53 protein-coding genes and 1 tRNA gene (1 of these 54 only partly in view) are annotated in these 57,671 nt (G+C 53.6%); 35 read left to right on the plus strand and 19 right to left on the minus strand.

Going from position 1 to position 57,671, the window contains the following annotated elements:
* Positions 1-477: 477 nt before the first annotated feature.
* From cooS to hdrC, 3 genes are read right to left on the minus strand one after another with little or no spacing between them, the layout of a single operon-like run.
* The gene (gene cooS, locus FWG96_05840; protein MCL2032771.1) at positions 478-2,364 is read right to left on the minus strand and encodes an anaerobic carbon-monoxide dehydrogenase catalytic subunit; all 1,887 of its coding nucleotides are present in this window, start codon (positions 2,362-2,364) and stop codon (positions 478-480) included.
* 55 nt (positions 2,365-2,419) lie between these two features.
* The gene (hdrB, locus tag FWG96_05845; GenBank protein MCL2032772.1) at positions 2,420-3,271 is read right to left on the minus strand and encodes a CoB--CoM heterodisulfide reductase subunit B; all 852 of its coding nucleotides are present in this window, start codon (positions 3,269-3,271) and stop codon (positions 2,420-2,422) included.
* Positions 3,271-3,768, minus strand: a complete 498-nt coding sequence (gene hdrC / locus FWG96_05850) for a CoB--CoM heterodisulfide reductase subunit C (GenBank protein MCL2032773.1) — start codon at positions 3,766-3,768, stop codon at positions 3,271-3,273. Before hdrC ends, hdrB begins: the two co-directional genes overlap by 1 nt.
* A gap of 481 nt (positions 3,769-4,249) precedes the next feature.
* On the opposite strand from hdrC, the gene FWG96_05855 reads away from it, so the two are divergent.
* The 3 genes from FWG96_05855 to FWG96_05865 all read left to right on the plus strand — a co-directional run bounded on the left by FWG96_05855 (position 4,250) and on the right by FWG96_05865 (position 6,695).
* Positions 4,250-5,110: an alpha/beta hydrolase gene (locus FWG96_05855; protein MCL2032774.1), complete on the plus strand. Its 861-nt coding sequence runs from the start codon at positions 4,250-4,252 to the stop codon at positions 5,108-5,110.
* A 353-nt stretch (positions 5,111-5,463) separates the two neighbouring features.
* A complete protein-coding gene (locus FWG96_05860; GenBank protein ID MCL2032775.1) occupies positions 5,464-5,796 on the plus strand; it encodes a PadR family transcriptional regulator in 333 nt (110 codons plus the stop codon).
* 2 nt (positions 5,797-5,798) lie between these two features.
* Entirely contained in the window at positions 5,799-6,695 is an 897-nt protein-coding gene (locus tag FWG96_05865; GenBank protein MCL2032776.1) for a permease prefix domain 1-containing protein, read from the plus strand.
* A 43-nt stretch (positions 6,696-6,738) separates the two neighbouring features.
* Here the strand turns inward: FWG96_05865 and FWG96_05870 are convergent, their stop codons facing one another.
* Genes FWG96_05870 through FWG96_05880 form a run of 3 tightly spaced genes read right to left on the minus strand, consistent with a single transcriptional unit; the run spans position 6,739 to position 9,782 of the window.
* Positions 6,739-7,821, minus strand: coding sequence for a uroporphyrinogen decarboxylase family protein (locus FWG96_05870; GenBank protein ID MCL2032777.1), 1,083 nt, complete (start codon positions 7,819-7,821; stop codon positions 6,739-6,741).
* 9 nt (positions 7,822-7,830) lie between these two features.
* Positions 7,831-8,835 carry an isocitrate/isopropylmalate family dehydrogenase gene (locus FWG96_05875; protein MCL2032778.1) on the minus strand — a complete coding sequence of 335 codons (1,005 nt, stop codon included), beginning with the start codon at positions 8,833-8,835 and terminating at the stop codon, positions 7,831-7,833.
* Between the two features lie 5 nt (positions 8,836-8,840).
* Positions 8,841-9,782, minus strand: coding sequence for a deoxyhypusine synthase (locus tag FWG96_05880; protein ID MCL2032779.1), 942 nt, complete (start codon positions 9,780-9,782; stop codon positions 8,841-8,843).
* Between the two features lie 193 nt (positions 9,783-9,975).
* On the opposite strand from FWG96_05880, the gene FWG96_05885 reads away from it, so the two are divergent.
* The 9 genes from FWG96_05885 (at position 9,976) to FWG96_05925 (ending at position 15,813) form a co-directional block, all read left to right on the plus strand.
* Positions 9,976-10,440 (plus strand): hypothetical protein, encoded by a 465-nt coding sequence (locus FWG96_05885; GenBank protein ID MCL2032780.1) that lies wholly within the window; start codon positions 9,976-9,978, stop codon positions 10,438-10,440.
* A 114-nt stretch (positions 10,441-10,554) separates the two neighbouring features.
* Entirely contained in the window at positions 10,555-12,678 is a 2,124-nt protein-coding gene (locus tag FWG96_05890; GenBank protein MCL2032781.1) for a sodium-translocating pyrophosphatase, read from the plus strand.
* Positions 12,679-12,785: 107 nt separating this feature from the next.
* A complete protein-coding gene (locus FWG96_05895) occupies positions 12,786-13,358 on the plus strand; it encodes a DNA-directed RNA polymerase (GenBank protein ID MCL2032782.1) in 573 nt (190 codons plus the stop codon).
* Positions 13,355-13,546 carry a DNA-directed RNA polymerase, subunit E'' gene (locus tag FWG96_05900; protein MCL2032783.1) on the plus strand — a complete coding sequence of 64 codons (192 nt, stop codon included), beginning with the start codon at positions 13,355-13,357 and terminating at the stop codon, positions 13,544-13,546. Before FWG96_05895 ends, FWG96_05900 begins: the two co-directional genes overlap by 4 nt.
* A 1-nt stretch (position 13,547) precedes the next feature.
* Positions 13,548-14,057 carry a GTP-dependent dephospho-CoA kinase family protein gene (locus FWG96_05905; protein ID MCL2032784.1) on the plus strand — a complete coding sequence of 170 codons (510 nt, stop codon included), beginning with the start codon at positions 13,548-13,550 and terminating at the stop codon, positions 14,055-14,057.
* Entirely contained in the window at positions 14,054-14,539 is a 486-nt protein-coding gene (locus FWG96_05910; protein MCL2032785.1) for a hypothetical protein, read from the plus strand. The genes FWG96_05905 and FWG96_05910 overlap by 4 nt, the downstream gene beginning before the upstream one ends.
* Before the next feature lie 5 nt (positions 14,540-14,544).
* Positions 14,545-14,772, plus strand: a complete 228-nt coding sequence (locus FWG96_05915; protein ID MCL2032786.1) for a 30S ribosomal protein S27ae — start codon at positions 14,545-14,547, stop codon at positions 14,770-14,772.
* Positions 14,773-14,884: 112 nt separating this feature from the next.
* Positions 14,885-14,961, plus strand: a tRNA-Arg gene (locus tag FWG96_05920).
* Positions 14,962-15,156: 195 nt separating this feature from the next.
* Positions 15,157-15,813 carry a suppressor of fused domain protein gene (locus FWG96_05925; protein MCL2032787.1) on the plus strand — a complete coding sequence of 219 codons (657 nt, stop codon included), beginning with the start codon at positions 15,157-15,159 and terminating at the stop codon, positions 15,811-15,813.
* Positions 15,814-15,875: 62 nt separating this feature from the next.
* Here FWG96_05925 and FWG96_05930 read toward each other — a convergent pair whose 3' ends face one another.
* The 3 genes from FWG96_05930 to FWG96_05940 all read right to left on the minus strand — a co-directional run bounded on the left by FWG96_05930 (position 15,876) and on the right by FWG96_05940 (position 18,442).
* Positions 15,876-17,213, minus strand: a complete 1,338-nt coding sequence (locus tag FWG96_05930) for a hypothetical protein (protein ID MCL2032788.1) — start codon at positions 17,211-17,213, stop codon at positions 15,876-15,878.
* Positions 17,214-17,285: 72 nt separating this feature from the next.
* Positions 17,286-18,050, minus strand: coding sequence for a zinc ribbon domain-containing protein (locus FWG96_05935; GenBank protein ID MCL2032789.1), 765 nt, complete (start codon positions 18,048-18,050; stop codon positions 17,286-17,288).
* Positions 18,051-18,052: 2 nt separating this feature from the next.
* On the minus strand, positions 18,053-18,442 hold the full coding sequence (locus tag FWG96_05940) for a zinc ribbon domain-containing protein (protein ID MCL2032790.1): 390 nt from the start codon (positions 18,440-18,442) through the stop codon (positions 18,053-18,055).
* Positions 18,443-18,871: 429 nt separating this feature from the next.
* Between FWG96_05940 and FWG96_05945 the strand changes: the two genes are divergently transcribed.
* Genes FWG96_05945 through FWG96_05960 form a run of 4 tightly spaced genes read left to right on the plus strand, consistent with a single transcriptional unit; the run spans position 18,872 to position 21,303 of the window.
* Positions 18,872-19,108 (plus strand): hypothetical protein, encoded by a 237-nt coding sequence (locus FWG96_05945; protein MCL2032791.1) that lies wholly within the window; start codon positions 18,872-18,874, stop codon positions 19,106-19,108.
* 58 nt (positions 19,109-19,166) lie between these two features.
* Positions 19,167-19,310 (plus strand): hypothetical protein, encoded by a 144-nt coding sequence (locus FWG96_05950; protein ID MCL2032792.1) that lies wholly within the window; start codon positions 19,167-19,169, stop codon positions 19,308-19,310.
* Between the two features lie 38 nt (positions 19,311-19,348).
* Positions 19,349-20,524 (plus strand): aconitase X catalytic domain-containing protein, encoded by a 1,176-nt coding sequence (locus tag FWG96_05955; GenBank protein ID MCL2032793.1) that lies wholly within the window; start codon positions 19,349-19,351, stop codon positions 20,522-20,524.
* A complete protein-coding gene (locus FWG96_05960) occupies positions 20,521-21,303 on the plus strand; it encodes a DUF126 domain-containing protein (protein ID MCL2032794.1) in 783 nt (260 codons plus the stop codon). Before FWG96_05955 ends, FWG96_05960 begins: the two co-directional genes overlap by 4 nt.
* A gap of 16 nt (positions 21,304-21,319) precedes the next feature.
* Here the strand turns inward: FWG96_05960 and ileS are convergent, their stop codons facing one another.
* Positions 21,320-24,271, minus strand: coding sequence for an isoleucine--tRNA ligase (ileS, locus tag FWG96_05965; GenBank protein ID MCL2032795.1), 2,952 nt, complete (start codon positions 24,269-24,271; stop codon positions 21,320-21,322).
* A gap of 243 nt (positions 24,272-24,514) precedes the next feature.
* Here ileS and FWG96_05970 point away from each other — a divergent pair, with 243 nt between their 5' ends.
* Complete coding sequence (locus tag FWG96_05970; GenBank protein MCL2032796.1) at positions 24,515-25,513, plus strand: PDDEXK nuclease domain-containing protein; 999 nt, start codon at positions 24,515-24,517, stop codon at positions 25,511-25,513.
* Between the two features lie 72 nt (positions 25,514-25,585).
* Here the strand turns inward: FWG96_05970 and FWG96_05975 are convergent, their stop codons facing one another.
* The 5 genes from FWG96_05975 to rpe all read right to left on the minus strand — a co-directional run bounded on the left by FWG96_05975 (position 25,586) and on the right by rpe (position 38,635).
* Positions 25,586-25,879 carry a hypothetical protein gene (locus FWG96_05975; GenBank protein ID MCL2032797.1) on the minus strand — a complete coding sequence of 98 codons (294 nt, stop codon included), beginning with the start codon at positions 25,877-25,879 and terminating at the stop codon, positions 25,586-25,588.
* 252 nt (positions 25,880-26,131) lie between these two features.
* On the minus strand, positions 26,132-35,521 hold the full coding sequence (locus tag FWG96_05980; GenBank protein MCL2032798.1) for a YDG domain-containing protein: 9,390 nt from the start codon (positions 35,519-35,521) through the stop codon (positions 26,132-26,134).
* 338 nt (positions 35,522-35,859) lie between these two features.
* On the minus strand, positions 35,860-36,816 hold the full coding sequence (locus FWG96_05985; GenBank protein ID MCL2032799.1) for a hypothetical protein: 957 nt from the start codon (positions 36,814-36,816) through the stop codon (positions 35,860-35,862).
* Between the two features lie 115 nt (positions 36,817-36,931).
* On the minus strand, positions 36,932-37,960 hold the full coding sequence (fen, locus tag FWG96_05990; GenBank protein ID MCL2032800.1) for a flap endonuclease-1: 1,029 nt from the start codon (positions 37,958-37,960) through the stop codon (positions 36,932-36,934).
* 9 nt (positions 37,961-37,969) lie between these two features.
* Positions 37,970-38,635 carry a ribulose-phosphate 3-epimerase gene (gene rpe, locus FWG96_05995; protein MCL2032801.1) on the minus strand — a complete coding sequence of 222 codons (666 nt, stop codon included), beginning with the start codon at positions 38,633-38,635 and terminating at the stop codon, positions 37,970-37,972.
* Positions 38,636-38,730: 95 nt separating this feature from the next.
* Between rpe and FWG96_06000 the strand changes: the two genes are divergently transcribed.
* The 10 genes from FWG96_06000 to FWG96_06045 all read left to right on the plus strand — a co-directional run bounded on the left by FWG96_06000 (position 38,731) and on the right by FWG96_06045 (position 46,990).
* Positions 38,731-38,943, plus strand: a complete 213-nt coding sequence (locus tag FWG96_06000) for a hypothetical protein (GenBank protein MCL2032802.1) — start codon at positions 38,731-38,733, stop codon at positions 38,941-38,943.
* Between the two features lie 10 nt (positions 38,944-38,953).
* Positions 38,954-39,898, plus strand: a complete 945-nt coding sequence (gene rnz / locus FWG96_06005) for a ribonuclease Z (protein MCL2032803.1) — start codon at positions 38,954-38,956, stop codon at positions 39,896-39,898.
* Positions 39,899-39,990: 92 nt separating this feature from the next.
* Positions 39,991-41,217 (plus strand): methionine adenosyltransferase, encoded by a 1,227-nt coding sequence (locus FWG96_06010; protein ID MCL2032804.1) that lies wholly within the window; start codon positions 39,991-39,993, stop codon positions 41,215-41,217.
* Between the two features lie 26 nt (positions 41,218-41,243).
* Positions 41,244-41,828 carry a hypothetical protein gene (locus FWG96_06015; protein MCL2032805.1) on the plus strand — a complete coding sequence of 195 codons (585 nt, stop codon included), beginning with the start codon at positions 41,244-41,246 and terminating at the stop codon, positions 41,826-41,828.
* A gap of 21 nt (positions 41,829-41,849) precedes the next feature.
* Positions 41,850-42,806: a sugar phosphate isomerase/epimerase gene (locus tag FWG96_06020; GenBank protein MCL2032806.1), complete on the plus strand. Its 957-nt coding sequence runs from the start codon at positions 41,850-41,852 to the stop codon at positions 42,804-42,806.
* A 54-nt stretch (positions 42,807-42,860) separates the two neighbouring features.
* Positions 42,861-43,010, plus strand: a complete 150-nt coding sequence (locus FWG96_06025) for a 50S ribosomal protein L40e (protein MCL2032807.1) — start codon at positions 42,861-42,863, stop codon at positions 43,008-43,010.
* 116 nt (positions 43,011-43,126) lie between these two features.
* Positions 43,127-44,032, plus strand: a complete 906-nt coding sequence (locus FWG96_06030; protein MCL2032808.1) for a response regulator — start codon at positions 43,127-43,129, stop codon at positions 44,030-44,032.
* Positions 44,033-44,034: 2 nt separating this feature from the next.
* Positions 44,035-45,300: a phosphopyruvate hydratase gene (gene eno / locus FWG96_06035; protein ID MCL2032809.1), complete on the plus strand. Its 1,266-nt coding sequence runs from the start codon at positions 44,035-44,037 to the stop codon at positions 45,298-45,300.
* A gap of 55 nt (positions 45,301-45,355) precedes the next feature.
* Positions 45,356-46,492 carry a nicotinate phosphoribosyltransferase gene (locus FWG96_06040; protein ID MCL2032810.1) on the plus strand — a complete coding sequence of 379 codons (1,137 nt, stop codon included), beginning with the start codon at positions 45,356-45,358 and terminating at the stop codon, positions 46,490-46,492.
* 342 nt (positions 46,493-46,834) lie between these two features.
* The gene (locus FWG96_06045) at positions 46,835-46,990 is read left to right on the plus strand and encodes a hypothetical protein (protein ID MCL2032811.1); all 156 of its coding nucleotides are present in this window, start codon (positions 46,835-46,837) and stop codon (positions 46,988-46,990) included.
* Positions 46,991-47,097: 107 nt separating this feature from the next.
* Here the strand turns inward: FWG96_06045 and FWG96_06050 are convergent, their stop codons facing one another.
* The gene (locus FWG96_06050; protein ID MCL2032812.1) at positions 47,098-49,452 is read right to left on the minus strand and encodes a DNA topoisomerase I; all 2,355 of its coding nucleotides are present in this window, start codon (positions 49,450-49,452) and stop codon (positions 47,098-47,100) included.
* Positions 49,453-49,775: 323 nt separating this feature from the next.
* On the minus strand, positions 49,776-50,216 hold the full coding sequence (nikR, locus tag FWG96_06055) for a nickel-responsive transcriptional regulator NikR (GenBank protein MCL2032813.1): 441 nt from the start codon (positions 50,214-50,216) through the stop codon (positions 49,776-49,778).
* 315 nt (positions 50,217-50,531) lie between these two features.
* Here nikR and FWG96_06060 point away from each other — a divergent pair, with 315 nt between their 5' ends.
* From FWG96_06060 to FWG96_06090, 7 genes are all read left to right on the plus strand, one after another.
* On the plus strand, positions 50,532-51,323 hold the full coding sequence (locus FWG96_06060) for an asparagine synthase-related protein (protein ID MCL2032814.1): 792 nt from the start codon (positions 50,532-50,534) through the stop codon (positions 51,321-51,323).
* Between the two features lies 1 nt (position 51,324).
* A complete protein-coding gene (locus FWG96_06065; GenBank protein MCL2032815.1) occupies positions 51,325-52,647 on the plus strand; it encodes a bifunctional folylpolyglutamate synthase/dihydrofolate synthase in 1,323 nt (440 codons plus the stop codon).
* The gene (locus tag FWG96_06070; GenBank protein MCL2032816.1) at positions 52,557-53,222 is read left to right on the plus strand and encodes an endonuclease III; all 666 of its coding nucleotides are present in this window, start codon (positions 52,557-52,559) and stop codon (positions 53,220-53,222) included. The genes FWG96_06065 and FWG96_06070 overlap by 91 nt, the downstream gene beginning before the upstream one ends.
* A 65-nt stretch (positions 53,223-53,287) precedes the next feature.
* Positions 53,288-53,989 (plus strand): aquaporin, encoded by a 702-nt coding sequence (locus FWG96_06075; GenBank protein ID MCL2032817.1) that lies wholly within the window; start codon positions 53,288-53,290, stop codon positions 53,987-53,989.
* A 120-nt stretch (positions 53,990-54,109) separates the two neighbouring features.
* Positions 54,110-54,490 (plus strand): hydrogenase maturation nickel metallochaperone HypA, encoded by a 381-nt coding sequence (locus FWG96_06080; GenBank protein MCL2032818.1) that lies wholly within the window; start codon positions 54,110-54,112, stop codon positions 54,488-54,490.
* Complete coding sequence (hypD, locus tag FWG96_06085; GenBank protein MCL2032819.1) at positions 54,490-55,572, plus strand: hydrogenase formation protein HypD; 1,083 nt, start codon at positions 54,490-54,492, stop codon at positions 55,570-55,572. Before FWG96_06080 ends, hypD begins: the two co-directional genes overlap by 1 nt.
* 1 nt (position 55,573) lies before the next feature.
* On the plus strand, positions 55,574-56,116 hold the full coding sequence (locus FWG96_06090) for a hypothetical protein (GenBank protein MCL2032820.1): 543 nt from the start codon (positions 55,574-55,576) through the stop codon (positions 56,114-56,116).
* Here FWG96_06090 and FWG96_06095 read toward each other — a convergent pair whose 3' ends face one another.
* Entirely contained in the window at positions 56,117-56,791 is a 675-nt protein-coding gene (locus tag FWG96_06095) for a DNA alkylation repair protein (GenBank protein MCL2032821.1), read from the minus strand.
* A gap of 5 nt (positions 56,792-56,796) precedes the next feature.
* Positions 56,797-57,240, minus strand: a complete 444-nt coding sequence (locus FWG96_06100) for a methylated-DNA--[protein]-cysteine S-methyltransferase (protein MCL2032822.1) — start codon at positions 57,238-57,240, stop codon at positions 56,797-56,799.
* A gap of 74 nt (positions 57,241-57,314) precedes the next feature.
* On the opposite strand from FWG96_06100, the gene FWG96_06105 reads away from it, so the two are divergent.
* Positions 57,315-57,671: the start of a DUF1848 domain-containing protein gene (locus FWG96_06105; protein ID MCL2032823.1), read on the plus strand. Its footprint extends 570 nt past the window's final position; only the first 357 of its 927 coding nucleotides appear in the window; its start codon is at positions 57,315-57,317; the stop codon falls past the right edge of the window.

Genomic DNA, 57,671 nt, shown 5'->3' on the forward strand with positions numbered 1-57,671 from the left:
CATGGGAGTACTTGCAGAATCTTCCTTTTGAACAAGAAGATGGACTCTGATAGTTGCTCTGTGGAGTGAAAACTGATGAAAAATCAATCAAAATCTTATGGCAAAATTGATAGCCGTTTAAGGTTTAGAAAAGAGGTAATCTGGAAGCCGAAGGAGAATGACTCCGGCCGGCCCGCTCATATATGCTTGTGATTCTATTCATTTTCACTTCCGATTATAATTCAAGGTTCATTGAAAGCAGATGTCATGGTTTACAAAATAGCCAGTTATTGTAACTTCGGGAGCTATTGACTCCGGTTAGAATACCGGCCCGCCCGCTCAAGTACATCCGGACAAGCGGTTTCCTGTTTCCTAAGTTGTTTCGTTTTTAGCCGAGCGAGTGGCAGACCATTGCCGGTCTGCCACCGTTTGACCTGAAGAAGTTTCCGTACCCCGGAGGGGCCGGGAAGCTTCTTCTTTTCGTCTGTATCCGCCGCTTTACGGCAGATTCAGATCTTTGCGTTTTTGAAGTATGATGTCCTCGAACATCTTTGCCGATTCGACGGCGTCATCGTTGATGAACACATATCCTCCGGTCAGGGCCTTCATATCCTCGAACAGTACCTTTACGATAAGATCGCTTCCGGTGACGAACGGAGGGATACCCAGATGCAGAGGGAGACCGAGCGCAAGCCCGAACGCGCCGTCCGCCAGCGCCTGCTCCTCAAGCCACTGCGCCGCAGACAATACGAGCGGAAGCTGCGGCAGATCCACACCGAGCGCTTCAGCAAGCTCGGTGGCGACTATCTCCAGCCTCCCTATGGCAAGACACGGGCCGAAGTTCAGGACTGGAGGTATGCCGAGTTGTCTGCATACTGCTTTGAGGCCAGGTCCGGCCAGCTCTGCCGCCTCAGGGTCCATAAGGCCGCAGTTCTCAATACCGCCGGATGAACAGCCCGCGGTAAGGACTATTATGTCCTTTTTGATCAGTTCTTTGGTCAGTTCGACCGTCAGCACGTCGTGGCCGCCGCACATGAGGTTAGAGCAGCCGACAACCCCCGCGACTCCCTTTATGGTGCCTGCGGCTATCAGGTCGATCAGCGGCTTCCATGAATTACCCAGGAAAGCCTTCAGCGAGACTTCGCTGACTCCCGTCAAAGAATTTCCGTTGCCGTGCTCGGGGAGCAGTTTCATCGGCACGACACCGCGCCTCGATTTGTAAGAGGATATGATCTCGTCGATGATCTCATTGACGACCGTTTCGCGCGTCTCATATGTGAATTCTTTCAGTATGGCGTTTGCTTTCTTTGCTATCGGATCAACACAGATCTGTTTTATCTTGAGCTCGTCACAGATTGGCTCGATGCCAGGAAGGGTGCAGTTGAACTCAGATATGACCGCATCTATGGCGCCTGTGGCCAGGACCGCCTCGCTGGTGAAGTTGTTGCCCGCGTGTCCGTCAAATATCTTTGTGCAGTGCGCCCCGCGGAGCTGCATGTCCTGACCTACGCAGGTGCAGCCGACGATCTTGAAGCCCTTTGCCCCGGCGGCCTGGGCCTTTTTTACGATGTCGTCTTGGATCAGGCGGTCCTGAATATATGAGAACCTAGAGTGCTGGTGCCCGGTGATCATGATGTTTATGTAATCCGGATCGATAACGCGGAGCCCTACCGGCGCCATGCGGATCTCGGGTTCGCCGATGACCACATCATTCAGCAGGTTGGTCAGCGTGAGGCCGTAGAGGCCAGTCGAGATGCCGAGCCTGAGACACTGGAACAGCATATGTACGGGATCGGAGTTCAGATTCGTGGAGGTCTTCACCACACCGGAGAACACTTCGGCTTTGGCTCCTCCCGGCAGAATGCCGAGTTCCTCCCAGCGTTTATAGCGCGGTGCGTACGCCATGTTCTTCGTAAGCACCATTTTCTTATAATCCGGTTTATAGAGATCGTCAAGCACCGCATCCGCCACCTTGACGGCTTTGTCATGGTCATCGGTACCTTTTATGCCGAACTTCTCGCAGAGACGGTCCAGGGTCTTTTTCCCTCTTAATTCGCCCTTGGCGAGAGCGATGCTCCTGAGATTCAAGGCCGCATTCTCGACGACATGTATGTAACATCCCGAACCTGCCGCGACCGTGCGCAGGAAATTACGCGCCGCGATCACATCGGCGGTCGCGCCGCAGACCCCTCTCGGAGCATCATCAGTTATGCGGCAGGGGCCGTTCGTGCAAAGTTTGCAGCAGATGCCCCTCAGGCCGAATTCGCATTTCAATATCTGGGTATCCACGCGGTGGAACGCTGTGTTCACCGGCAGTTCTATGATGAAATTCCCAAGTGTTTCATCCGCACTCTTACATATCTTATTATTAGACCATTTTGTCATAGTATTTTCCTCCTATCTTATTTAATCCATATTTAACGTTATTTTATCATTTTCTTTAAAGTTTAACGGGCGTTATGTGTGCGTCCAGGCCCAGGTCTTTCGCATCCATTCCCATCGCTATGCCGTAAAGCTGCGACAGGTGGAGCACGGGGAACGCGAATCCGCTGTCTTTCTGGCTCGCATCGAATTGAAGGTGGCAGAACGGGCATACGTCCACAATCATTTCGGCACCGGCGTTCTTCATGATCTCCAAGTTCGTCTTAGTGAACTTCAGCGCCGTCTCGCCGAACTGTGATCTGAGACCTCCTCCAGCACCGCAGCACATCGTCTTGACCTTGCTCTTACGGAGCACGCTTTTAGCGCCTACGGCCTCGATCAGCTCGTCCAGGATCTTCGGGTTCTCCGAATCGTCGAGCTGTTTCAATTTACTCGGTTTCAGGAAGTGGCATCCGTAGAACGCCGCCACGTTATATTCGGCAGGTTTCTTTACCACTTTTTTGATTTGCTCGATGCCGACCTCTTTATACAATATTTCGGCGAAATGTCTTACTTTCGTTTCTCCGCTGTACTTCAGTCCTATTTCGGCGAGGATCTTGTTCACTTCCTCCAGCATATCTTTGTCTTCATGCAGCTCGTGGGCGGCATCGAACAATGAGCCGTAGCAGCCGTTGCATACCGTGACCACGTCCAATCCTTCTTTCTCGGCAAGAGCGAGGTTCCTTGCGGCCGCTGCCAGCCATGTTGCTTTGCTGAACGATTTTATCACGCCCGGCGCGGGGCAGCAGTTTGCGCCCTTCAGATCCACAAGTTCAACTCCGAGCGCCTTGAACACTTCCCTCGTCGACTTCTCGATACCAGGGTACCTGAGAGGCGCGATACATCCTAAGAAAAATGCATATTTTTTCATTAATCCACCAACTCGGCAAACTTTGTTAATTTGAGTACTTTGTCGAAGTCCGCCTTCGCCGCCGCATTATCCATCACCGTCTCGGGGTTCTCCCGAAGCCCGAGGTCCTTTCTGATCGCTTTGATCTTTTCGTTGTTCTCAACAGTGTGACCATTTTTTATCAGGCTCTGGGCCACCTTTTTATGATTTTCGCGCAGGTCTCCTTCGGCAACAGCGATGTTCCTCAGCGCGGTGATGACGTCAACGACCTTAACGTTGCACGGGCACCACTCCACGCACGTGTAACACGTGGTGCACTGCCACAGGGCGTCGCCGTTTATCGCTTCGTCTTTCAGTCCGAGCTGGGACGCCCTCATGAGGTGCGCCGGCCGCAATGAGGTCTTTAGCTTGGCAGAAGGGCATTTGAGCGTACACGTACCGCATTGGAAGCATAACGTGGCGCTAGATCCGCCTTTTGCAGCTAATTCCTCTGTGAATTCAGATTCCACTTTTTTCATAGATAACACTGCAAGCGCAATCACTTGCTCATATTTAAACCAGAACGGCGTTAAAATATTTCAGTTTACAGCGAAATTATTTGCTCATTTCCGTCGACTCAGCGGCCCGTTCATTTTACATGATTTTCTATATAGCCAATTTTTCTTTTAGGGTTTACCAGCAGATCGATCATGTGGAATTACGGCTACCTATAGCTTTGGGGATCATCGCCCCGGTTCAAATACGTGCGGGCTCGATCTCCCTGTTATTCTAGATAGCCCCCGCGAGAGATTAAGAACTCCGACACTTTTCTAAAAATGGGCGTCCGCCGGACTCTTAATACTACGGTCTTGGGAGGTTCCATGAACGATCACAAAGATTCGACAATTGCAGCTTCCGGAGCTGTGACTCTGGCTTAGATCAGGAGGGCCCGCTCAGTTCCAGTATATTTTTATCACTCATTACCAGCACGCTTATCTATCTGGAAAAAATACTTCAGGCATGGACAAGGAGCAGGCAGCGCAGTTAATGAAAAGGGTCAGGGAAGGGGCCAGCAAATTCAAACCGGAAAGCACTGTGGCCAAAGAACGTTACGTGGACACATCATACGGTAAGATCAGGGTACTGGAATACGGCTTCGACTCGGATGAAGTAAAACCGCTGTATGTGGACATACACGGGGGAGGTTACTGCATCGGATTCCCGGAGATGGATGAGGAGATCAACCTTCTCATCAGAAGCAGGGTCGATGTGAAGATAATAAGCATAGATTGGCTGAAAGCTCCCGAACACCCATACCCGATAGGGCTGGAAGCGGCATATGAGGTCGTAAAGCACTATTCGGACAATGCCGAGAAATATAAGATCAACAAAGAATGCATCGGCACTGGAGGTTACAGCTCCGGAGGGAATTTTGCTACCGTCATACCCATTAAGGCCAAAGAAAGAGGGAACCTCAAAATAAAGTATCAGATGATCTGTTTCCCCGGAGTGGACATATCGGGAGACCCGTACGGTAAACCCGGAAGCGACAAGGTCCTCAGCGGCGAATTCCTGGAGGCGATCTATCTTTGTTACCTGCCGGAGCCGAAGTACGGTAAAGAACCATATGCTTCGCCCAGGATCGCGCCGAAGGAGATGCTGATCGGACTTCCCCCCGCACTGTTGATCTCCGCGGGCCAGGACCCGCTTTATCCGCAATATATCGATTACGCCGCAAGACTCAAAGATGCGGGCGTAGATGTGGAGATACATCATTTCGAGAACGCTGACCACGGGTTCATCTACCAGGGACAGACCGAGGATGCGGAGAAGGCGCGCGAGGCCATCGTGAATTTCATTAAGAAGCATGCGCGAGGATGAGAAACGCACGCTTCCATACTCTTCGGCGGAAATACTCTGGGTAAGCAGCTCAGACATTCGTCGCGGATGAGGATGTTTTCTTCGGCAGTGTACGCTTCCAGAATGACTGTACGTTCACATTGACCCAGATAGTGGAGATAATAAAGCGTTTATCTCAGGGACCCACAGCGAAGTATCCAAGCCCGGAACAGCATAGTCAATCTCAGGGACGCCATATTCCTGTCATCGTGTCCGCATTACCGATCGTCTGCGGGGCAGGCTTAGAAATGTTTATAATATATGTATCATATTACTATGATAGTCATAGTAATGTATGATACCATATACTCAATAAATCAAGTGAGGTGAGACGAATGGAAGCAAGAACATCTGCCGATCTGCTCCGGGGGCATACCGATACCGTTGTCCTGAGCATACTGCTGAAAGGCGATAATTATGGTTATGAGATCCACAAGACCATAATGGACAAACTCGGCGGCGAATATGAGATGAAGGAGGCCACCCTGTATTCCAGCTATAAACGGCTTGAATCAGACGGCTACATCACATCATACTGGGGGGACGAGACCCTCGGAGGCCGCCGTAAATATTATCGCATCACAGCCAGCGGGAAAGAGCTTTACCGGCAGAACAAAGCAGACTGGAACAAAACACAAACGATACTTAACAAATTATTGGAGGAGTGAGGATGAAAGAAGAAGTCTATGTCGACCGCTTGTTTGCGGATTACGAAGACACACCCGGGATCAGAGATTTCAAGGAGGAGATCGCAGGGAATCTCAAAGAGCGTATAAAAGAACTGAGGTCAAAGGGTCTCGGTGAGGATGAAGCTTTCGAAAAAGCCACCGCCGAGCTCGGAGACATCACGGCGATCGCCGACGAAGCGGGAAAGAGAAAGCGCAACCAGGCCATCGGCCAGATGTACATGAGCGCGAAGGTGCCGGTCACGAAAAGGACGGCCGCGGGACTGACGGCCGCTTCCGGGTTGCTGCTGGCGGCCTTGGGGTTGGCGATCGTTACATTTTTCAGCGAAACGGACAACGTGTGGCTATATTACGTCGCGGCCGCTTTCTTTGCGACCGCCTGCTGCCTGTATACATATTTTGGCCTGACCCAAGAGACCTCCGCCCATTACCCTATGAAGAACGGGCGCGCGGCGGCGTACGGGATCGCTTGCGCAATGGCTTTCCTGGCCATGCCTCTCGGAGCTGTGATGTACTTCTTCGACGGATGGGAGTTGTATATGGCTTTAGGGTTGGAGACCGTGTTGCTGCTCCCCGCCGTCTGCGCTTTGATATTCATGCTTGCGACGGAAAGCGACCGCAAGAAGCCGTGGCTTAAGGAAAAAACGGATAGGGAGTTCCAATGCTCAATGGAGTTCGAATACTCTTTCAACGAGGATATGGTAGATCCCATCAAAGCTGCAAGGTTCGGGGTGGCTAGCGGCGGTATGTGGCTATTCGCTATAGCGCTCTTCGTCACGCTCTTTTTCGCTACGGACCTGCCGCACCCCTGGCTTGTTTTCCTCTTTGCGCTGCCGGCGCAGGTCGTTATGGTGGCGACGATATTCGGGAGAAGCAAGTGAGTCGTTCTTAGCCGTAGATAAAACATCTTTCCTTCTTTTTTATTCAATACCGGACGCGCTTTGATCCCGGCTCGTCAGCGGCGGGATCCCAGTAGCTTATCCCTGACATGCCCATCGCTCTGACGTTCTCGTCCGGGCTGGCCTGCGGCGTCTCGCACCCCGGGGCCAATATGAATCCTCCGTCCCTTCCGGCTATGCCGATGAGTCTGTGGCATTCGGCGGTTATGTCATCCGGAGTGCCGCTCAGTATCATGCGGACGGGGTCGATGTTGCCCATAAGGGCCATCTTGCCGCCCGCTTTCTTCTTAGCTTTTTCAATGTCCACCGCATGGTCGAAACTGAAGCAGTCCACTTTAAGTTCAGGCAGCATGAGCATGGTGTCCAGGGTGTTACCGCAAATGTGAAGGAACGACGGCACGTCATGTTCTTTTTTCACGTCGGATATCACTTCTTTCAATGCGGGATACGAGTACTCCTTGAACATGGCCGGAGATATCAGATCCTCGGAGGAGGTTGGGTCCGCCATCCACATGACCGTAGCGCCGGAGTCGATCATCTTGTTCTGCATCGAGGTGACGAAGGGCGCCGTTTTTTTCATGAGTTTCTTCACCATGTCCGGTTCCATCATCGTCATCATGAGCATGTCCTCCGTTCCCATGAGATAGCCGGCGGTGGTTATCGGTCCCCAGGACAACCCGCATATGTGCAGATCCTCATCCAGCATCCTGCTTGTTTCTTCCAGGCCTTTCACCATCACCTGAGTGAAGAGCGGGCATTCCTTCGCCGCATTCGGGTCGAAGAATGCCAGATCGTCGATGCCCTCCATATCCTTCACCGGATGTTCTTTGATGTAGCCGTAGTCGTCCTCCGGGAATTTTACCTTCATGCCGAGGTCGGCGAAGGGGACCTGCGAATCCAGAACAGGCTTCACAAAATCCGACAGCGTCTTCATGGAATAGTCGATGGAGACCCTGGCCGAGATCTTCGGATCCTTTCTGGCCTCTTCGACTGTGAACCCGGCGCTCCTCGCGGCCGTGACCAGCGCAAAGTTGTTGACGGGGGTCCTTTCTGTGTTCTCATGTTCGAGAGCGGCTCTTACGCATTCACGGTGTCCGGCGTCCTTCATCATAATCCCTCATTTTGTATCTTTAAGCATGTTTATCACGGAATCGGTGAACTCTTTTGTCGTCGCGGTCCCGCCGACGTCGGGCGTGATCTCCCCTTTACTGTAAACGCACCTTACGGCTTTTCTAATTTTCTCTGCCTGGGACGACATCCCGAGATGGTCCAGGGCCATCGCGCCCGATAATATCGCGGACGTCGGGTTCGCCATCCCGTCCCTGACCGCTTTCGGGTTGGGGCCGTGCATAGGCTCGAAGAGCCCGGAATTATCGCCGATGCTTCCCACCGGCGTCAGATAACTGCCGCCGACCATTCCGGCGGCGACCCCCGCAAGGACCGTCCCGTATATGTCCGTAGTTACGATGACGTCCATGGAAGAGGGATCCTTCACAAGCTCGGATGCGACCTCTCCCACTTCCATGTCCTCGATAAGGAATCCGGAGCCGGCAAGCTCTTTGTAAAAGAGTTCGACGAACATGCCGTCCAAGGCCTGGAACATACTCGTCCTGTGCGCGCATGTTATTTTTTTTCGTTTCATCGCCGAGGATATCCGTCTCGTTTCCTGGAACAGCTTCTTACCGCTTGCGGCCGACATGAACTTATGGAGATCGACCCCGTCCAGGGATTCCGTTTCCAGTATGTTCAGGAGCGCGTCGGGATTACCGTTGATGATAAGCAGATCAACGCCGCGGACCCCGATGCTCTCGCATAGAGGGAAGAATTTCCTTACCACCGAATGCAGGTTCAGCTGTTTCTTCAGTACCCTGACGGGGTTCCTGTAGCTTCTGTCGGAGGGCGTATCGACCACTCCGCCCACGATTATCGCATCGGCATCGGCCGCCAGACCGACGGTCTCCCCCGGGAGGTATTCGGACGTCTTAACGAACGCGGACTGGCCGATGTCACCATATGTCAGCTCGATGCTGCCGCCCGCCGCCTGCTCCAGCACGCCGACGGCCGAACAGATGACCTCGGGACCTATGCCGTCCCCCGGAAGTACCAGTATCTTTTTTGTCATCTGTTTCAGATCCTGCTGATGACCCCGGCGTATATCATCGGAAGGGTGATGGTGGCGTCCCCCTCCACGGTCATCTTCTTCGCATCGGCCTTTACTTTCCCCCAGGACACGGCCTCCCTTATGCGTGCGCCGGACAGCGAACCGTCATATTCCTCGGCGGTCGTCAGATATATGCAGTAGTCCAACCCGCCTCTGAATTGGCTCCACCATATAACGTGGTGTTTGGATATTCCGCCGCCGACTATTATCGCACCGATGGTCTTTGCCCCGTTGGTCAGCTCGCTTAGCATCTGCTCGTCGCCGAAAAGATCTATGCGCAGCTTCCTGTGCGTCTGATAGTACATCCAGAGCTGGCATCCGAAGGACCCGTCCGTTATTCCCGGAACGACGATCGGGACCCCCATTTTATGGCATTGGTAAAGAAGGCTGTCCTCGTCGTTCAACCTTGATCCGACGGCGTCTATTATCTCACGCGTGGTCATCGACTGGGTCTCCGCGAATATCTCATCGAACATAGGCAGGAGGTTCTCTTCAAGAACCGCTCCGTAGCACTCGTCCGGGACCAGCACGTTCCCCAGTCTGCTGATCTCGTACTTCTCCCGGAGCATCTCATCGTCCATCATGAAATCCCCTTTGTAGTACTCGGCGTAGCTTCTTGACAGATCGTGATCGAGCGTTCCGCAGGTCGTTATGATAAGATCCACGAGGCCGTTCCTGACCATGTCGACGATGACCCCTCTCGTCCCCGTTGCCATTATGCAGGCAGGGAATGAGAGTATCTTCAGGCAGTCCTTGTCCTTCGCCATGGATTCTGCGATGCCGGTCGCGTCAGCAAGCTTCTGGGCGGTGAATCCCCCGGCTTCCCCCATCGCTCTGAGCAGCTGATCGGCGGTCATGTTCTTTGTTATTTTGATATCCCTGACAGGGATAAGTTCTAGGTCCGTCATTTCAATAACCTGTTCCTTGTTTCACGTTCAGGCATTGTTCTATTTAAAATCTGTCGGTACTAAGCTTTCCCATGAGGTAATCTCCTCTCCCATCAGTTGGAGATTCTGCATTGAAACATTAACAAAGTCTGCATCGAGGCCGCAATGTGCGGCAACAGCAATATTATACATGTTAACGGATTTCACGTACGTGTTGATGATAGCAAGGGACAGACCCTATTCGGAACTGAGGGACAGCCTCGCGGGAAAGAAGGTCGCTATATGGACATGTAACACATGTGCCAGATTATGTTTTGATATAGGCGGGGCGGAGTCTGCGGAGAGGCTTGCGTCCGCGCTCAGGGCCGACGGAGTGGATGTGTTGGGAATCCTGCACACGAACGCTTCCTGCCTGCAGAAAAAGGTCCGGGAGAAATATGACGACGAGATCATAGGCGGGGCCGACGTCGTCCTTTCGCTGACCTGCAACATCGGCGCGCTTTGCGCAAAGAACGCCTTCGGGAAGGAGGTCCTCAATCCGATCGCCACGCTGGGGGCCGGTTTCGTAGGCGAGAGAAGAGAGATAATGGTGTGCGAGGACGAGGACGGCGGACTTGCGGTCAGAGAACTTTTAGACATAGCCAAAGAAAAAGGACTTTGGTGCGACCCTTACGCCTGATCCACTGCAGGCCGTTTTCGTACCTTTAAGGATTATATACAAAGAGTGGGTACAGAATATTATAGGGGTTAAATCGAAATGATTGACATACTGGATTTAAACAATATGCTTTTCATGATCCCCGTCGCTGCGGTCATCGCATTGATCTTCGCTCTGTATTTCTTCAGGAATATCTGGTCAAGAGACAAAGGCACTCCTGAAATGCAGAAGATATCCGATGCGATAGAGACCGGCGCCATGGCATACCTTAGGCGCCAATACAAGACGATAGGGGCAATAAGCATAATTCTGGCAATCGTACTGGCACTTGCCGGATTCATAGAAGACTTTAAGGAATACCTCGGACCAATGGTCGCGGTTGCGTTCCTGATTGGTGCCGGATTCTCCATACTTTCCGGATACATCGGAATGAGGATATCCGTTAAAGCGAACATCAGGACGGCTAGCGCTGCCGGGAAGTCGCTCAACGACGCTTTCGTCTGTTCGTTCCGCGGAGGTGCCATTTCTGGTATCGCTGTTTCCGCATTGAGTCTTGTTGGTCTGTTCACCGTCGTTTTCGTATACGATGCGTTGATCGATGGGACGATGACGAAGACCTTGCATGCGGTCGTAGGATACGCGTTCGGTGCTTCCTTCGCAGCCCTGTTCGCACAACTCGGCGGCGGCATCTACACCAAAGCGGCAGATGTCGGCGCGGACCTTGTGGGAAAGGTCGAGGCAGGGATACCTGAAGATGACCCGAGGAACCCAGCGGTCATCGCAGATCTGGTCGGCGACAATGTAGGAGACTGTGCAGGCCGCGGTGCTGATATATTCGAATCCACCGCCGCCGAGATAATTGGTTCGATGGTCATCGGAACAGCCGTAATAGCGGCCGCCGGAGGGATAGGACTTTCCAACAACTGGGTATTCCTCCCCTTGGTCCTAATGGCATTCGGACTCATTGCATCGCTGGTCGGGATATTCGTCGTAAGGATGAAGGGCGAGGACACCGATGTGTTCAAAGCTCTCAACAAAGGGTATTACCTCACCATTGCGCTGGTTTTGGTGTTCCTGGCGATAACGACATACTTCTTGCTGGGCGAGGAATGCGAACTTTGGTACTATTACTTCGGGACCGGAGTGGTCGGTATCGTGCTCGGGCTCGCTATAGTATATATCACACAATATTACACTGGCGACCACAAGCCTGTGAAAGGAATTGCGAAATCATCCGAGACCGGTCCGGCAACCAATGTCATAGAAGGCATATCCATCGGACTTGAGTCAACAGTGCTCCCAGTGGTGTGCATAGTGGCCGCCATCATAATCTCATACATGCTGGGTTACCATGCCGCACCCGCAGGCGCGGACCAAGTGGCCTTCGGTCTGTACGGGACAGCGGTAGGCACAATAGCGATGCTCGCATCCTCCGCATTCATACTTGCGGAGGACACCTTTGGTCCGATAACCGACAATGCGGGCGGCATAGCCGAAATGTCCAACCAGCCGGAGGAAGTAAGGAAAAGGACCGACAAACTAGATGCGGCCGGAAACACCACAAAAGCCCTCACCAAAGGGTATGCGATGGCTTCAGCGGCACTTGCGGCGTTCCTGCTGTTCGCGGCGTTCTTTGAGATCGTTGCCGAGATAAGAGGAGAGTCCCTCTCAGATGTTTTCAACGTCAATATCGGGAACCCCATCATATTCTGCGGCGCACTTGTTGGAGCCGTGCTCGTGTTCTATTTCGCGTCTCTTGCCATAAGGGCGGTCGGAAAGGCAGCCGGGGAGATGATCGAAGAAGTACGCAGGCAATTCCGCGAGGATCCCGGAATAATGGAAGGGACGTCCGAACCCAGCTACAAGGATTGCGTTGACATAGCGACCCGCGGCGCCCTGAGGGCGATGGTGCTTCCCGCACTGCTCCCTATTTTGGTGCCAGTAGTCTTTGGACTGATATACAGGTTCCTCTTCCCCGACGAAGCCTACATGGCGGTCGGGGCACTGATCATGGTAGGTACGATAGTGGGCATCCTCATGGCCAACTTCCTTAACAACGGAGGAGGCGCCTGGGACAATGCTAAGAAGTACATCGAGGAAGGCCACCACGGCGGAAAGAAGTCCGTCGCCCATGCGGCGGCCGTTGTCGGAGACACGATCGGAGACCCCTTCAAGGACACCGCAGGGCCCTCCATACACGTGCTCGTGAAGCTGCTGTCCACGATATGCCTGGTCACGGCAGTCCTGTTCGTAGTGTAAACATGTTCCAAGCGGGCCAAGGCCCGCCTTTCTTTATATTATATGCGTGAGCGCAAGAATGGGTTTATATACAAGAGCCTTAATCCCTGCATCCGAGAGGACCCGCCATGTATATGCTGACAGAAGCTGAGAGGATCGTAAGGATCCCCCCCGCAGAACTTGACGAGGAGATAGAGAAGGTCATCGACGCCCTTACTTGGGACTCCTTTGAAGGAAAGATCGGAGAGGACAAAGAGATAACGGTCCTCATAAAGAACGTGAGGCCGCTGGGACCCGGACGTATCGTCCACGGGGACGGAGCGGTGTATCAGACCGTCAAGTATGAGCAGGTGGTGTTCAAGCTCAAGGACAATGAGGTGATCGAAGGCGTCGTGGTGGAGATCCTCAAGTTCGGGGCATTCGTAAGATTCGGGCCGCTGGACGGCCTCCTCCACATAAGCCAGGTGATGGACGACCGCGTCGACATAGACGAGTCGAACCAAAGGCTGGTGGGAAAGGATACGGGAAGGAACCTCTCATTGGGCGACGTGGTGAGGGCAAGGATCGTAAGCATTGACCTCAACGAAAAGAACCCCCAGGACAGCAAGATCGGCCTGACGATGAGGCAGCCCGGACTCGGAAAGCTCCAGTGGCTTGAGGAGGACCGCAAGAAGAAACAGCAGGAAGGTAATGCCCCATGACCAACCAGACATACAGGGCATGCAAACAGTGCAACTTCTTGTCGGAGATCGACACATGCCCCCGTTGCGGAGGACAGACCTCGAAGGAGTGGCAGGGGTTCATCGCTGTGGTGGATTTCGAGAAATCGGACATCGCCAAGAGAATGGGGATAACGGCGAACGGCAGATATGCCCTTAAGGTCCGCTGAAATGGAAGCGGTAAGCAGAAAGGTCCCGGAAAAGAACAGAGAGCTCTTCAAAGAGCCGCTGGGCAGGGACCTCAAAGAAGAAGAACTGACGATCATCGGCAAAACGCCGAAGATGATCACGGTCGGCGACGTGGTGTCGCTGACAGTGGTTGAACACGGGATCATTCCCGACCTCTCCGTCTACGACGGAATGACGGAAAGGAAGGAAATGACCGAGTTCGCAGCCCTTGTGAAGAACAAAGGGTGGGAAGAGACAGTGGTGAAGAACGAGGCCGGAACCATAACGGCCGAGCTGATAACCGCTGTGAAAAACGCTTTGAACGGGAAGAAGGAGATAATCCGTGTGGAAGGGGAAGAGGACCTGGCGGTATTGCCGTGCATCCTTTTGTCCCCCGAAGGCACGAACATTATCTACGGATGGCCCGGAAGAGGGATGAAGCTCATCGTGACCGATGAGAACGTCCGGAGGAAAGCTCAGCGCCTCATGGAAATGATGGAGGAGTTGGAATGAAGATAGAGATAACAAGCCAGAAAGAGAATCCTTTGCAGAAGAGGAAAGAGGTCTATTTCACGATAGACCACGCCGGAGAGACCACTCCGGGCAGGAACTCCGTAGCAGAGGACATAGCAAAGAAAATGAAGTCCAAAAGGGACTGCGTCGTCGTAGATAACATAGAATCCGTCTACGGCATAGGAAAGTCGAAGGGATATGCCAAGGTGTATGACAGCAAAGAATCCGCTTTGTCATACGAGAACGGATACCTCCTGAAGAGGAACGGCATCGCCGCGGAGGCACCCGCACCAGCACCGGCAGAGGCCGGAAAGGCACCGGCGCCAGCGCCTGCGGCTGAACCCGCGCCCGCACCGGCGGCAGCACCTGTAGCAGAACCCGTAGCAGCACCTGTAGCAGAACCCGCAGCAGAACCCGCACCGGCACCAGCGCCTGCGGCAGAACCCGAACCTGCGCCGGCAGCGCCGGCAGCTGAGGAGTGATAATCATGGCAGCAGCACCGGCACCCGCAGCAAAGAAGAAGGATGCTAAACCAGCGGAGAAGAAAGGTCCGAAATCCGTCTCGAAGAAGGATGCGTACAAGGTCGACGGCGGCAAGATCGAAAGAACGAAGCCCGTCTGCCCCAAGTGCGGACCAGGTATCTTCATGGCAGTCCACAAAGACCGCACCTCATGCGGAAAATGCGGATACACCGAATTCAAAAAGAAAGAATAAACACGAATCTTCATTCGGCTCCCTCCCTCTCAAGTCGGGGCCACAGGATCGCCGGGGGAAGTATCTGGTCCCCCGGCAAAATATCTTATCTTTTGATTGTACTTACCCACACGGGCCAGTGGTATAGCTTGGATAGCATAGGGGCTTCCGGAGCCTTAGACCCGGGTTCGAATCCCGGCCGGCCCGCCAATTCCATAACAGAACGTGTGCCGGGCGAGGTTTAGACGGGACGTAACGGGAAGACAAGTCCTGCCGAGGCTATGTTCGAACACATTTAGCATAACTTCCGGGCGGACCCGAAAATGCAAATTCGGGACGTCGTATTCAATTCCTGTGCAGAAAATAGACAAATGAGTTGGCAAATATAGTCTCGGAGATTATCACATGGGTTTAGGCGATGAATTCAAAAAAGAAAACGGTCGCCCGTCAGGAACAGCCGCTATCGACAAAACATTCGGCTCGATGTATCCGGATCAAAGATCGTTGTTCATTCACAGCCCCATTCCGCACATATTTGCAGGAGGAGGTCCCTTGGATTGCGTAGGGGTCCATGACGCCGGAGATTTTTGGCATTTCGTGACCTATGGCTTCTCAAACACTTATGATGTTGTTGGTGAGGGATCTGAAAAGACCGAATGGAGCGGTTTAGGCTTTGAATTGACCTTAAAACTCAAGAAGCAGCCCTTCATTGCCAGCCCCGAAGCTGCCGATTCCGAGATCCGCACAATTGTGGGGATATTTGATGTGTTAGCGAATTACGTGCGCAGCAGCAAATACGTTTTTCGCCCTTACGAGATCTTCTACAATGAACAAAGGGAAGGGTTCGACGCACGGCAGGTATCTAAATTGACAGGCTTTGCCACTCTGCCCGACATTGCGGGAACGATCGAAACGCCCAACGGCAAGGTAGAATTCATCTGTTTGGTCGGTATGACCGACAAAGAGCTAAGAAGTATCTATGAACATAAACACACAGTCAAAGAAATGCTGAGCCTGCTTGGATCTGATCTGACCGATTATTCTCGTAATGATGCCATATAAGAGAATGGAGAGATCGGCAAGAAAGCCGCAATCCCAGCTCGCCGTTCGAGCGTTCCTGAGAGTCAGAACTTCATCCCGCATCCTTCGCAGTGTTCCGCATCCTCCGGCAATTCAATCCCGCACCAGCTGCAGAGACGCTTCTTCGGGGTATTCGGTTTTTTTGTTGTACCATCTACTCCCATTTCCACCAACCTGCGTTTCCATGATTCCGGGTTCGAATGGATCACGCGCCCGACGAAACTCGTGCGGACGTACTGCAGAGACGCGGTGCGTTTGGCCGCCATATAGTAATCGATGTAATTCGGGGCTTTCAACTCTCTATCGGCCAGGCGTATAACTTCGCGCTTGAAGCTGATGGCCTCCATCGCCCGGTTGATATTTTCCGCCGAAGTCTGGAAATTGCCGTTCGTGCGAAATACGAACGTGGCCACGTGTTCATCAGACTGGACGGCAAATTCAACCGCACAATACTGATCGTTCGGAGCCGGCGCGATTATCCAAAAGAGATATGGGTCAGAAGGGACCGCATCGTCTATGCTGCTGTCCGCGGCCTCTGCAGAGTTATCGGCCTTTCTCCAGCCGATGCTGTTCTTCATGAAACCTATCCGTATCTGCGTTGCGTCGCATATCTCCTTGAATAACGCATAGCTGTCCGCGGCGCGAGTCTGGGCCATTTTGGCATCCACATATGACGCGAATGACGGAGCGATCGCCGCAAGTTGTCCCATAGGAACCGCCGCCCCTTCGGGCATAAGCTTGGCGATCTGCGAGGCTTGTGCTATTGACAGAGACGGATCGATGTTGTTGACGGCCGCGATCGACTTCTCGCGCAACGCCCTGATGTTCTTTTCAACAGCCTCCGTGAACGGAACGGTGTCGTATCCCATTTTGGAAAAGGTATAGCTTTCTCCTGTGTTCAGCTTCAGCGTGAGTTCATGTTCGCCCTTATCTATTTTGTTCACAAAACATAAAGGAATACGCCGCGCATAGGTGTTCGGAGGAAGGGTGACGACGCAGTTCTCGTACACTCGGATCGGCACTTTGCTGCCGCTGAAAACAATGCCTCCTTCTATGAATCGATAATCTCCCGTCGTTGCCAGGATATGGTTTCCGGATATGAAAAATGCGCGAAGCACAGCTTTATTGTATGCTTCGCAGAGCGCATCGAAGAAGGGCTGCGCCCAGTTTCCCATGCGGGAAAAGACATATTCCTCCTTCTCGGTCCTGACGGTGATGTTGTGATTAGCATACTCCAGCGTGTCCATTTTGACAAAGGGAATCTCCGCTGTGTCGAGCAATGCAGATGCGGTGAGAGAGTTCTCACCGATGGTCATCTTGACCTCGCCGTTCACGATAGGCGAAGCCGCTTGTGCCGTGTATTCTATTGGTGGGGTATCCATATCAATTCCTCCTTTTGCCGTGACCGCGGCGGTAAGTACCCCCTTCTATTCTTTCCGCCGCGTAATGCACGGTCAGCCCATCTTGCTCCCGCAATCGCCGCAGAACTTCGTTCCGGGCGGGTTGTCAAATCCGCATTCGGGGCATTTTCCATCGGGAGCAGCCGCAGCCTGCTGCAGATTCTCACCGCAGTTGTTACAGAAGCGGACTCCCAGGGCGTTCTTCGCGCCGCATTTTGGACATTCTTTCTGTTCCATTGAGGTTCCGCAGTTGTTGCAGAACTTTCCGGTTCCCGCCGGCTTCCCGCAGGAAGGGCAGATGGTGGTCTTGCTCTCGATCTTACCCTGCCACACCGTGGCCGAGTCTCCCGCTTTGTCTATATCGCGCTGCATGGCCTTCGCATGGGCCTGCGCTACCGAGACCTCCTGGCGCGGCGCGCATTTTGTACAAAGCGTCGCATCCTCGTTCCAGCAGTGGTCGCAGACATACGAGTTGCAGCCGGGGCAGCGGTGGAAGTGTTCTTTGGATTCGTTCTGTGCCCTCTCGAACGCCTGTTCGTGCTCCTTGTGCCATTCCGGAGGTTTTCCTTCGAATGTCTGTGACATGGCGTTGCTGCCCTGCTGGGCGGAACTGCCGACCGTCCTGGCTCTCCCTCCGGCAAGGTTCCCGATGATATTGGCGCCTTGTCCGAGCAGGCGGGTCCCTCTCTTCTTTTTATAGGTATCCGACTCGATAAAGCTGGACTTGTAGCCGTCGTTGCAGACATCGCAGTTGAAGGTGAACTCGAACCCGGCGTCGGTGCTGTTATCGTTGTAATTTCGTGTGAAAGCTTTCAGCATTTTTATTTCCCCCTTGAAAAGAATGATTTTTTCGTGTTTTGGACCGATTTGCCGCAGGCAGTGCACCTGGAGTTCTCAAAGAATTGCGGTTTCCCGCATCGAGCGTTCGGGCACGGCACCATGAGCGATCCGCCGCAGGCATCGCATTTCTCGCTGCCCGCGAAGGTCTGGCCGCCGCAGGACGGACAAGGGACCATCAACTTTCTGCCGCATCCGGAACAGAGGTCATTTCCGCGTTGTATCGGCTTCAGACAGGACGGGCAGTGATATCCGAAAGGACTCGAACTGGCGCATTTGGAACAGTAGACGCTGTCCCTTTCGATCATCTCACCGCAATGGATACAGGGTTGTTTGTACGTAGCCATTATCGTCCCTCCCGCTGTGCGGTGCATCCGTAGTCAAGAAAAGATCGGATCTCTTTTTTTGTTGTTCCCGCATGCAGTCCGCGAGCAAAGCCGCTAGCCTCTCCTTCGTCAGTTGGCATACAGACTATATATATTTTGTATAATTATTATTCTTTCGTTTCCTATCGGATACAAGCCCGCATTATGATGCAGAAAGAGAGGATAATGTTTTCAATAAGTCTCCATAAAGATACATTGCCGTCAGGCGCCGTAAGGCAAAGATCTATCCCGAAACAAGAGCGGAGCTCGGGCCCGATCGGACCATATCCAGTCTTCGGTTGCGGCCTGTCCGATGGGCGGTCCTGTGTCTGTCCGCCCCTCAAAAAGGCATTTTTACCCCAAAAATCACAGATAGTTATATATGCTTAATATGTGGATAAATATACCCAGCCTCTTATGAGGCAGGAAAGTGTTAGAATGGATGGAAAAGCAATACTCGATGCAATAATCGCATTGTTCCTGTACATCGTGTTCGCGATCATATACTTCATTATACTTGCGTTCATCATCAGGTTCGGCGCGGAGCTTGTTGCATCTGGAGATTGGAATATAAGCGTCGATATGCTTGCGGTCTCGGCAGCCATACTGTCTGGAGCCACGATCATCGCCGGCGGCGGCCTCGCAGAGGCATTCAAGAAGGAAGTCTTAAAGTAAGACCTTCTTTCTCCCGAAGAACGAAAAACCTTTTATTTTTCATCTTTATTTGTTATCTATGGTACCTGAAAATGTTGCTGACTGCAGCTGTCCCAAGACCGATTGTCCCCGCCACGGTAACTGCAACCAGTGCGTGCCTTATCACCGTGATCAGAAGGGCGACCTTCCGTTCTGCCTGAGGCCGCTGGCGATCAAGAAATAAGAACATAGATTGATTAATCACCGTTCCATTGACCTATTATGTATCTTACCAGGGATGAAGAGGAGATGCTCGCCGGCGAAGACGGCGAGAGCTGCCGAAAGGCCATGGAGCTTGTTGTGGCGCTCGGTAAGATATACGGAGCGGAGGATCTTATCGACATAACGTCAGCACATCTTTCGGGCGCGTCCTACAAGACGATAGGGGACGGCGGCGTGAAGTATCTGGAAGATATGGTGAAGGGAGGGGCGAGAGTTTCAGTCCCCTCCACGCTGAACCCGATCGGGATGGACAGGGAAAGATGGAAGGAGATGCACATACCTCCTGCGTTCGCGGAGAAGCAGCTGAAGATAATCGATCTGTATAAGAGAATGGGGGTCAGGGCCACCTGCTCATGCACCCCTTACCTGGAGGACAACGTTCCCTCTTTGGGGGATCACGTCGCATGGGCTGAATCCTCCGCTTTATCGTTCGTGAATTCATACATCGGAGCAAGGACCAACAGAGAAGGGGGGCCGGGAGCGCTCGCGGCGGCGATAATAGGCAGGACCGCAAACTATGGTCTCCACATAGACGAGAACAGAAAGCCCACGGTCGTCATAGACGCGGAGACCGACGGGTCGGTGTTCAGCTACTCGATGCTCGGGCAGGCCGTGGGGATGTCGATAGGCGGCGGCATACCTTATTTCAGAGGAGTCGAGCCAACCGTTGACGACGCGAAGACGATGTCTGCGGCGATGGCGGCCTCAGGTTCGGTCGCTTTGTATCACGTCGAAGGGGTCACTCCGGAAGCCGGGAACTTTGACATAAGCGGACTGGAAACAATATCGATAGGCAGAAAGGAGCTCAAGGATGCATATGACAAACTGAACACGGCGGAAGATGTTCAGCTCATAGCGCTGGGCTGTCCGCATCTGAGCCGGAAAGAGATGAAGGACATCGCCGCATTCCTAAAAGGGAAGAAAAAGAAGAACAAGGACGTTGAGATCTGGTTCTGCACATCTTCAAAGATACGCGAAGAATGTGCTGAGGAAGTAAGGATAATGGAGGAATTCGGCCCCGTATTGGCGGACACCTGCATGGTGGTCTCGCCGATAGAAGGGATATTCAAGAGGACCGGCACAAACTCCGCAAAGGCCGGCAACTATCTTCCCACGCTGTGCTCTCAGGATGTCGTGTGCAAGGACATCTCAAAGCTGATGGAGGTCGTGATTTGATACTGCAGGGAAGGGCGATATCATCCGGAAGGGTCGAAGGAAAGGTCCTGAAGCTGAACGGGACGTTCAGTTTCCTCGGAGGCGTTAATGCGTCAACCGGAGACCTCAACGTCGGAGAAGGAAACATCGCGGGGAAGGTATTCGTTTTCCGCGGGGGAAAGGGGAGCACAGTGGGTTCGTTTGTCATGTACGACCTGATGGTCCACGGCAAAGCGCCGATAGCGGTCGTGAACAGCACGGCGGAGACGATAGTCACCACCGGCGCGGTGATATCTTCGATACCGATGGTGGATATGATAGATATCGATGTTCTTTTTGACGGTGATGAAGTAATCGTCGACGGAGACAGCGGAACCGTTGAGATAAAGGGAATCAAAGTGATCAAAACGGCGTCCTGCGCCCTTCTCAACGAGAGCGGAAAGGTCCTTCTGCTACAGCGCCCGGAGGATGCGAGATCATTTCCGGGGTGGAGGTCACTCGTCGCAGGGAAGGTAGAGGTCGGAGAGGATCCGGAGGATACCGCCGTAAGAGAGATAATGGAAGAGACGCAGATCTCTGTTTCAAAGCCTGTAGCGCGTCTGCCGCCCGTGTACGTAAGGGAAAAGGACGTCATATGGGAGGTCTACCCCTTCCTTTTCAGGGTGAGGGATCAGGACCCTAAGCTCAACAAAGAGAATGTGGGATATGAGTGGGTCATCCCGGATGATCTGAAGGGAGACATGTCCGCAGTCCCGCTGACGCATGAGGTCGTAAGCAAAATGTTAAAAGGGTTGGAATGAGGGCGTGAGCCCGGTTTCATTGTTCGGCTGAGCTTATGCCTATGACGATGTCCTTCCCGGTCACGTCCCAGGTCTTCACTTCGTCTCCCCCCGGGCTGTCCGTGAAGACGAGCTTCTTCGCTCTGACCTCTGCCGATATGTGCTCCTCCCAGTTCTTGAAGAGGTCTATGAGATAGGGCTCCGCACTGACGTCGCAGTTGATGTACTGTTCAACGTTGAGTTTCATGTCCTTTCTCATCTGCTGGATCCTTCTGATGAGTTCCCTCGCGTAGCCTTCGGCCTCTATCTCAGGAGTTACGTCGAAATCAATGAAGATCCGCCCGCCGTCGAATTCCGCGCCTTCCAGGCCCTCAACGTCGCCGTCCGACGCCGCATACCTTATCTTCTTTATGTTCCCCTGCTGTGCCAGGACATCTTCGAAGACAGATATGGAATCATTTACGCCGTCGTCCCCTCTGATGAATATCTGTTTCAGGGGCCATCTGAGCTTACTCCCCATCTTCGCCCTCTCGGCGGCGACGACCTCGATCACATTCTGGATCAGATACATGCTGCGTTCCAGATCGTCGTCGATGAGGGTCTCGTCGCATGTGATCCAGTCCTCCATGTGGACCGACGGCTTCGTACCGCCCATATGCTGGTACACTTCCTCGGATATGTGCGGCGTGAGCGGCGCCAGCAGCAGGGCGGTGTTCATGATGGATTGGTGCAGGGTGAAATAGGATGCCATTTTATCGTCGTACGAATCGTTCTCTTCGCTCCAGCTCCTGTCCCTGACCAGACGGACGTACCAGCGGGAGAGGTCTTCCATGATATAATCCTCGAGCGCTCTCGCGACCTTGTGGAGCTCCCTCGATTCAAGTCCCTGCGTAACGGCTTTCTTTACCTTTTCGGTTCTGGAAAGCATCCATTTGTCCTCTTTTCTCAGGTCCTTGCATACGCTCTCAGCGGTGTGGGCGGACGGATCGTAGTTGTCGATCATCATATAAGTGGATGCGAAATTCACGACGTTCCAGTATGTGTTAAGGACCTTCCTCGCGTTCTTGGGCCCGTCCTTTTGGAATGCGGTGTCCTCCCACGGCGCGTTAGCCCTTATCAGGTACAGCCTCAGGGAGTCGGCTCCGAGCTCGTTTATTATCTCCATCGGCTCTATGACGTTGCCTTTGGACTTCGACATCTTCTGTCCCTTCGGATCGAGCACCCATCCGTGCATCATGACCTCGTCGTAAGGCGCGCGGCCGAACGAGACCACGCCGGCTCCCAGCTGGGTGTAGAACCATCCTCTTGTCTGGTCATGCGCTTCGATGATGAACCTTCCGAATCCCCAGGTGTCGAAATCCTCTTTCTTTGCCGGATATGAAAGCTGCGCCCACGCCGCCACGCCGGAGTCGAACCAGACGTCCAGGACGTCCTTCACTCTGTGCATGACGGAACCGCATTTACCGCAGGTGAACGTGACCTCGTCGATCCACGGCCGGTGGGTATCCATCCCGTCCTTGTATCCGTTCCCTTCGCGGAGGTCTTTGTACTGTCCCACTACATGCATCTCTCCGCACTCGCATTCCCAGACCGGTATCGGTATCCCCCAGTATCTCTGGCGGGATACGCACCATTCCCTGGCTCCTTCGACCCAGTTCTTCTCTCTCGAACCCCCTGCCCATTCCGGCACCCATTTGACGCGGTCTATTTCGCCGAGCATCTGCTCTTTTATTTCGGGTATGCCGATGAACCATTGGCGGGTGTTCCTGTATATGATGGGGGTCTTGCATCTCCAGCAGTGTCCGTACCTGTGTTTCGCTTTGTCGGAATTGAAAAGCAGTCCCTTCTCGCCGAGATACTTTATAAGGTCGTCGTTGGCCGCTCTCACCTTTTTGTCGGTCATCATCGGGAACTCCTTCGTGAACCTTCCCGACTCGCCCACGGGACAGAAGGGTTCGATCCCGTATCTTTTTCCGCTTTCGTAATCGTCAGGACCGAATCCCGGCGCAGTGTGTACCAGGCCGGTGTTGTCCTTCTCCACATAATCTGCGTTCAGGACCTTGAACGTCCACTCGCTTCTTTTGAGATGCTCGGGGCTTATGTCGAAGGGAGGGAGATATTCGAGACCTTCAAGCTCTTTTCCAGTCATGCGTTCGATCACTTCGAATCTCTCGTAGCCTCCTTTCTTCGATACGTACTCCGCCTGAGAGAGCATGCATATCACGATCTCCTCTTTATCATCCGATGCGAGCCTTATCTTCGCATATTCAAATTCCGGATGCGCGGCCACCGCCATATTGGACGGAAGGGTCCACGGAGTGGTCGTCCATATGATCAGTGAGACTCCGTTATCTTTTACAAGAGGGAACCGCACCATCACCGAAGGGTCCGTCTCATCCCAGTATTCTATCTCGGCCTCGGCCAGCGCGGTCTCGCATCTCGGGCACCATGTGACCACTTTGCTGGAAGGTCCCAGCAGCCCCCGCTCATGCGCGCGCCGGACCGTCCACCATGCGGATTCCAGGAAGTCCGGTTTAAGCGTTTGGTAAGGGTTGTCCCAGTCCATCCAGACGCCGAGCTGTTTGAACTGATCAGTCATGCTCTCCCTGAGCTCGCTGGCAAATTTCTTGCATGTGTCGACGAACTTGCCGATGCCTATCTCCTCTATCTCCTTCTTAGAATGGACGCCTATCTTCTTTTCGACCTGGACCTCGATCGGAAGGCCGTGCATATCGAACCCAGGCTGATCGCGGACATTATAACCCTTCATCCTGAGATATCTTATCATTATGTCCTTCAGGGTCTTGTTCATCGCGGTCCCCAAGTGAATGGATCCCGTCGTATACGGCGGACCGTCGAGGAAGTGAAATCTCTCCCCTCCGGATCTCAGTTCTTTGGTCTTTTCGTAAGCTTTGGAGGAGACCCAGAATTCTTGGATCTCCTTTTCTATCGTTGGCGCATCATAGTTCGCGCGGACCTGCTTTATCATCGCTAATCCTCTTTTGCCCGGTATATCTTGCCGGGATGTAGTGGCAATCCACGTCCCGATTAAATATTTACCGCTTAGGACGACTCTGCTGAACAGTAGTCAGATCTGATGCCGCACCTGCAGTTATAATAACTGTACTGTGTATGTTCAAAAACGATTATCTTGTCGTCCGTGCCGATGTCTGGACAACGAAGCATACAAACGACAGATTCGGGGTTTTCGGAGTGGGTGGCTACCCTCAAGATGAAGATCCATTCTGCACAGAATAAATTAGTGTTCTCTGTCAACTCGCAGGTGCTTGAGTTATACTGGGAGATTGGGCGGGATATAACAGAAAAACAACAAAACTCAAACTGGGGGAGCGGACTTGTCGAACAAGTGGCCGAAGAACTCAAGCGGGATTTTCCGGATGTCAAAGGCTTTTCGCGCCGTAACATCTATGCCATTTTGCAGTGGTATAAGTTCTATTCTCAAAGGTATCAATTTGTGCCACACGGCGTGGCACAATTACCGTGGGGCCATAACAGGCTTATTGTGACGAAGGTAAAGGACATCGACGAAGCTGAATTTTATTGCAAGGCAGCTGCTCAGAACGCCTGGGACAGGGACACTTTAGAGATACAGATCGAAAACGAATATCGCCTGAAAGCTGGGAATTCCACACACAATTTTAGCAGTACACTACCAGCAAAACACTCTGAGCTTGCAGAGCAGGTTCTGAAAGATCCGTACAACTTCGATTTCCTCGGTTTGGAGAACGATGCTTTGGAAAAAGCAATAGAGGCCGAACTTACAAAGAACATCACTCATTTCCTGCTTGAACTTGGAAGGGGTTTCGCATTCCTCGGCAGGCAGTATAAGATAGAGATCGGCGAGAACGATCATTTTCTTGATATGCTGTTCTACCATGTTGAACTGCGATGCTACATTGTGATAGAACTCAAGGCTGGCAGATTCATTCCAGAATATGCTGGCAAACTCAATTATTACCTGTCGGCGGTTGACAGCCAATTACGAAAACAGGGCGATAATCCCACAATCGGCATTCTTTTGTGCAGAAGGAAAAACAAAATAGATGCGGAGTACGCCCTGCGGGATGTCCGTAAGCCGATGGGCATCAGCGAGTATGTGCTGACGAACTCTGTCCCGGACGATATCAAGCTGAAACTGCCCTCTGTGGAAGAACTTGAGCGCGAACTGGAGAAACAGCACCGTAATTCATCAATTGATAATCCCGAATAAAACCTGCGCCTGTCAGGTTGTGCTTTGTGTCGGATGTGTTCAACACAGTTTTCAGGACGCCCCTGTCCGATTTCACCCTGTAGCCGACCGACAAAACCACGTCGAGGCTGTAGTAAGCCACCTGGTATGTTTCCCATCTGCTGCAGTTGTCGCAAAATTTGCGACAGAGGATAACCCGCATAGTTCCTCCCTCAGCGCATTGTTGATGTGCTTGCAGATGGTCTTCACGTCCCTGCCGAATAGGAGGGATATCTGATGTCTGTTCAACCAGACCGTCTCGTTCTCGAACCGGACCTCCAGCTCGAGCGAGCTGTTCGGGTGATAGAGGATCATCTCCCACTTGTCGTGTTGCTGCTGCGGCCCCATTGTAACAGTTAGGCATCACTCCTTCCCTCCTGTAAAAGGCGCTGACTGCAGTCATCCACGTAGCGTGGGGGATAATGGTGTCCTTTGGGCTCGACATGAGGCAATACCCAAGAAGGGGGCAGGGCACCCATCGTCTAACGCTACCGGCGCGGGGCATTGGGCCGTCAGCCGGTTTTGAATTTACATTATAATAAATGTCGAAAGGAGAAGGGGGTATTCCCCTCCTCCCTTCTGTTTTTGAAAATATTTCACTTAAGTTGCGTTCTTACGAAACAATACGACCGCTCCTCCAATACATACCGCGACGATCCCAACGGCGACCACTGCTACCCACAGCAGGACATTGCCGTTGTCGCCGCCGCTTTCACCGGTGCCGACCTCCAGCGTTATGGTGGCATAGCCGTCGGTGAACTCCGCCGTGTACTGGTAGATACCGGGGGCAAGCGTTCCGAGGTAGCTCTCATCGAATGTTATGAGAGTGTTCTCTCCCACTGTGTAGTCCGCAGTATCCACGACCTCGTTCACGAGCATCAGTCTCAGGAAATTGCTGCCAGGAGCGTCGATCCTCCATTCCGAACCGCCGGTGCCATTCCACGGGCCGGGCTGTTCGGTTACGGGATACTCTGTCTGTCCGGACCTCGTATCCTTGACAGCTATGCTCAGGGACGGGTTCGGACCGCCGCTCATCGCAAAGGTCAAGGTATAAGCGCCTGCGCCCAGCGTCGAAAGATACTCCTTCTTGATCGTGTAGGAGTTTCCGCTTACCGTGTAGTCGGTTCCCGCGTTCAGGGTGTATGTCCCCAGCCTTATTGCCGATAACGTATAGATTCCGGGAGACAGAGTGACTACGATGTCCCTGTATTCAACGGAGGATGTGTTCTCATCGAACGAAGCGGATGACAGGCTGATGCTTGCGTTGGTATTATTTGTGCCACCGCCCCCTCCTCCGCTGCTCTTCGTGAAGGTCATTGTTATCACCGCGCTGTCGGTCATCCCCGTCTTGACGGCGAATGCTTTGACCGTAGCGGTGGCAGAAAGGGTGAACGCTCCGGTGTAGAGTGTGCTTCCGATGGTAGGCACAGAACCGTCCAGTGTGTAGTAGATATCCGCGCCCGCAGTCGCACAGGAGAGGCTCACATTCTGGGTCGCAGCGAACGTTCCGCCGTTAGGAGATGCCGTCGGCGTCTTTACCTGGAACAACGGCAGAGTCACGGTGCTGCTGACCGCTCCGCTGGCATTGTAACCGGGTTTATCCGCCATGCGCTTGTATCCTGTCACAGTCTCGCCTGGCAGACAGCTCTTCGTGTTGACGGTGTTCCATGTAATTCCGTCAAAGCTGTATTCCGCGCCTGCTGTGAGGGGGATCGTCACGGTATATGACGTATCGCCCACGCCGGCATAAGACAGCGTGAATGCTGCCGGCGGGTTCTGAGGCAGGTTGTCAGTGTTGACGGTCACCGTCGACGCGAGGGAAGCATTGTTTGTCAATGTGTCCACGAACCTTATCCCCAGCAAAACATTCTCAGCGGCGGGCGATGTGTAAGTGTTCGTCGGAACCCATGTCGTGCCGCCGTCGAAGCTGTATTCAGCGCCCGTCACAGCGGTTATTGTCACAGTCTTCGGGAAGCCTCCCGATGAGATGCTGTAATCCAGCGGCGGGGCCGCTTGATTCAGTTTGCTGAATACCACAGCGCCGGTGTTACCGACCGCGCCGGCTTCCTGGGTGGCCGTCTCCTTCATTCTGACATAGAAGGTATGGCTTGACGAAGGCGCAATGCCGGAAAAGACATTACTGTCCTGCCATGTTACTCCGTCCGTACTGTACTCGGCGCCGGCTATCGGCGTCATTGTGTAGATGAAGGTCGTGTTATCATTTGTTCCGTAGGATCCGGTGACCGAAGCGGGAGCTGCGGGCCCTGCGATCTTGTCGATCGTCTGTCCTGCCAGGCTGTACGGAGAGTTTGTTATGGTGTAGTTGTTCGCCAAAGCTGTGCCGCCGAGGGTCACCGTCACTGTGACCGTCTTGCCCGTGCCTGCATTTGCGTTATCGAAGACACCTGATGCGGTGTAATCCGTTCCGAGGACAAGACTCTCGCCGCCTACCAGACCGGAGAACGTGACGCTGTTCACTGTTGCCGCTGTGGTGTTGTCATATGTCTTTGCGTTAATGGAGGCATTGGTTATGGTTATCCCCGCCTTGCTGATCGTCCCATTGGAGAACATAGGCTGCGCAGTCGGCACGAGGTACTTCCATGCGTCTGTGCCAGCTATACCGTAGCCTGCGGCAGTCACGCCGATGCTCGTTCCTGCATTCGCGCTGTTGAACACGACGGTGCCGTTCGATACTGTTACGTCATCGCTGTTTATCACGCCGCTCAGCGCAGGCTGAGCGGTTGCGGTTGCAGCCGCTGTCCCGTCATAGGTCTTGTTGCTGGCCGTGCCTGCGGCGGTCCATGTCAGCTGTTTCTTCGAAATCGTGAAGGATGCGCTTCCGATTCCGGCGTAGTCATTGCTGACGAGCGTGGCCGTCACAGTATACGTTCCCGGCTCGGTCGGCTTACTGGATGAACTGTACGGTGTGCTTGAACCATCGCTCAGAGTCCCGGTGTAGAACCAGGTGAAAGTGTTTCCGCCCGCGCCCGCCGATGCGCTCGGATTGCCGAGCGTACCGCCGTAGGTGATGTTCCCCAGCGCATTGACGGTTACGGTGACCGGGGTCTTGTCCACACACTGCAGTGTCACGGTAGCGGCTATTGTGCCGTAGTTCTGTGTCTGTATCGAGATGTCTATTGTCGCCGTGAACGCGCTCCCGACAGGCATGCTGTTCACACTCACCATGAGAGTGTCGCCGCTGATGCTCGGTGACCCGTTGATTATGCTGCCAGTGTCGGTCACGGTGCCGACAGTATAGCTCACAGCGCCGAGATTGCCGGCGGGCACGGTGACGCCAAATGCCAAGGGGATGCCGAGGACGCCCGCCGCGTCGCCGTTCAGGAGATCCTTTGTGATGTCCGGAGCCGCGCCGGCGTAAGTCGCAGTGCCAATCGTCTGACCTGCCAGGCTGTATGGGGAGTTTGTTATGGCGTAGTTGTTCGCCAAAGCGGTTCCGCTGAGAGCTACCGTCACGGTGACCGTCTTGCCCGTGCCTGCATTTGCGTTATCGAAGACACCTGATGCGGTGTAATCCGTTCCGAGGACGAGACTCTCGCCGCCTGCCAAGCCGGAGAACGTGACGCCGTTCACTGTTGCCGCTGTGGTGTTGTCATATGTCTTCGCGTTGACAGAGGCATTGGCGATCGTTAACGATGCCTTGTCGATCGTTCCATTGGCGAAAGAAGGCTGTGCTGACGGTGCGGTGTATTTCCATGCGCCCGTACCGGCTATGCCGTAGCCCGAAGCCGTCACACCGATGCTTGTTCCTGCGTTCGCAGTGTTGAACGCAACGGTGCCGTTCGATACTGTTACGTCATCGCTGTTTATCACGCCGCCCAATGTGGGCTGAGTGGCCGCCGTTGCGGTAGCGAACCCGTCATAGGTCTTGTCGGTGACGGTTCCGGATGTTGCCCATGTGAGCTGCTTCGGGAAGATTGTGAATGTCGCGCTTCCGCTTCCGGCGTAGTCATCGCTGACGAGAGTGGCCGTTACGGTGTAGTTACCGGGTTCGGTTGGCTTACTGGATGAACTGTACGGTGTGCTCGAACCGTCGCTCAGCGTGCCGGTGTAGGACCAGGTGAAAGTGCTTCCGCCGTCGCTGGCGACAGCGCTCGGATCCCCGAGCGTGCCGCCGTAGGTGATGTCGGCGGGTGCGGTGACCGTTACGGTGACGGGAGTCTTGTCTACGCACTGTAGTGTCACCGTCGCGGCTATGGTCCCGTAGTTCTGTGTTTGGATAGATATGACGATTGTCGCAGTGAACGTGCTTCCCACAGGCATATTGTTAACACCCACTGTTAGGGTGCTACCGCTGACGCTCGGTGATCCGTCAATGATGCTGCCCGCATCCGTCACTGTCCCTGTTGAATAGCTTACTGTGCCGAGGGTACCGACAGATACGGTTATGCCGAACGCCAGGGGGATACTGAATGTATCCGCGAAGCCGTTCAGGACATTCTGGCTTATGTTCGGGGCCGGGCCGCTGTATGTCGCAGTACCGATGGTCTGTGCCGTTAGGCTGTACGGGGAGTTTGTTACCGTATAGTTGTTTGCCAATGCGGTGCCGCTGAGAGCTACCGTCACGGTGACCGTCTTGCCGGAGCCTGCGTCCGCAGTGTCGAAGATGGCGGATGCGGTGTAATCGGTGTCGAGGGTCAGGCTCTCGCCGCCTGCCAAGCCGGAGAACGTGACGCTGTTCACTGTTGCCGCTGTGGTGTTGTCATATGTCTTCGCGTTGACAGAGGCATTGGCGATCGTTAACGATGCCTTGTCGATCGTTCCGTTGGCGAAAGAAGGCTGTGCTGATGGTGCGGTGTATTTCCATGCGCCCGTACCGGCTATGCCGTAGCCTGATGCAGTGACGGCGATGTTCGTTCCGGCGTTCGCAGTGTTGAACGCGACTGTGCCGTTCGATACTGTTACGTCATCGCTGTTTATCACGCCGCCCAATGTGGGCTGAGTGGCCGCCGTTGCGGTAGCGGACCCATCATAGGTCTTGTCGGTGACGGTTCCGGATGTTACCCATGTGAGCTGCTTCGGGAAGATCGTGAATGTCGCGCTTCCGCTTCCGGTGTAATAGTCGCTCACGAGGGTCGCCGTTATGGTGTAGTTACCGGGTTCGGTCGGCTTACTGGATGAACTGTACGCAGTGCTTGTTCCGTCGCTCAGCGTCCCGGTGTAGAACCAGGAGAAAGTGCTTCCGCCGTCGCTGGCGACAGCGCTCGGATCCCCGAGCGTGCCGCCGTAGGTGATGTCGGCGGGTGCGGTGACCGTTACGGTGACGGGAGTCTTGTCCGCGCATTGAAGCGTCACCGTCGCGGCTATGGTCCCGTAGTTCTGCGTTATTATGCTGATGGGTATGGTCGCTGAGAACGCGCTTCCGGCGGGCATGTTGTTCACGTACACCGTGAGGGTGCTGCCGCTGACGCTTGGCGATCCGTCAATGATGCTACCCGCATCCGTCACTGTCCCTGTTGAATAGCTTACCGTGCCGAGAGTACCCACCGTTACCGAGGGGTTGAGTCCTGACAGCAGAATGAAGAAGGTGTCTGTCATGCCGTTTATGACAACCTGATCTATGTTAGGGGATGCGCCGCTGTATGTCGCAGCGTCGATCGTCTGGCCTGTCAGGCTGTACGGGGAGTTGGTTATGGCGTAGTTGTTTGCCAATGCGGTGCCGCTGAGAGCTACCGTCACGGTGACCGTCTTGCCGGAGCCTGCGTCCGCAGTGTCGAAGACGGCGGATGCGGTGTAATCGGTGTCGATGGTCAGGCTATCGCTGCCTGCCAAGCCGGAGAACATGACGCCGTTCACTGTTGCCGCTGTGGTGTCATCGTATGTCTTCGCGCTAATGGAGGCACCGGTGATCGTTAACGATGCCTTGTCAATAGTTCCGCTGGCGAAAGAAGGCTGTGCTGACGGCGCGGTGTATTTCCATGCGCCCGTACCGGCTATGCCGTAGCCTGATGCGGTGACGGCGATGTTCGTTCCGGCGTTCGCAGTGTTGAACGCAACGGTGCCGTTCGATACCGTTACATCATCGCTGTTTATCACGCCGCTCAGCGTAGGCTGAGTGGCCGCTGTGGCGGTAGCGGACCCATCATAGGTCTTGTCGGCGACGGTACCGTCTGCATTCCATGTGAGCTGCTTCGGAGAGATCGTGAACGTTGCGCTTCCGTCGCCCTCGTAACTGTTGCTGACCAAAGTGGCAGTTACAGTATAGTTACCGGGTTCGGACGGCTTATTGGGCGAACTGTACGTTGTGCTTGAACCGTCGCTCAGCGTCCCGGTGTAGAACCAGGTGAAAGTGCTTCCGCCGTTGCTGGCGACAGCGCTCGGATCTCCGAGTGTGTCGCCGTATGTGATGCCGGCGGGTGCGGTGACGGTCACAGTAGCAGGTATTTTTACTGTGCTCAGAACCTCCGCCGCGCCGTAGGTGACTGCGCCCGCAGATGCGCGGACGGCGCCTGTCTGGTCATAAGCAAGGGCAGCAAGGATGGCTGCTTTCTGTCCTGCATCAAAGCCGCTGAGATCTGAATCTGTTATCGCCGAGGCCGTGCCGTCTGCGATGCCCCCCTCAAGTACGGGGTAAGTGTTGGTCAGAGGATCGAAAACATTCGTCCCGAACACATCCGCATGGGTCACGCCGGATTCCCCCTCGATAAGGTTACTTCCGGTGGTGAAGTCGATGGTTCCTAAGCTACTTTCGTAAGTCTGCAAAGGTGTCGTTCCCCCATACATGTTCCCGGTCACGATGCAGTTGTAAAGATACGCAGACATATTGTCGCCTGCAACAATCCCTCCTCCTATATTGTCAGTAACTGTTGTGTGGAAAATATATGTCTCCTCGGCGCAGCTGAGCGCGCCTATGTTGTCTGATATGTTCTCATAGAAGGTGTTGTTGACCAGGATCAGCGATGCGCTTCCATATCCGCTCACGCCGGCCCCGTTATGTGCCTTGTTGCCTGTGAATACACAATCTATCAGGATAACGTCCCCGCCAACCGCCGACACAACTCCGCCGCCATCAATTTCTGCTTCATTGCCGATGAATACGCAGCCAGTAAAGGTAGCTTTCAATACACATGCTCCGCCTCCGAATCCGCCGCTGCCGGTGTCACTTGCGGCATTATCGGTAAATATACAATCGGTAAAGGCGGCATCTGTTACATACACTCCTCCGCCGTTACCGTTCGCCGTGTTGCCGGTAAAGGTGCAGTTGGTTATTACGGAGATGCCGTCCAGCCCTGCCCCTCCGCCGTTGCTGCCGTCCGCTTCATTGCCAGTGAATACGCAACCTGTCAGGGAGGCATCTCCCCAGGCGAACACTCCTCCGCCGGCGTAGGATGAGAAGTTGTCGATGAAGGTGCAGTCCATCACGGCGATATAGCCGCTATAGCCGACCAGTGCCGCCCCTCCCCCATGACCGTCCGTGTACGCTATGTTGCCTATGAAGACACAGTCAGTCAGTGTAGAGCCGTTCCATACATAAACGCCGCCGCCGTGGGCCGCGGTGTTGTTAGTGAAAACACAGTTTTTCAGGTCCCCGTCATTATTCACAAACGCGCCGCCGCCGAATTCGACCGATTCATTGCTGATGAAGGCGCAGCCTTCCAGATCCGCATTGTTATACACAAACGCGCCGCCGCCGTAGTACGCTTCATTGTCGACGAAAACACAACCTTGCAGGTTCGCATCAATATATACATACAAGCCGCCGCCGTAGTCGCCTGCCGCATTGCCGATGAAGACGCAGCCTTCCAGATCCGCATTGTTATACACAAACGCGCCGCCGCCTCTGTATGCTCCGTTGCCGATGAAGACGCAGCCCTCCAGGTTCGCATCGTTATCCACATACGCGCCGCCGCCGTAGTTGCTTGCCGCATTGCCGATGAAGACGCAGCCCTCTAGGTTCGCATCGTTAAATGCTGCCAAGCCGCCGCCGTAGTCGCCTGCCGCATTGCCGATGAAGACGCAGCCCTCTAGGTTCGCATCACCGACCACCACAGCACCGCCGCCGGCGCCCGCTGATGCGGTGTTACCGGCGAAAACACAGTTTGTCATTTTTGCATCGCCGCCTATATACACTCCGCCGCCACTGTCGGTCGTAGCATTGTGAACGAAAACACAGTTTGTCAGGACAGCATCCCCATTCACTATCACCCCACCGCCGTAGCCCCCTTCATTAGCGACGAAAACGCAGGTTTGTGCGACGATCGAATCGTTGCTGCCTATGCCGCCGCCCATGTTACTACTGTCTGCATACCCGTTCATGATCGCAAGGCCGTAATAATAGGATGTTCCCGGCGTTCCAGACGGCACTGCGTGGGTGAACACCCTCGTCTCTCCGCTCCCGTCCACGATGACCTCAGGGTCGCCGTCGCTTCCTAGGCGGCCGACGATCATCACGTCGTTAAAGAAAGACACCCCGCCGCCGGCGGTCGATGTCAGCCCAATATAGAACACGCTCGTGCCGTCGACAGTGTTGACGGCATCGAAATACACCACGCGCTTGTCAGGCAACGGCGCGGTAGCATACGAATCAGCCGCGCCCACGCGATTGCGGAGGGAGCCGGTCGTGTTGTCGTTATAGCTGTTGGTAACGATCCAGCTCATTGCAGTCCAGTTGACCGCGCCGTAGAGACATGCGGCGCCCGCATTCCCGCGGTAGTTGCCCGCAGCATCGGACTCGTGGCCGGCGATCACGTTTGCGCCGTCTGCCACTCCGGGTAGGGGCATTATGTAGTTGAATGTGAGGACATTGTCGCCGAACGCATCCGCATAGTTCGCGATCAGCTTGTTGTCGCCTGATACGCCTTGATTGGAATCACCTCCCAAGGTGTCTGATGTCATAAGGCAGTTCTCAATCGTTATAGAACCGGAAACAACATTCACATTGTATGCAGTTGCCCCCCCGCTGTTGTTGGCGAGGGTACTGTGGTACAGGACCGCACTATAAATGGCAGATATAACGCCAGCATTGCCGCCGGAAACGGAATCTGCATAGAAGCTGCAGTTTTCGGCATAGACATTCCCGGAATAGACCGTGCCTCCCGTTGAACTGTTGTCTGTAAATCCGCAATCTGTTATGGTGATGTCGTTGTAAGCATCCACTGCGCTTCCGTAAATTGCTTTGTTTCCAGTGAAGGTGCAGCTGGTAACAATGGCGTCGCCGTTGCTTACATACACCCCGCCGCCGTTGCTCGCTTCATTGCCGATGAATGTGCAGCCTGTCAGTTCGGCATCACCGTTGCTTACATACACCCCGCCGCCGTTGCTCGCTTCATTGCCGACGAATGTGCAGCCGGTAACAATGGCGTCGCCGCTGTCTACATAAATCCCGCCGCCGGAGGCGGATGTGGCCGTATTGCCGATGAATGTGCAGCCTGTCAGTTCGGCATCACCGTTTGCAGCGCCCAATCCCCCTCCTATGATCGAGGTGTTGCCGATGAATGTGCAGTTCGCTAATGTAGTGGCACCATCCGCAAAGGCGCCGCCACCGGCGCCGCCAAGAGATATATTATTTCTGAAAGCGCAGCCTGTCATGCACAGGCTGCTGGCAGAATACACTCCGGCGCCGTTCTCCGTTGTATTGCCGTTATCAAACGTCAGCCCGATCAGCGTCAGCGTACCGGTATTTGCCCAGCTTGTCAGCAGCCGGAATTCGCTGCTTGCGTTCTTGGTGATGACCACGCCCGCCATGCCGTTGATGGTTATGTCTTTTTGTACGAATTGGATAGAGTCTGTCAGCGTGATCTCTTCCACACTGGGATCAAAGGTAATGAAGTCGCCGTCCTGCGCGTCCGCCAGCATCTGCCTCAGAGACCCGCTGCCGCTGTTGGCATCCGTGGTGACCACGAGTACATTCCCTCCATATCCTCCTCCTTCCGTCGTCGTGGATGTGAAGTTGAGAGTCGCCGCGACGGTAAGTAGCATCGAGGCCGCTATCACTATCGCCAGTACTTTGTTGCTATTTTTCATTCCGAACATGATTCACTCCTCCTGAATATGTACTAAACTTTGTAATCGGCACAAGTATCGTCTCGTCTCTATATAATTAATATATGCCAACAAATGCAGAGGCGGTCGCGCATGCTTCGAACACGGCTCATAACTAGGTATCAAGGCTGCGCAGGATCTTATTCGATTTCCTTTACTAAAAAGTGTGCTTTACGGAAAGCCGGCATCTTTTACAGGGTGGAAGGGCGGCTCTGCGCTTTCATGTGCGGATGCCGCGCAACAATCCTCAGAAAACGGCAGCCGCGTCCGGAGCAGAACAGGCGGCATCAGTCGGAATAAGGCCCTTATGGCATAATGGGTGTAGGAGGTCAATCGCCCAGCCGATTCAGCAGCCTTATGCATAAAAAGGACAAATAGGGCGATACGGTCTTCTTCTGCCCAAAATCCCATTCTTTGCATTTTTGATAAACGGATTCAGGAGTGAACATGCCGTTTTCGTCCCGCCTCTTTTTAATGATCTCGATCATTTCACAAAACCTTTCGTCGGATCTTACGCACTCAAACTTACTGAGGCAGTCGGCGACGCCCACGATATCATACCACATCGCCGGCGCTTTCAGTTTGCGGAAGTCGGTGCCCATGTAGAACATATACGGATGTCTCTCAAGGCTGTTCTCCCAAAGAGAAAGAATAACCTCAGTACCTTTCCTGACGGCGTCGCTATTTCTGTATTCTTCAATTTCAGCCATAAGGTTCAGCATGATCAGCGTCGCGTAGGGGCAGCAGTCATCCTTCCTCCCCGGCCCTCTGAATGACCCATGTACTTCCGACACGGAGCAGGGGAAGCCATGTTCCCGGTTCAGGGCCGCTAACCGGTCCGCACCCTGCTTGATATGCTGCCGATAGTCTACATCGGCCTTAAGCAGCGCCGTCAGCAGCAGAGGGGCGTCGCACAGACACCAGCCGAACACGTTCTCGCCGTTTCCCCCGTAGTGCTTCGGTATGTTCGTCAGAGACTGGTATACTCCGGACCCGTCCTTGTGGTCCATGATCCGGTTCACTGCGTTCCTGATCTCAGGCACGTCCGTATCAAGACCGATGTCAAGCAGGAACAGAAGTTTATGTATGGGCAGGTCTGGGTTTTTATGATTGGTCACCAGCATACTGTGGAAGTCGGAAACATCCTTCAGATAACTTTGGATCCTCTTATCTTTCAGCATCTCTTGCCTGAGACCGGCTAGATCCTCTTTGCTTTCATTGAGTATGTTCGATCTGATTGCATACTGCAGCCACGGCTCGCTTATGGATAATAGTTTTTCGATCACCGTGTTCACCCTACGTTGCAATGCGGCTCAGCATCATCTGTATGAACGGAGTTTTGCTATATATTGCTGCTGTTCTTCTTATCTTACTATTAGATGATATGAAATGCCGCTGAGTTCAGAACCAGGAATCAAGGCTGCGCTGGCTCTTCCTTGATCTCATGCTCTTTCTGGACGCTTCGATCCTGTCCAGGGTGCTTTCCACCCTATCTCTGGAGAAGTCGTACCCCTCCAGCATCTCGATGACCGCCCCCCTGTCCATCTCGGCGGGCTGGGCGGAATAATCGTCCGTATATCCGCTGCTCAGGAAGATATCCCTTATCTCTTGGAAGGAAGGTATCTCTATCGACAGATGCGACATCGCGCCTTCGAGGTCCCCGTGGTCCTTGATGAGTTTCAGACTCTTCTTCGGACCTATTCCCGGAACTCCGGGGTTGAAATCTGTCCCGATCAGTATGCACATATCTACAAGCTGCTCCCTTGTGACGCAGAGAGAATCAAGAAACTCCTTTGAGTCGATGATCTCCGTCTTCACGTCCTTGTACTGATCCTTTCCCGGGATCTTCCTTCTGCCGGTGATGGTCATGTTCCTTACCAGAGTGGGGGTCCCGAACAGTATGGAATCGAAATCCTGCGACGCGGACGCCCACACGTCTCCTTTTAAACACATGTATGCGGCCTGGGCCTCGCCGTCGGCCGGGGCGTCTATTATCGGGAGGCCGAGGTATGATATCAGTTCTTTCGACGATTCTCTGATCTCTTTGGTCATACGCGATGTCTGTTGCGCTTTGGAGAATGCTTTCTTAAGGTCGCCCTCCTCGATAGCGTACTCCCATTCCGCCATCGCTTTATCGCGTCTCTCTTTCCTTTCAGCGAGCGTGGCCATCTTCAGCTCATGCGGTTTCCCGTCAAAAACGAAAGAAGGTTCTATCCCCTGCGCTATTAAATTAGAGGTTCTGTACAGGATCCCTGACAGGTGAGACGTCACCCTCCCGCTCCCGTCGCAGAGAGGGGACCCGTCCGGCTGCCTGATTATGGAAAGGAACTGGTATATCGTGTTGTAGGCGTCGACCGCCACGCTCTTCCCCTCCAGTTCGGACAGCTCCGCCGTATCTGGTTCGATCAGTCCGGAAAGATTCACACCCATTTTCAGACCTCACTTTCCGGCGTCCGGCCCGTATGTTTTCCAGAGGGCTATCTCTTTTCCCATATCCTTAAGACCGAACAGAGAACTCCCGGCCGCAAGCACGGTCGCGCCGGCGTCAACGCATCTTTTTCCCGTTTCGCGGTTGATCCCGCCGTCGACGGATATCTCCAGCTTCGGGTTCTGAGATTCGGCGTACTCCCTTATTCGGGCGATCTTCGATAGCCCAATCTCTTGAAAACTCTGTCCGCCGAAGCCGGCCTCCACAGTCATGATGAGTACAAGATCCACAAGGTCAAGGTAAGGATCCAGACTCTCCACCGGGATCCCCGGGTTCAGGGTGATTCCCGGTCTCACTCCGAGATCCCTGATCTCTTTCAGGGTCTCTTTCACATCCCCTCCCGCGTCCACGTGTATCGTGAGCATGTCAGAGCCGGCCTCCGCGAATCTTTTCACATATTTCTTAGGCTCTCGGATCATAAGATGGACGTCAAAAGGAATATTCGTCACTTTTCTTATAGACTCGATCACAGGCGGACCCATGGTTATATTAGGCACGAAAACGCCGTCCATGACGTCGAGGTGCGCCCAGTCCGCGCCGGCGGTCTCTATTCTCCGGATCTCCTCCCCCAGTTTGGAGAAATCTGCGGACAGCAGGGACGGCGCGACCTTTGTCATGGCAGGGCTATCGCTCTTCTCTGATTTATATTTGGATGCGGCTTGTTTTGAGTCATAACAAGAAAATAATATATCCCACAGGGCGATTAAGCGATATGGCATTGACGAAGCACGATAAGGCGGCGGATGTTTGCGGCGTGGTCAACTGTGACAAAGAGGCTGAGAGATCCATAAGCCTGAAACAGTTCTCGCGGTCTTCGCTGAAGCTCAAGGACCCCGGAGTAAGAAGCGCGCACCTCTGCAAAGAGCACTACAAAGAATTCAAGAAAGAGACGAAGACAAGCAGAGAGCTTGATCAATATCACTGAACGGGGAACCATGCTGGAGATCCTGTTCCTTGGCACAGGGGCAAGCATCCCCTCGAGAGAGAGGGCGATGCCTTGCGTGGCGGTCCGCTGCGGCACGGAGATAATTCTCTTTGACTGCGGGGAAGGGACCCAAAGACAGATGATGATCTCCCCGCTCTCATTCATGAAAGTAAAGGGGATATTCATCACGCATATGCACGGCGACCATTTCCTCGGACTTCCGGGGCTCCTCCAGACGATGGGCCTCTCCGGAAGAAAGGACAGGCTGCTGGTGTGCGGTCCGGAGGGACTGTCTGCGGGCCTTGACGCGATCCTTTCCGTATGCGAAGGGGACATCGGATATGAGCTTGAGGTAAGGGAGCTCTCTCACGGAGAAAGGATGGAGTTCGACGGGTTCACCGTGTCGGCTTTCAGGACGGATCACACCGCGCCGTCCTTCGGCTACAAGCTGTCCGAGAAGGATGCGAAGGGCAGGTTCAATAAGAAAAAGGCGATGGAGCTGGGTCTGAGTCCCGGCCCCGACTATTCTAAACTGCATGCCGGCGAAACGGTGAGGGGCGTGACCCCCGAAATGGTCATAGGTCCGTCAAGGCCGGGATACAGCGTGGTCTATTCGGGCGACACCGTTCCGTGCGCAGAACTGTCGGACGCCGCCGCGGGGGCGGACATACTCATACACGAATCCACCTTTTCCGAAAAGGAATCAAAGCTCGCGTCGGACCATAAGCACTCCACTTCCGTCCAGGCGGCCGAAACGGCCGAAAGATGCGGCTGCGGGATGCTGTTCCTGATACACATAAGCAACAGATACGATGACAAAGGGATCATAGAGGAAGAGGCCAAGGCGGTGTTCGGGAACTCCGTCGTCCCGGGTGACATGGACATGTATACGGTATCGGACAGAACGCCGAAGGAAGGCCGCGGCTTCCGCCGTCTCCCGCCAAAAGGCTCATAATAAAAATAAAATAATACACGCCTATTACTTTATTAATAAGGCATGATAAATGCCAGCAAAACGGATTTTATGTGCACGAAGAAGGGACAAAAATGGCCAAGAAGAATATCCACGTGAACGGCGTCGATGAGATACCGCTGCCTAAAAGGAACATTGAGATCGTAGAAAGGAAAGGAATAGGACATCCGGACAGCGTTGCCGACGCTCTCGCCGAAGAGGTGAGCAAAGCTCTCTGTAAGATGTATGTCAAAGAGTATGGGCACATCCTCCATCATAACACAGATGAGACCCAGATCGCCGCAGGCGAGTCGGCCCCAAGATTCGGCGGGGGCCACGTCATAGATCCGTCATTCATTCTTTTGGTGGGCCGTACGACCACCCATATCGACGAAGGGAAGGACCGCAAGTCCCTTCCCTGCAAGCCGACCGCCCTCAAGGCCGCCAGAAAGTATCTGGACAAAACGTTCCCGAATCTGGACGTGGATTCGGAGGTCATACTGGATGCAAAATTCGGAATGGGGTCCGACGACCTCACCGGAGTGTATAAAGCATCGGGCCATCTGGCGAATGATACTTCCTTCGGCGTCGGATATGCGCCGTACTCGATAACGGACAAGCTTGTCCTGAAGACCGAGGAATACATAAACGGCGCTCTGAAGAAGAAGCTGCCGGAGAGCGGGCAGGACGTCAAAGTGATGGCGTCCAGGATCGGCAACGAGGTGACGCTCACGGTGGCATGCGCGATGGTCGACAAGTACATAGAAGATGCGGTAGCGTACAAATCGGCGGTGGAGCATCTGCACAGCGCGACGCTCGACAACGCACTGAAGGTCGTAGGTTCGCAGAAGGTAGATATCAAACTCCATGTCAACACCGGGGACGACTACAAGAAAAAGGTCTACTATCTGACATGTACGGGTATGTCCCAGGAAATGGGCGACGACGGATCCGTAGGAAGGGGCAACAGGTGCAACGGTCTTATAACACCATACCGGCCCATGTCAATGGAGGCCACCTCCGGAAAGAATCCCATCACTCACATAGGGAAGATATACAACATAATGTCCAAGCTGATCGCGGATGACATCGCAAAGAACATCGGAGGGGATGCGGAGATACGCGTAAGGCTCCTTTCACAGATAGGTAAGCCGGTATCCGAGCCGCTCAATGCGTCTATAGATATAGTGACCGTGGGCGCCGATTCCGATCCCAGGCTCACTAAGTGGAAGTCGGACGCTGAAATGATCGCAAAGGACTGGTTGGACAACATAGATAAAGTCACAGAGCTTATCATCAACGGAAAGGTCAGGACATTCTGACCGCCCACATCATCTGAGGAGTCGAAATGAAGATAATGGAAGTTCCGCAGTTCGGGCCGATGTTCAGATTCAATGACGCAAGCATATACTGGGCCCTCCACGTCCTGTCAGACGGCAAGAGAGTGGGCAGGAAGAAGCTGGCCGAGATGGTGGGCATCGGGGAAGGAAGCATGAGAAGGATCATCGACACGCTGAAAGACTGGAACTTCGTAATAGTGAAACAGACCGGCATAACGATAACGAAGGCCGGTCAAGCGTTCCTCAATCAGATCCCGATAAGGGTCGTGAACGTAGAGATAGGCGAATCGGCCGTCGGAGATTATTCCCAGGGCATTCTCGTTATGGGAGTGGCCGAGAAGGTGCACAACGGTATGCAGCAGAGAGACGCCGGGATCAAGGTCGGAGCGATCGGCTGCACCACCGTCGTCATCAGGGACGGGGTCCTGATGATACCGCCGGACTGGAACATAGACGAGAGGAACCCGGACCTTGCGTACAGGATACGTAAAGAAACAGGCATAACCCAGAATGATGTGATCATCGTGGGGAGCGCCAATAAGAGGACCCTCGCGGCGGAAGCGGCGATAAACGCGGCGTTCGAACTAATTTGAAACCTTTTACAAACCACGACAATGTCAATAAAGCATCTTTTCAGTTATTCGGTGTGTCAGCCCCTTGATGAGCTTCCGCGCGGCGGGGACGGCCTGAAAGATATAGGATGCGACGGCGTGGAGCTGTTCACTCTTTTTGAAAAGGTGCCGCAGATATACAGGAAGATATCGCCGTCGGTCCATCTTCCATTCGCTATCGATTGGTACAGCGGATGGACCGGCACAGCCGACCTCGGTGAGTTCACCGAAGAGAATGTGAGGCCCGTCATGTACGGGAGGGACAGGGACGAGATCGTGAAGAACCTAAAGGCCGCCATAGAGCATGCGGCGGATATAGAGCCGGCATACGGGGTCCTTCACGCAGGCAATACGAATCTGGACGAAGTGATGCTCAGAAAGCAGACCGGCGACAGCAGGGAGATCCTCAGAGCGTTCTGCGAGATGGTGAATCAGGTGGTCTCCAGATTCAAAGGCGGCGAGCCGCCTTTCAAACTGGCCTTCGAGAACCTGTGGTGGCCGGGGCTGAGGCTGCGGGACCCCTGGGAGTACAGGCTCATCAGTTCCCGCTTGGAGTTCGACAACTGGGGGTTCTGTCTCGATACGGGCCATTTGATGAACACGCTTCCGGACGCATATGACGAACCCACATGCGTTGAGAGGTTGCTAGAGATATTCGACGGGTATCCGGATGACATGAAGGAGCGTATAGGCACAATGCATCTGCATCTTAGCACCAGCGCGGAATACAGGAACACCTTCGAAGAGGCGATAAGGCCTCCGGGCGAGACCATGGCCGATACCATATCCAGATCATATCCCCACATAGCTAAGATAGATCAGCACAAACCATTCTCCACAGACGGATGCAGACTGCTCGTGGACGCTCTTTCCCCCGATTTCGTGACCCATGAGATGATGGGATCGAGAACGGACGATGTGATCGGGGACTTCCTTCAGCAAAGGTCGTTCTTCCCCTGAGGTGACGAATCTTATAAATAATACTTCAATAATGGACTGCCAGAGGAATAAAAAATGGCACGTTTCAAAGAGGCTGAGCACAGGCTCCTTGAGAAAACTGTATGCATGAGCTGCTATGCTACGAACCCTAAAAAAGCAGACAAATGCCGCAAATGCGGTTACAGCAATCTCAGGCCCAAAGCCAAAGAGAGCAGGAAACAGTGAGCACGCCCTTTGCGACCCTGTCCGCAGTAAAAACGAAGGCCGGACGGCTTTCGTTCATTTGTTTAATATAGTTCAATAATGGTTAAGGTATCGCCTGATACCGGGAAGTATGAAGGATGAGGGTTCTGATAGTAGATGACAATGCTGCCCTTCAGGAGATCCTGACTGAGGTCGTCACCGATGCCGGCCATTCGGCCGAGGTCGCGTCTACCATAGACAGGGCGTTATCTCTCATCGCATCGTTCCGTCCCGACGTCATTCTTTTGGATACGGACATGCACGAGGGGCGAGGTCTCATACTTTTGGACAGGATGCAGGACAATTCGCCATCCGTCGGCACGCCCGTCATAATAATAAGAAGCTGGAACAGGCAGATACCTCGGGACAGCCCCGTCGCCACAGGCCGCATAGAAAAACCATTCACTGCGCAGGATGTCCTGGAAAGCATAGAAAAAGTGAGGGCGGAAGGGACAGATACAGGAGAGGCGCCCGTCGTCCCGGCAGCTAAACAGTCCGAGACCGATCAAGAGCCGCCGGGAGAGACACTGGCGCAGAAAGGGGTCTCGTACGGCAGCTCATACGTCATGTTCCGGAGCAGCTCGAATGAGATCCATGATCTGATATCGGCGTTCGGCAGCGAGGGCTGCGATGTGCTGGTCGTGACGACCAGAAAGAAAAAGACGGTCATGAAGAGATTCAGGAACAGCAACATAAACGTTCTGACAATGACGATAAGGCTGCTTGGAGGCCATTTTGATATATACGGGCTGGGCACGATGATCGATAACGTGGAAGAATTCATAAGAGGCGCCGGCAGGCCGGTCGTCGCATTCGACGATCTGAATAAGATAATGGACAGGAACGGAGTGAATTCCACCCTTACGGCGATACACCAGCTAGTTACAAAAAAATACGACAAGGACCACACATTCCTTGTTTCTTTAGACCCAAAAAAATTCACAAAGAAGGACAAGGAGATATTACTTAACCATATGGTAAATCACGACCCAATCGGAGAATAAGCATGAAGATCGAAAAGGTATGGGCAAGAGAAGTTCTGGACTCGAGGGGGAATCCCACCCTTGAGGCGGAACTCACAGTGGGCGGGAAGAGAATAACGGCGATAGCTCCGTCAGGGGCCTCCACCGGCACATGGGAAGCATATGAGCTGAGGGACGGGGGAGACAGATACGGGGGGAAAGGCGTCCTGAAAGCGGCGGATAACGTAAAGAATGAGGCGTCAAAGGTGCTGGTGGGTATGGATCCCTCGGACCAAAGGGCGATAGATTATGCCCTCATAGATCTGGACGGCACCGATAACAAGACCCGGCTGGGCGGGAACGCAACGACCGCTGTCTCACTGGCAGCGGCCAAGGCAGGCGCTTTTTCGCTTGGCATAGATGTGTATGAGCATGTGGGAAACGATCATGTCACTATTCCCGTGCCCATGTTCAATATCATCAACGGAGGGAAGCATGCGGGCGGAGGCCTCAAGATACAGGAATGTATGATAGTCCCTGCCGGTGCGGCATCGTTCTCGGAATGCCTGAGAATGTCCTCGGAGATATACATGGAACTTAAGTCCATCCTGAAAAAGAGATACGGGACAAGCGCCGTCAACATCGGCGACGAAGGCGGTTTCGCGCCGCCGCTGAAAACGACCGAGGAAGCGATGGACATAATAGTGGAATCGATCTCCGGAGCGGGGTATTCGCCCGGTGACGAAGTATCCCTGGCGATCGATGCTGCATCTTCAGAGTTCTACGACGACGGCATCTACGAGGTGGACGGCCAAAAGCTCACCGCTTTGGAGCTGGCGGATCTGTATGCGTCCCTGGCCGAGAAATTCCCTCTGATCAGCATAGAGGACCCGTTCTTTGAGGATGATTTCGACGCCACCGCCGAGCTGACCTCCATGATTGGCAAAAAAGTGCAGATAGTAGGCGACGACATATTCGTCACTAACACCGGACGCCTGTGCAAAGGGATAGAGATGGGCGCCGCGAACGCGATGCTCCTGAAGGTCAATCAGATAGGCACCATCACAGAATCCGCAGACGCTGCTCAGATGAGCTTTGACAACGGATACGGCGTGGTGGTCTCCCACAGGTCGGGAGAGACCGAGGACACGACCATAGCGGACCTTTCGGTGGGGTGGGGGACAGGGCAGATAAAGACCGGGGCGCCGGCCAGAGGAGAGCGTACGGCAAAGTACAACAGGCTGCTCAGGATAGAAGAGGATCTCGGCTCAAAGGCGGTCTTCCCGGGAAAGAAAGCATTCAGGCTGTGATAATCTGGAAAAACTGTTCATCGCGGATGAGAAGGATGTGCGGGACGGACGCACCATGGACATATACTTCGAGCGCACAAAGGAGATCCTCGAAGAATCAGGACTCTCCGGGACGAAGGTATGCGCGGAGATATCCGGCGGTTCCCTGCCGAAAGGCTGGGAGTGGGCCGTTTTCTGCGGGCTTGAAGAAGTGATAAGACTCACCGAAGGTCTCCCCGTATCGATATCGGCGGTTCCGGAAGGAACGATATTCAGGACTAGGACGGCAGGCAGCGTAAGGGTGCCCCTCATGAACATATTCGGCGCGTATACGGATTTCGGGGTCATGGAGACCGCGATACTCGGGATGCTTTGTCAGCCGTCGGGCATCGCCACCGCGGCCGCGCGCACCAAGATCGCGGCAAAGAACAAGACCGTTCTGGCATTCGGCAATAGGAGGATGCACCCCGCCATATCCGGAGTTCTGGACAGATCCTCATACGTAGGAGGATGCGACGCGGTGTCGTCAAAGATAGGAGGGGAAATAATCGGCAGCGAGCCCATCGGGACGGTCCCCCACACACTGATGCTGCTGATGGGGAGCAACGACGCAGCTTTCAGAGCATTCGACAGAGTAATAGACAAAGGCGTCCCCAGGATAATGCTCATTGACACGTTCTCCGACGAGAGAGCGGCCGCGCTGGAAGCATGCGCTTCCATCAAAGACCTTAAAGGCGTCAGGTTAGACACCCCCGGCTCCAGGAGAGGCAACTTCAAAGAATTGATAAATGAGGTACGCTGGGAACTGGACATGAACGGGCATAAGGATGTCGATATCATAGTCTCCGGCGGGCTGGACGAGTCATCTATCGCTAAGATCGTGGATACGTCCGTATCCGGGTTCGGGGTCGGGACATCCATCAGCAACTCCCCCACATTGGACCTTTCCATGGATGTTGTGGAGAAGAACGGACAGCCGGTATCAAAGAGAGGCAAATTCGGCGGGAGGAAGTTCACATACAGGTGCCCGCAGTGTTTCGAGATGGGTGTGTCCCTGAGACAGGACGACAGAATAAAGTGCGGCTGCGGCTGCGAGATGGACATGATAGAAAAGGAAGTTCTCAGCGGCGGCGTAAGGGTCGGCAGGGAGAGAACGCCGTCAGAGATCCGCGAAACCGTGCTTGAACAGCTCAGGACCATCGGAGAACTTTGAACGCAGAGCCGGAACCTCCGCAAAAAACCTCTTTTATGTACTATATAAAGGTTTCTCAATCAAAAATGAGTAGGTAATGATATTTTTTGTAAGTATAAATATGGCGGAAAACCAACTAACAGAAAGCTTATATGTACACTCATCATAGGTACAATTAGCATTTGTCTGTTGCACATTGGGTGGGATCTGTGACGCAAAGACAGCACAGCATGGGAGTGAATTAATTTGAGTCGCAGCCTTATATTCAGTGCGCCAGACCCTCTGGGTAACGCCAGCATCCGTACGCTGGATAACACTGGCCCAAGGACTCTTATGAAAATTTGCTGCCCATGCGGAAAAATCGTGGACCTTGACAGGAAGGAAATGAACGTCAAGATATTGCTGAAGAAGGAGCTTGAGTGCACCGCATGCAGGAACGCCCGCATAGCAAAGGAGATCGATTTTCTGAATGATCTTTTTGACGGGAACCTCGCAGCCGAAGAAGACCAATTCTGCTGATTTCCACGGAGTTCTATATAAGGCAAAGAAATATTACGAATGTATTCATTCGTATGTAAAAAAAGCAGTGCCAAGACGTCGAACACTTTTTATGGAGGCGGTCATCCTCAAGCGGTCTTTTCCTCTGCTTTTGCAGAGGTCTTCTTCTTTGGGGGGGAGGCCTTGACACCGTCTTTTTTGACAGGTGTCCTAGGCTTCCGGCTGCCGCGTGTCGCGCAGTCGGGGTTGATGCATTCCCTGGAGCCGTTGAACAGTACGATAGGGGAGCCGCAAATTTCGCACTGCTCCCATACGGGCGTCAGCATACCTCTCGGTCTGAGGGGATATGTCTGAGTGCACCCCGGCCACCCGGAGCAGCCCGCGAAACGCCTTCCCGCTTTGGAGAATGTTATCCTTATCGTACCTTCTTTGCATGCGGGGCATCTGCCGAGATCGTTCTTATCCGTGTTGCTCTTGCATTTCGGGTCTATGCACTGCATAGAAGGCGGAACGCCCTTCCTTATGATCTTCAGTTGCGCCAGGCCACATTCTTGGCAGGTAGTTTCCGTTGTCTGTATAAGCGCGCCTCTCGGAAGGGGGTACGCCCGTGCGCATTCCGGAAAGCCGTCGCACCCGATGAAGTTCCCGTTCTTCGATCTCTTGATCCTCATGTTGCTGCCGCAGGTAGGGCACAGTCCAATGAACTGCTGCGTCCTCAGGGCGGAGCGGATCTCATCGCCGAACTGTTCCTTTTCCGAGGATATCCCTTTGGCGACCTCGAACAGCATGTTCTGCGATTCTTTCACGACACCTTCCAGCGTGTTATTCCCCTCGCTGATGTCCACCATGTCAGACTCCAGCCGGGACGTCATCTCCGGTTCGGTGATCCCGCCGCCGTGTTTTTCAAGGGATTTCGTGAGCGCGGTGCCGCTGGCGGTAGGTACCATGTTATTCCCCTGCACGTAATTCCTTGAGAACAGTTTGCTTATGATCTCGTGTCTTGTGCTCTTTGTCCCCAGCTGCAGCCTGTCCATCTCCTGGATCAGGGATCCCTGGTTGTACCTGAAGGGAGGTCTGGTCTCGGAGTCCTCGAGGTTCATAGACCTGACGTCGATATCATCGCCGACCTTCAGTGCCGGAATTCTGATCTCAACGGTCTTAAGATATTTTTTATAATATTTCTTCCAGCCCAGTTCTTTCTGGACATAGCCGCGGGCCTTGAACATCTCTCCGCCGACGTCTATGGCGCAGTCCGTCTCCTCGGCCTCAGCATTGGGTCCGACGGTCGCCAGGAATCTTCTTACGATAAGTTCGTAGAGTTTCCATTTGTCACCTTTCATCTTGTCGGAACTGGCGCCCGCCGTCGGATAGATCGGAGGGTGATCGGTGGTCCTCTTCTTTCCCTTAGAAGGGAAGATATTTGTCTGGCCGAGGATCTCCTCGGCCTCGCTTTTGAAATCGGAATCCTTGAGTTTCTCCAGCACCCCTCTCAAACTGAGACTCTTGGGATACTCTGTGTTCTCGGTGCGCGGATATGAGATATATCCTCCCATGTAGAGGTCTTCGGCAAGCTTCATCGCCGTGGTCGGAGGGATACCTATCTTGTTGGCCTCCACCTGCATGAGGGTGGTGTCGAAAGGGGACGGGCGGTACTCTTCTTTTTTTGAGACCTCGTATGAGATTATCTTCCCCTTTTTAACTCCCGACAGGCCTGACATGACCGCATCCGCGTCCTCTTTGTTCCAGAACGGGTTCCTTTCGTGCTCTCCTTTGAAAGCGAGCATTCCGAATTTTCCTATGATGTTCCAGAACGGGACCGGAACGAAGCTCTCTATCTCTTCGTGCCGATCGACCAGCAGCTTAAGGGTTGGGCTCTGCACTCTCCCCACGGACATGAAGTTCTTCCCAACCTGTCCGGCGGATAATGATACGAGCCTCGTAAGCACCGCGCCCCACGAGAGGTCGATGATCTGTCTTGCCTCGGCGGCGTCAGCTAATTTTCTGTCAGGGGACGTGAGTTCGGAGAAGGCCTTTTCCACTTCCCCCTTTGTCAAAGCGCTGAACTTTGCGCGTTTCACTTTGGACATATCGGCGCCGACGGCGGTCACCGTTTCCATCCCTATCAGTTCGCCTTCTCTGTCAAAGTCTGTGGCGATGATGATCTCGTCGGCGGTCTTAGCGAATTCGTTGATCTTGCTCAGTATGGATTTCACTTTTACTTTCTTCACGGGTTCTGTGTAGACCATGTCGACCGGGGATATTCCGCCCCAGTCGTTGTATTCTTCAGGGTAATCCAACTCTATGATATGGCCTCTGAGGCTTACCACTGTATATTCGTCCCCGCCGGCGTCATTATCGGCCGGCGTAGTGAATTTGAGGACAGTGACCCCTCCTCCCGATTCGGAACTGGTCTTTCCGTCGGACAATATGGTGGAGATCCTTCTTGCGGCGTTCGCTTTCTCCGTGATTATCAGTTTTCTCATTCGCCAAAGCGACATCATAAGGATTATTTAACCGTTGGGAAGTCGAAACATTCCTGATCCAAGCGATAAAGAACCCGTGAAGTATCACAAGACATTGTTTTTGCAGGAAGTATTAGGTGCTTAACAGTATGTAGTGGTAAAGCGAATAGTCTACTTACGAGTAGTCTAATCATGAGTAGTATACGCATACTCTAACTCATGATTTTTATAATGTGCATGGCACTCCAATTCAAGGCCCACTCTCTTTCCAAGTTCGCGCATGCCGTTCGGGATGTCTGGCACGCGGTGCATCTTGACGGATTCTGAAAACCAGGACCTGCCGGTCAATGTCTTACTCCGATGTGGTGCATATGGCCCGTCGCCTGCGCCGCCATGGTGAGTTTGCACCTGAGAACACCTTTTATCGAGGATATCTCGTTGGCAAGCACCTTTAGCTGCCCAAGCTCCCCCTCGACAATCAGGACCTCCATGCACCTGTCGTGGTCGAGGTGAACATGTATGGAAGTGTTGATGTTCTGCATCTTGCCGTGCTGAAGTTCGGTGAGCTTCTCCGCTATGCCGGTGGTGTGGTGGTCGTATATCATCACGATCACGCCGCTCATGAACTCTCTCTCGTTCTTCCATTCGTTTTCGGCAAGGGAATCGCGTACTAGGTCCCTGATCGCTTCCGACCTGCTCACATATCCTTTTTTAGAAATTACCTTATCAAAATCCTTCAGCAGTTCGGGTTCCAGAGAGACGCCGATGCGCGTTACGCCTTCCATGCCCGCTAATCAGGATTCACGTTAATAATTTTAACTCAAAAAATATAGAGGTCACCATAGTACTTCATCTTTTACAGACCTCCCGTCTATCCAGCGGACGGCATGCAACCCATTGATCAGAGGCCGCTTTGGGGTGTGGGTACCCCTTAAGGAAATAGATGAACGCGCGAGGACGCACGGAGCGGTACGCATGATCATCCAATTCGGGTTATCCGTTGCTGTTCATCGGGACATGGTCATTCGCCGAAGAAGGTGCGAATATCTATCAGTAGGCGGCGGGCCACTGCATTTATCTCTGGAAAGTAGTTATGCCGGATGATGACCGACAACCTCGGACCGCTGAGAAAAGCTTTTGAGGAAGCGATATGCAACGCAGTCTCCGGCAAAGAGATCGCCATCGCCTTTTCCGGAGGGCTGGACTCAGGGGTAGTCGCCGCCATTGCGAAGGGACACGCGAAGAGAGCGACCCTTTATACGGCGGGTTCGGAAGGCTCGCACGATGTCAAAGAAGCGGGAACTGCCGCCGCTGAACTGAACATGCGGCTGGTGATCATACCGATCACAGAGCACGATGTAAAGGAAAGCCTGAGGGAGATGATACGAATAACGGGAATGAGGGACCCGGTCACCTTGTCGTTTGAGATCCCGCTGTTCCATGTGTGTAAGAACTGCGAGGAGGACGAGATCATCAGCGGCCAGGGAGCGGACGAGCTGTTCGCAGGCTATTCGAAGTACATCGGCCTCGGCGATGACGTTTTGAAAGAAAAGATCGCCGAGGACATGAGAAAACTGTTCGGCAGCACCCTTCCTCATGAAAGGATGATGGCAGAGCACTTCGGAAAAAAGATACATTATCCTTTTCTGGATGAAGCAGTGATGAGAGAGGCCGGGCGTTTCTGCCTGACGGCCCCGACAGATGATCCTCAGTCAAGAAAGAGGGCCCTCAGGGAACTTTCCCATTCGATCGGACTCACAGGCATCTCCGTGAAAGAGAAGAAGGCGGCCCAATACGGCTCCGGCGCAATGGCCATAATAAGAAAGATGTGCACGGACAGCGGTATGACATATACGGAACTCATCGAGGTCCTTTGCGGGGAGGCGGAGTAACATGGGCGGAGATATGCTGTCCTGGCTCTATTCATTCGTCCTGCACGGGATAAAGCTGGACCTTGAGAACACAAAGGACCTGCTGAGCAGGCTCGGGGATCCTCAAAATGAGATGAAACACATACACGTGGGAGGGACGGACGGAAAAGGTTCCATATCGTCATGCATCGCATCCATACTGATATCGTCCGGCGTCAGGACCGGGCTGTACACATCCCCTCACATAGAAGAGTTCAATGAGCGGATAACCGTTAACGGAGAGAGGATAACGGACGCGGAAGCGGAAGAGATTCTGGGACAGATGAAAGTATGCGTCGAAGAGATGGAGGCCGACGGGAAGGTTCCGACATTCTTCGAAGTGTCGACAGCCATGGCGTTCCTTTATTTCAGAAACAAAGGCGTAGAGTATGCTGTGGTGGAAGTAGGCATGGGCGGAAGGCTGGATTCCACCAACGTGATCATGCCGGAAGTGAGCGTGATAGGGAACATAAGCATGGATCACGAGGAATTTCTGGGAGACACGATAGAGAAGATCGCGTTCGAGAAAGCGGGGATAATTAAACCGTGCGTGCCCTGTGTCACATTGAACGGCGACCCTGTGTTCAGCGTCCTGAAGAAAGCGGCGGCGGAGAGGGGCGCGCCCCTCACCCGCATCCTTCCGCAGGACATATGCATAGAAAAGACGAGCGGGGACGGAACAGATTTCCTTTACAAAGAGGAAAGATATAAAGTGTCCATACCAGGCAGCCGTCAGGCCGATAACGCCTCGATGGCAATAGAGGCCGTATCAAAATTAAAGATATACGGCCAGTGCGTAAGATGTAATATCAAGAAAGGCCTTAGGGAGGTCAGGTGGCCCTGCAGACTCGAGAAGATAAGGGGACTCCCGATAATAGTGGACGTCACCCACACGACGGCAGGCTCTGAAGCGCTGGCCGAGGATGTCCTCTCCATGTACGGAAAAGTGGATCTGGTGATAGGGATGCTGAAGGACAAAGACCTTCAAGGCATGGCGGAAAATCTCTGTAAGGTCGCCGACAGGGTGCTGGTATCTCCCCTAAGGATAGAGAGGTCAGCAGATCCCGAGACCGTAAAGGAGATATTCGCAGGGAGATTTCAAGACATAAGGGTCTGCGGCAGCGTTTCAGATGCGATGGATATGGCGATGTTAAGGAAAGACGGCAGGAATATACTGGTCACCGGATCCTTCCACACCGCCGAGGAGGCAGTCTCATGGATAAAAAAGACGTACCCAGGATATTGGACATACTCTCAAAGGAATATGACAGGGGAGCCTATCCGGGAAGATCGTCGGAAGGCCTGAACCCGGAGTGGGAGCCGGACCCCTTCCATGTGCTCATAGCCACGATCCTTTCTCAGAGGACCAGGGACGACAACACCAGGAAAGCATCCGACAGCCTTTTCGGGAAATATGATTCCGTCGAGGAGCTGGCCGAGGCCGATCCGGACGACGTTGCGGCGCTGATACGTCCGGCGGGATTCCCTAAGCAGAAAGCGAAAGCGATTGTCGACTGCTGCGCGATCCTTAGGGACGAGTACGGATGTCGCATACCCGAAGAAACGGAAGCGCTGCTGAAACTGCCGATGGTGGGAAGGAAGACGGCCGCTTGCGTCAGGGCATATGCCATGGGGATCCCGGCCGTTTGTGTGGATACCCATGTGCACAGGATATCCAATCTCATGGGGCTGGTGGAAACGAAGGACCCGTGCGATACGGAAACGGAACTGATGAGGATAACTCCTGAGGACAGATGGATAGACATCAACAAATATCTCGTGAGGCACGGGCAGTTGGTATGTCTCCCCAACCGTCCGCGCTGCGATATGTGCTCAGTTCGGTCTATGTGCGGCCACTACAAAAATGATAGGCACCCCTGACGCATATTTAGTTATCCGTAAAAAATGTATGGCGGCTATTTATAATCGGCAAATTATTCATACACATGGGATACGAAACTGACCTTCCCAGAAAAATGGTAGCCGAGTTCCTCGGAACCATGGGGCTGATCATAGCTGTGATCGGCTCGGTAATGCTTGTAGATTTGAAATTCGATTCGTCTGAACCTGTATTCAACGCCCTCGTCCAAGGTCTTGCAGGCTTCTTGGTACTCTTCGCGATGATAGAGGCGCTCGGAAAGATTTCCGGCGGCCACTTCAACCCCGCAGTGACCCTGGCCATGATCGCGACCAAGGATACCAAGGCGGCGACAGGCGCATTCTATATGGTTGCGCAGGTGTTCGGCGGCCTGGCGGGAGTGTTCCTTCTTAATATATCATTCATAGGCAGCGGCGTCGATTCGGTGCTGCTGATAAGCGAAAATGCCCTCGCCAGCAATTATATTGTGCTTTCAGAGGTCCTGTGTACATTCCTGCTTGTTGCGGTAGTGTTCGGATGCGTCCGCAGCGGGTCAAATAAGACCTCGCTTGCGGTAGGAGCTACCGTCGGCGGTCTCATAATGGTAACCTCCAGCACATTCTACGCAAACCCGGCGGTGGATCTCGCCAGGATGTTCGCCCAGTCGGCGGACGGGATCGAGCCTCTTACAGCAGCGTACTTCATCATTGCGGCAATAATCGGCGCGCTGATCGCGGCGGGAGTTTTCAGCTGGCTTTATCCGAAAGATAAGCCGACCGATACCGAATAAACATACTTCACGCATCGGGGCGGACTTCCCGCTCCGATGATCTTTTTTCACTCTGCGTTCCGGATCTGTGCGGGAGCAGCGGACAGATTGGGTTTATAGTCGAAGGATGATACCTCCCCGATGCATGAGGTTTCTGTAATGGCCGATCTTATGTCCGCCATCAAAAAGGAACTGGAGAGATACAATGTCGTCTCGGTCAGGGAAGTGACCTTGACGATCGGAAAACTCACCAACCTCGGGGCCGAACAGATGGAATTCGCCTATGAGATAATGTCCAAGGATTCAATTCTGGAAGGTTCCAGACTTGTGATAGAGGAAGAGATCATTCAGGTCAGATGCGGGAAGTGCGGGTATGAAGGCCCCGTAAAGAACATTGATATGGGAGAAGACTCGCATTTTCAGATACCCGTACTTTCATGCCCCGAATGCGGCGGCGCCGTGGCTGTAACAGCGGGAAGATCGTGCTGTGTCAGATCCATGGAGATAGAGGAGGCGGACTGATGTTCAAATACAGGGATGAGGGAACGGCAAAGAAGATATTATCCGCCATAAAAGAGACGGGCATCGAGAGCAGATTCATGCACGTTTGCGGCACTCATCAGGACACGATAGTCCGATTCGGCCTCGAAGAGATGCTTGCGGAAGCGGGAATAGAGATATGCCAGGGACCGGGGTGTCCGGTGTGCGTGACCACGAGCAAAGAGATCGCCGACGCAATAACTCTCGCCCGCAACGGTGTCACCGTGACAGCGTTCGGAGACATGATGCGCGTTCCGACCACGATAGGCTCCCTTTTTGACGCTAAAGCGGACGGTGCGGACGTCAGGATAGTATATTCGATAGAGGACGCCGTCAGAATGGCATCCGAACAGACGAAGCCTCTTGTTTTCGTATCCGTCGGATTTGAAACCACCGCACCGTCGACCTGCGTCCCGCTGAGCAAGGGAGGTCTGCCGAAGAACTTCAGCATTTACAGCTGCCACAGGATATGCCCTCCGATACTGGAAGCGATATTCGAGATGGGCGAAATGAGCATGAACGGCATGATAATGCCCGGGCATGTTTCAGTAATAACAGGGCTGGAACCCTTCAGGCAGTTCTCGGACAGATACCGCATGCCGCAGGTCGTAGCGGGATTCGAGCCTCTGGACATACTCATGGCGTCGTACATGCTGACAAAACAGATAGAGGAAGGCCGCTCCGAGGTCGAGAACGAATATACGAGACTGGTGAAGGAGAACGGCAATCCCATCGCAAGGAAACTAATGGAAGATACCTTTATTCCGGCGGACAGAGAATGGAGGGGGTTCCCCATCATATCAAAGAGTGCGCTGGCACTTAAACCTCAGTATTCCGAACATGATGCGACAGCGGTCCATGCAGACATACTCGCTCTGACCCCGGAGGTAGAAGCGGAAGCGGCCGGATGCATGTGCGGAGAGGTACTGAGAGGGCTTATAAAGTCAGAAGACTGTCCGATGTTCGGTGCCGTGTGCAAGCCGAAGAGTCCGATGGGGCCTTGCATGGTCTCGGAGGAAGGAAGCTGCAGTATTGCCTACAGATTCTCCAGAGGGAAGGAGTGATATGAAGACAGACGGAACAAACCTGAGATCGGTGCTGGTGATCACAAACGATTCGACCGTGTTTCTGAAAAAAGGTTTAGCCACGGCGTTCGAGATGTTCGGCGGGCACGTGGAGGAAATAAAAAAACTGGTGGCAAGGCTCGATACCGCCAAAAAAGACGGGAGGAAGATGTGTGATGTCTCCTTTGGTCTCATCTCGACAAGGTTCGGGTTTGTTCCGGGGAATTATGTCATAACGAATTATGACGACGTCATGTCCAACAAGAAGGACTATGAAAGGGTTCAAAAGGAGAAGAACTACCTCGAACAGCTGAATCAGGTATCGATATATTTTGACAGGATCGTTCTCTGCGTGCCGAAGGACATGTTCGCTATGATGCTGGAAGATGAGACATTTATGCATGGTAAGGTCATAGCGGTCACGAGCCCCATATTCGAAGAAGAATGCACCAAGAGGGGCTGGGTCTATCTGAAAAGGCCGGGCCCGCGCCTGGGAGCGGAGAATGCCGAGAAGGTGTTCAAGATCATAGAGAAGGAGTCCTGATCAAAGGGATCTCTTCTTCGCCTTCAGTCTTTCCTTGTCTTCTTTGCTGACCCTGAAGGAATCAGATATCTTCTGTACGGCCTTGTTCCTTATCTCTTTGTCAAGCGTATCTGAGAACAGCAGAGGTTCTGTCCTGTCCGGGTATCTCATGAAACAGTACGAGAGCGTCCATGCGGCCCCCATCTTGTAGTAGTATCCGTTGTGATGTTTAGTTGTCATCAGCCTCAGCACTTCATCTATGTGCTCATCGTCAAGAAAATGTGACAGCATCATCACCGCGGACACTCTCATCTTGAATTCGTCGCCGGTATCGACCAGTTCCAGGCAGTAATTCCAAAGTTTTTCCCCCTCCGGCCCTTTTTTCATTTTCCACTCCATGCAGAACAGGTCGCAGACTGCCCAGTTGTCTATCTCAGGGACGAACCCTTTCGTCAGACCCAGGCGTTCATCGAAGCTCATCTTTGCGCCTGCTATGACCAAAGCCTTCAGCATGCGCTCCTCGTAGAATGCCGCCGGTTCGTCCAGGAAAGACCTCCAATCTTCTCCGCATATTTTCTTTGAGATGCTCCTGATGACGGGCATCCTCACGCCAAGTATGTCTCCCGCTCCGGGGATCATCTTTGCATGGTACTCCCGCAGCTTCGGATCGGCATTGTCGGCCAATTCTTCCCTCACGGGTGTCAACGCTTGATCCCCTCGATATCCATCAGCTTCCTTTTCAGCGCGAGTCCGCCGGCGAACCCGCCGAGTCCGTCCGCAGCAACGACCCTGTGGCAGGGTATTATCAGCGGTACGGGGTTGGCGCCGCAGGCGCTGCCGACCGCCCTGTAGGCATTCGGGCGGCCGATCCTTACTGCAAGATCCTTGTATGAAACCGTCTCCCCATAAGGTATTTTGCGCAGCTCATCCCAAACACTCTTTTGAAAAGCGGTCCCCTCCGCTTTGAAAGGAAGGTCGAATGTCATTCTCTTCCCGGTCAGATACTCGTCTATCTGACGTGCGGCCTCGGCAATGACGGGGCACTCCTCGCTCTCTCTGAAAGGAAGGTTGCTGTTCGGAAGATATATTCCGTCGATGTTCCCCCCTCCGTCATCGGAAATGCTCACTTTTCCGATCAATGTCATGTATGTATGTATCCTTCCTGCCATAGATAGTAATTTTTTCAACAATACTTATTTTCTCCTATCATATCCGAGAGATGATGATAGTGTGCGCCAGCCGCAGAACGGACATTCCCGCCTTCCATTCCGAATGGCTGATGAACCGCATCCGCGAAGGATACGTACTCGTCAGGAACCCAATAGCCAAGAATATAGTCCACAGGGTGGACCTGTCGCCGAAGAACATCGACCTCCTTCTTCTGATGACGAAGGACCCCCGGCCGATGGCGCCGTTCTTGGGGGAGCTGAAAGAAAGGAATGTGAACTTCCGGTTTCAGGTTACGATCACTCCCTACGGCCGCGATATCGAGCCAGGCGTCCCCCCGAAGGCCGACGTCGCGGAAGCGTTCAGAATGATATCCGACGCAATAGGAAAGAACAGAATGGTGTGGAGA

Source organism: Candidatus Methanoplasma cognatum, assembly GCA_009777615.1.
Taxonomy (GTDB): domain Archaea; phylum Thermoplasmatota; class Thermoplasmata; order Methanomassiliicoccales; family Methanomethylophilaceae; genus Methanoplasma; species Methanoplasma cognatum.

Coding starts and splice junctions, on each gene's coding strand:
- FWG96_06030 (MCL2032808.1), top strand. CDS start 43,127: ATGAGGGTTCTGATAGTAGATGACAATGCTGCCCTTCAGGAGATCCTG.
- FWG96_06000 (MCL2032802.1), top strand. CDS start 38,731: ATGGCATTGACGAAGCACGATAAGGCGGCGGATGTTTGCGGCGTGGTC.
- FWG96_06040 (MCL2032810.1), top strand. CDS start 45,356: ATGGACATATACTTCGAGCGCACAAAGGAGATCCTCGAAGAATCAGGA.
- FWG96_06025 (MCL2032807.1), top strand. CDS start 42,861: ATGGCACGTTTCAAAGAGGCTGAGCACAGGCTCCTTGAGAAAACTGTA.
- ileS (MCL2032795.1), bottom strand. CDS start 24,271: ATGATAAAGCAGGTCCGCGCGAACTATGATGCGCCAACGATAGAAAAG.
- rpe (MCL2032801.1), bottom strand. CDS start 38,635: ATGACAAAGGTCGCGCCGTCCCTGCTGTCCGCAGATTTCTCCAAACTG.
- hdrB (MCL2032772.1), bottom strand. CDS start 3,271: ATGAAAAAATATGCATTTTTCTTAGGATGTATCGCGCCTCTCAGGTAC.
- FWG96_06100 (MCL2032822.1), bottom strand. CDS start 57,240: ATGACATTGATCGGAAAAGTGAGCATTTCCGATGACGGAGGGGGGAAC.
- cooS (MCL2032771.1), bottom strand. CDS start 2,364: ATGACAAAATGGTCTAATAATAAGATATGTAAGAGTGCGGATGAAACA.
- FWG96_06010 (MCL2032804.1), top strand. CDS start 39,991: ATGGCCAAGAAGAATATCCACGTGAACGGCGTCGATGAGATACCGCTG.
- hypD (MCL2032819.1), top strand. CDS start 54,490: ATGTTCAAATACAGGGATGAGGGAACGGCAAAGAAGATATTATCCGCC.
- FWG96_05865 (MCL2032776.1), top strand. CDS start 5,799: ATGAAAGAAGAAGTCTATGTCGACCGCTTGTTTGCGGATTACGAAGAC.
- FWG96_06065 (MCL2032815.1), top strand. CDS start 51,325: ATGGGCGGAGATATGCTGTCCTGGCTCTATTCATTCGTCCTGCACGGG.
- FWG96_06050 (MCL2032812.1), bottom strand. CDS start 49,452: ATGAGAAAACTGATAATCACGGAGAAAGCGAACGCCGCAAGAAGGATC.
- FWG96_05935 (MCL2032789.1), bottom strand. CDS start 18,050: ATGCTGAAAGCTTTCACACGAAATTACAACGATAACAGCACCGACGCC.
- FWG96_06060 (MCL2032814.1), top strand. CDS start 50,532: ATGATGACCGACAACCTCGGACCGCTGAGAAAAGCTTTTGAGGAAGCG.
- FWG96_05980 (MCL2032798.1), bottom strand. CDS start 35,521: ATGTTCGGAATGAAAAATAGCAACAAAGTACTGGCGATAGTGATAGCG.
- FWG96_05860 (MCL2032775.1), top strand. CDS start 5,464: ATGGAAGCAAGAACATCTGCCGATCTGCTCCGGGGGCATACCGATACC.
- FWG96_05975 (MCL2032797.1), bottom strand. CDS start 25,879: ATGGGGCCGCAGCAGCAACACGACAAGTGGGAGATGATCCTCTATCAC.
- FWG96_05880 (MCL2032779.1), bottom strand. CDS start 9,782: ATGACGGACCTAGAACTTATCCCTGTCAGGGATATCAAAATAACAAAG.
- FWG96_05895 (MCL2032782.1), top strand. CDS start 12,786: ATGTATATGCTGACAGAAGCTGAGAGGATCGTAAGGATCCCCCCCGCA.
- FWG96_05945 (MCL2032791.1), top strand. CDS start 18,872: ATGGATGGAAAAGCAATACTCGATGCAATAATCGCATTGTTCCTGTAC.
- rnz (MCL2032803.1), top strand. CDS start 38,954: ATGCTGGAGATCCTGTTCCTTGGCACAGGGGCAAGCATCCCCTCGAGA.
- nikR (MCL2032813.1), bottom strand. CDS start 50,216: ATGGAAGGCGTAACGCGCATCGGCGTCTCTCTGGAACCCGAACTGCTG.
- FWG96_06080 (MCL2032818.1), top strand. CDS start 54,110: ATGCATGAGGTTTCTGTAATGGCCGATCTTATGTCCGCCATCAAAAAG.
- FWG96_05875 (MCL2032778.1), bottom strand. CDS start 8,835: ATGACAAAAAAGATACTGGTACTTCCGGGGGACGGCATAGGTCCCGAG.
- FWG96_05940 (MCL2032790.1), bottom strand. CDS start 18,442: ATGCACCGCACAGCGGGAGGGACGATAATGGCTACGTACAAACAACCC.
- FWG96_05950 (MCL2032792.1), top strand. CDS start 19,167: ATGGTACCTGAAAATGTTGCTGACTGCAGCTGTCCCAAGACCGATTGT.
- fen (MCL2032800.1), bottom strand. CDS start 37,960: ATGGGTGTGAATCTTTCCGGACTGATCGAACCAGATACGGCGGAGCTG.
- FWG96_06090 (MCL2032820.1), top strand. CDS start 55,574: ATGAAGACAGACGGAACAAACCTGAGATCGGTGCTGGTGATCACAAAC.
- hdrC (MCL2032773.1), bottom strand. CDS start 3,768: ATGAAAAAAGTGGAATCTGAATTCACAGAGGAATTAGCTGCAAAAGGC.
- FWG96_05890 (MCL2032781.1), top strand. CDS start 10,555: ATGATCCCCGTCGCTGCGGTCATCGCATTGATCTTCGCTCTGTATTTC.
- FWG96_06020 (MCL2032806.1), top strand. CDS start 41,850: ATGTCAATAAAGCATCTTTTCAGTTATTCGGTGTGTCAGCCCCTTGAT.
- FWG96_05910 (MCL2032785.1), top strand. CDS start 14,054: ATGAAGATAGAGATAACAAGCCAGAAAGAGAATCCTTTGCAGAAGAGG.
- FWG96_06070 (MCL2032816.1), top strand. CDS start 52,557: ATGGATAAAAAAGACGTACCCAGGATATTGGACATACTCTCAAAGGAA.
- FWG96_06075 (MCL2032817.1), top strand. CDS start 53,288: ATGGGATACGAAACTGACCTTCCCAGAAAAATGGTAGCCGAGTTCCTC.
- FWG96_05900 (MCL2032783.1), top strand. CDS start 13,355: ATGACCAACCAGACATACAGGGCATGCAAACAGTGCAACTTCTTGTCG.
- FWG96_05915 (MCL2032786.1), top strand. CDS start 14,545: ATGGCAGCAGCACCGGCACCCGCAGCAAAGAAGAAGGATGCTAAACCA.
- FWG96_05870 (MCL2032777.1), bottom strand. CDS start 7,821: ATGAAGGACGCCGGACACCGTGAATGCGTAAGAGCCGCTCTCGAACAT.
- FWG96_05855 (MCL2032774.1), top strand. CDS start 4,250: ATGGACAAGGAGCAGGCAGCGCAGTTAATGAAAAGGGTCAGGGAAGGG.
- eno (MCL2032809.1), top strand. CDS start 44,035: ATGAAGATCGAAAAGGTATGGGCAAGAGAAGTTCTGGACTCGAGGGGG.
- FWG96_05905 (MCL2032784.1), top strand. CDS start 13,548: ATGGAAGCGGTAAGCAGAAAGGTCCCGGAAAAGAACAGAGAGCTCTTC.
- FWG96_05930 (MCL2032788.1), bottom strand. CDS start 17,213: ATGGATACCCCACCAATAGAATACACGGCACAAGCGGCTTCGCCTATC.
- FWG96_05970 (MCL2032796.1), top strand. CDS start 24,515: ATGAAGATCCATTCTGCACAGAATAAATTAGTGTTCTCTGTCAACTCG.
- FWG96_06015 (MCL2032805.1), top strand. CDS start 41,244: ATGAAGATAATGGAAGTTCCGCAGTTCGGGCCGATGTTCAGATTCAAT.
- FWG96_05925 (MCL2032787.1), top strand. CDS start 15,157: ATGGGTTTAGGCGATGAATTCAAAAAAGAAAACGGTCGCCCGTCAGGA.
- FWG96_05955 (MCL2032793.1), top strand. CDS start 19,349: ATGTATCTTACCAGGGATGAAGAGGAGATGCTCGCCGGCGAAGACGGC.